Origin of the sequence: Pseudomonas sp. BNK-7, from assembly GCF_048072025.1 — a bacterium.
GTDB lineage: Bacteria > Pseudomonadota > Gammaproteobacteria > Pseudomonadales > Pseudomonadaceae > Aquipseudomonas > Aquipseudomonas danubii.
Genome location: NZ_CP182252.1, coordinates 4667564 through 4724539, shown reverse-complemented (window position 1 = coordinate 4724539; position 56976 = coordinate 4667564). Strand labels below are relative to the sequence as shown.

At 64.8% G+C, this 56976-nt stretch carries 50 protein-coding genes and 2 pseudogenes (2 of these 52 only partly in view); 17 read left to right on the top strand and 35 right to left on the bottom strand.

Annotation, left to right across the window (positions count from 1 at the left end):
- The 20 genes and pseudogenes from ACMGF8_RS21430 to ACMGF8_RS21335 all read right to left on the bottom strand — a co-directional run.
- Positions 1-648: the 5' portion of an autotransporter domain-containing protein gene (locus ACMGF8_RS21430; protein WP_416757057.1), read on the bottom strand. The gene continues 330 nt to the left of window position 1, outside the view; only the first 648 of its 978 coding nucleotides appear in the window; its start codon is at positions 646-648; the stop codon falls past the left edge of the window.
- 402 nt (positions 649-1050) lie between these two features.
- Positions 1051-1869 (bottom strand): endonuclease/exonuclease/phosphatase family protein, encoded by an 819-nt coding sequence (locus ACMGF8_RS21425; RefSeq protein WP_416757056.1) that lies wholly within the window; start codon positions 1867-1869, stop codon positions 1051-1053.
- Positions 1870-1953: 84 nt separating this feature from the next.
- Positions 1954-2712 carry a PIG-L deacetylase family protein gene (locus ACMGF8_RS21420; RefSeq protein WP_102863443.1) on the bottom strand — a complete coding sequence of 253 codons (759 nt, stop codon included), beginning with the start codon at positions 2710-2712 and terminating at the stop codon, positions 1954-1956.
- Between the two features lie 291 nt (positions 2713-3003).
- Positions 3004-3658: pseudogene (locus ACMGF8_RS21415) on the bottom strand (glycosyltransferase).
- Positions 3655-4253, bottom strand: a pseudogene (locus ACMGF8_RS21410) (SAM-dependent methyltransferase). The pseudogenes ACMGF8_RS21415 and ACMGF8_RS21410 overlap by 4 nt, the downstream one beginning before the upstream one ends.
- A complete protein-coding gene (locus ACMGF8_RS21405) occupies positions 4250-5008 on the bottom strand; it encodes a PIG-L deacetylase family protein (RefSeq protein WP_416757055.1) in 759 nt (252 codons plus the stop codon). The pseudogene ACMGF8_RS21410 and the gene ACMGF8_RS21405 overlap by 4 nt, the downstream one beginning before the upstream one ends.
- On the bottom strand, positions 5005-6018 hold the full coding sequence (locus ACMGF8_RS21400; RefSeq protein WP_102863447.1) for an acyl-CoA dehydrogenase family protein: 1014 nt from the start codon (positions 6016-6018) through the stop codon (positions 5005-5007). Before ACMGF8_RS21400 ends, ACMGF8_RS21405 begins: the two co-directional genes overlap by 4 nt.
- A gap of 1 nt (position 6019) precedes the next feature.
- Positions 6020-8179: a glycogen debranching protein GlgX gene (gene glgX / locus ACMGF8_RS21395; RefSeq protein ID WP_102863448.1), complete on the bottom strand. Its 2160-nt coding sequence runs from the start codon at positions 8177-8179 to the stop codon at positions 6020-6022.
- Positions 8180-8294: 115 nt separating this feature from the next.
- A complete protein-coding gene (locus ACMGF8_RS21390) occupies positions 8295-8594 on the bottom strand; it encodes a DUF2934 domain-containing protein (RefSeq protein WP_416757054.1) in 300 nt (99 codons plus the stop codon).
- 21 nt (positions 8595-8615) lie between these two features.
- Positions 8616-11402 carry a malto-oligosyltrehalose synthase gene (locus tag ACMGF8_RS21385; RefSeq protein ID WP_416757053.1) on the bottom strand — a complete coding sequence of 929 codons (2787 nt, stop codon included), beginning with the start codon at positions 11400-11402 and terminating at the stop codon, positions 8616-8618.
- Entirely contained in the window at positions 11399-13480 is a 2082-nt protein-coding gene (malQ, locus tag ACMGF8_RS21380; protein ID WP_416757052.1) for a 4-alpha-glucanotransferase, read from the bottom strand. The genes ACMGF8_RS21385 and malQ overlap by 4 nt, the downstream gene beginning before the upstream one ends.
- Complete coding sequence (treZ, locus tag ACMGF8_RS21375; RefSeq protein ID WP_102863452.1) at positions 13477-15273, bottom strand: malto-oligosyltrehalose trehalohydrolase; 1797 nt, start codon at positions 15271-15273, stop codon at positions 13477-13479. Before treZ ends, malQ begins: the two co-directional genes overlap by 4 nt.
- A 14-nt stretch (positions 15274-15287) precedes the next feature.
- Entirely contained in the window at positions 15288-16856 is a 1569-nt protein-coding gene (glgA, locus tag ACMGF8_RS21370) for a glycogen synthase GlgA (RefSeq protein WP_102863453.1), read from the bottom strand.
- 501 nt (positions 16857-17357) lie between these two features.
- Positions 17358-17795 carry a YqaA family protein gene (locus ACMGF8_RS21365; protein WP_102863454.1) on the bottom strand — a complete coding sequence of 146 codons (438 nt, stop codon included), beginning with the start codon at positions 17793-17795 and terminating at the stop codon, positions 17358-17360.
- Positions 17792-18241: a DUF411 domain-containing protein gene (locus ACMGF8_RS21360; protein WP_102863455.1), complete on the bottom strand. Its 450-nt coding sequence runs from the start codon at positions 18239-18241 to the stop codon at positions 17792-17794. Before ACMGF8_RS21360 ends, ACMGF8_RS21365 begins: the two co-directional genes overlap by 4 nt.
- A 155-nt stretch (positions 18242-18396) precedes the next feature.
- A complete protein-coding gene (locus ACMGF8_RS21355) occupies positions 18397-19326 on the bottom strand; it encodes a copper resistance protein B (RefSeq protein ID WP_207165921.1) in 930 nt (309 codons plus the stop codon).
- The gene (locus tag ACMGF8_RS21350; protein WP_207165920.1) at positions 19316-21067 is read right to left on the bottom strand and encodes a copper resistance system multicopper oxidase; all 1752 of its coding nucleotides are present in this window, start codon (positions 21065-21067) and stop codon (positions 19316-19318) included. The genes ACMGF8_RS21355 and ACMGF8_RS21350 overlap by 11 nt, the downstream gene beginning before the upstream one ends.
- Before the next feature lie 85 nt (positions 21068-21152).
- Positions 21153-21608, bottom strand: a complete 456-nt coding sequence (locus ACMGF8_RS21345) for an SRPBCC family protein (RefSeq protein ID WP_207165919.1) — start codon at positions 21606-21608, stop codon at positions 21153-21155.
- Between the two features lie 79 nt (positions 21609-21687).
- Entirely contained in the window at positions 21688-23682 is a 1995-nt protein-coding gene (locus ACMGF8_RS21340) for a methyl-accepting chemotaxis protein (protein WP_207165918.1), read from the bottom strand.
- Between the two features lie 137 nt (positions 23683-23819).
- Positions 23820-24038, bottom strand: coding sequence for a hypothetical protein (locus ACMGF8_RS21335; protein WP_207165917.1), 219 nt, complete (start codon positions 24036-24038; stop codon positions 23820-23822).
- A 99-nt stretch (positions 24039-24137) separates the two neighbouring features.
- Here ACMGF8_RS21335 and ACMGF8_RS21330 point away from each other — a divergent pair, with 99 nt between their 5' ends.
- Positions 24138-24674, top strand: a complete 537-nt coding sequence (locus tag ACMGF8_RS21330) for a hypothetical protein (RefSeq protein WP_102863460.1) — start codon at positions 24138-24140, stop codon at positions 24672-24674.
- Between the two features lie 48 nt (positions 24675-24722).
- Here the strand turns inward: ACMGF8_RS21330 and ACMGF8_RS21325 are convergent, their stop codons facing one another.
- Entirely contained in the window at positions 24723-25718 is a 996-nt protein-coding gene (locus ACMGF8_RS21325) for an aldo/keto reductase (protein ID WP_207165916.1), read from the bottom strand.
- Between the two features lie 118 nt (positions 25719-25836).
- On the opposite strand from ACMGF8_RS21325, the gene ACMGF8_RS21320 reads away from it, so the two are divergent.
- Both ACMGF8_RS21320 and ACMGF8_RS21315 read left to right on the top strand, forming a co-directional pair.
- Entirely contained in the window at positions 25837-26751 is a 915-nt protein-coding gene (locus ACMGF8_RS21320; RefSeq protein ID WP_102863462.1) for a LysR family transcriptional regulator, read from the top strand.
- Between the two features lie 205 nt (positions 26752-26956).
- The gene (locus ACMGF8_RS21315; RefSeq protein ID WP_042941707.1) at positions 26957-27145 is read left to right on the top strand and encodes a hypothetical protein; all 189 of its coding nucleotides are present in this window, start codon (positions 26957-26959) and stop codon (positions 27143-27145) included.
- A gap of 17 nt (positions 27146-27162) precedes the next feature.
- On the opposite strand, the gene ACMGF8_RS21310 is transcribed toward ACMGF8_RS21315, so the two are convergent.
- On the bottom strand, positions 27163-27543 hold the full coding sequence (locus tag ACMGF8_RS21310; RefSeq protein ID WP_207165915.1) for a fe2+ zn2+ uptake regulation protein: 381 nt from the start codon (positions 27541-27543) through the stop codon (positions 27163-27165).
- A gap of 465 nt (positions 27544-28008) precedes the next feature.
- On the opposite strand from ACMGF8_RS21310, the gene ACMGF8_RS21305 reads away from it, so the two are divergent.
- Entirely contained in the window at positions 28009-30342 is a 2334-nt protein-coding gene (locus ACMGF8_RS21305) for an acylase (protein ID WP_207165914.1), read from the top strand.
- 52 nt (positions 30343-30394) lie between these two features.
- Here ACMGF8_RS21305 and ACMGF8_RS21300 read toward each other — a convergent pair whose 3' ends face one another.
- Positions 30395-31396: a FecR family protein gene (locus tag ACMGF8_RS21300; RefSeq protein WP_102863465.1), complete on the bottom strand. Its 1002-nt coding sequence runs from the start codon at positions 31394-31396 to the stop codon at positions 30395-30397.
- Between the two features lie 290 nt (positions 31397-31686).
- Between ACMGF8_RS21300 and ACMGF8_RS21295 the strand changes: the two genes are divergently transcribed.
- Complete coding sequence (locus ACMGF8_RS21295) at positions 31687-32724, top strand: Ldh family oxidoreductase (RefSeq protein WP_102863466.1); 1038 nt, start codon at positions 31687-31689, stop codon at positions 32722-32724.
- Positions 32725-32780: 56 nt separating this feature from the next.
- On the opposite strand, the gene ACMGF8_RS21290 is transcribed toward ACMGF8_RS21295, so the two are convergent.
- Entirely contained in the window at positions 32781-33101 is a 321-nt protein-coding gene (locus ACMGF8_RS21290; protein WP_102863467.1) for a DUF883 family protein, read from the bottom strand.
- 235 nt (positions 33102-33336) lie between these two features.
- Between ACMGF8_RS21290 and ACMGF8_RS21285 the strand changes: the two genes are divergently transcribed.
- Positions 33337-33591, top strand: coding sequence for a hypothetical protein (locus tag ACMGF8_RS21285; RefSeq protein WP_011061196.1), 255 nt, complete (start codon positions 33337-33339; stop codon positions 33589-33591).
- Here ACMGF8_RS21285 and ACMGF8_RS21280 read toward each other — a convergent pair.
- Positions 33563-34498, bottom strand: coding sequence for a LysR family transcriptional regulator (locus ACMGF8_RS21280; protein ID WP_102863468.1), 936 nt, complete (start codon positions 34496-34498; stop codon positions 33563-33565). The two genes, ACMGF8_RS21285 and ACMGF8_RS21280, sit on opposite strands and share 29 nt — an antisense overlap.
- 84 nt (positions 34499-34582) lie before the next feature.
- On the opposite strand from ACMGF8_RS21280, the gene ACMGF8_RS21275 reads away from it, so the two are divergent.
- Positions 34583-35503: a carbon-nitrogen hydrolase family protein gene (locus ACMGF8_RS21275; protein ID WP_102863469.1), complete on the top strand. Its 921-nt coding sequence runs from the start codon at positions 34583-34585 to the stop codon at positions 35501-35503.
- A 14-nt stretch (positions 35504-35517) separates the two neighbouring features.
- On the opposite strand, the gene ACMGF8_RS21270 is transcribed toward ACMGF8_RS21275, so the two are convergent.
- Together ACMGF8_RS21270 and ACMGF8_RS21265 are read right to left on the bottom strand one after the other, a co-directional pair.
- Entirely contained in the window at positions 35518-36066 is a 549-nt protein-coding gene (locus tag ACMGF8_RS21270) for a GNAT family N-acetyltransferase (RefSeq protein ID WP_102863470.1), read from the bottom strand.
- The gene (locus ACMGF8_RS21265) at positions 36063-36977 is read right to left on the bottom strand and encodes a LysR family transcriptional regulator (protein WP_207165911.1); all 915 of its coding nucleotides are present in this window, start codon (positions 36975-36977) and stop codon (positions 36063-36065) included. Before ACMGF8_RS21265 ends, ACMGF8_RS21270 begins: the two co-directional genes overlap by 4 nt.
- Before the next feature lie 127 nt (positions 36978-37104).
- Here ACMGF8_RS21265 and ACMGF8_RS21260 point away from each other — a divergent pair, with 127 nt between their 5' ends.
- Positions 37105-38640, top strand: a complete 1536-nt coding sequence (locus ACMGF8_RS21260; protein ID WP_207165910.1) for an MFS transporter — start codon at positions 37105-37107, stop codon at positions 38638-38640.
- Here ACMGF8_RS21260 and ACMGF8_RS21255 read toward each other — a convergent pair whose 3' ends face one another.
- On the bottom strand, positions 38641-39894 hold the full coding sequence (locus ACMGF8_RS21255; RefSeq protein ID WP_416757051.1) for a ferric reductase-like transmembrane domain-containing protein: 1254 nt from the start codon (positions 39892-39894) through the stop codon (positions 38641-38643).
- A gap of 504 nt (positions 39895-40398) precedes the next feature.
- On the opposite strand from ACMGF8_RS21255, the gene glsB reads away from it, so the two are divergent.
- Positions 40399-41307, top strand: coding sequence for a glutaminase B (glsB, locus tag ACMGF8_RS21250; protein ID WP_102863474.1), 909 nt, complete (start codon positions 40399-40401; stop codon positions 41305-41307).
- 3 nt (positions 41308-41310) lie between these two features.
- On the opposite strand, the gene ACMGF8_RS21245 is transcribed toward glsB, so the two are convergent.
- On the bottom strand, positions 41311-41772 hold the full coding sequence (locus ACMGF8_RS21245; RefSeq protein WP_102863475.1) for an LEA type 2 family protein: 462 nt from the start codon (positions 41770-41772) through the stop codon (positions 41311-41313).
- Positions 41773-41939: 167 nt separating this feature from the next.
- Positions 41940-43379, bottom strand: coding sequence for a nucleobase:cation symporter-2 family protein (locus ACMGF8_RS21240; RefSeq protein WP_102863476.1), 1440 nt, complete (start codon positions 43377-43379; stop codon positions 41940-41942).
- 257 nt (positions 43380-43636) lie between these two features.
- Between ACMGF8_RS21240 and ACMGF8_RS21235 the strand changes: the two genes are divergently transcribed.
- The 7 genes from ACMGF8_RS21235 (at position 43637) to ACMGF8_RS21205 (ending at position 50908) form a co-directional block, all read left to right on the top strand.
- Positions 43637-44149, top strand: a complete 513-nt coding sequence (locus ACMGF8_RS21235; RefSeq protein ID WP_102863477.1) for an RNA polymerase sigma factor — start codon at positions 43637-43639, stop codon at positions 44147-44149.
- On the top strand, positions 44142-45098 hold the full coding sequence (locus ACMGF8_RS21230) for a FecR family protein (RefSeq protein WP_416757050.1): 957 nt from the start codon (positions 44142-44144) through the stop codon (positions 45096-45098). Before ACMGF8_RS21235 ends, ACMGF8_RS21230 begins: the two co-directional genes overlap by 8 nt.
- 161 nt (positions 45099-45259) lie before the next feature.
- Positions 45260-47695 carry a TonB-dependent siderophore receptor gene (locus ACMGF8_RS21225; protein ID WP_258009273.1) on the top strand — a complete coding sequence of 812 codons (2436 nt, stop codon included), beginning with the start codon at positions 45260-45262 and terminating at the stop codon, positions 47693-47695.
- Positions 47696-47917: 222 nt separating this feature from the next.
- On the top strand, positions 47918-48637 hold the full coding sequence (locus tag ACMGF8_RS21220) for a helix-turn-helix transcriptional regulator (RefSeq protein ID WP_102863480.1): 720 nt from the start codon (positions 47918-47920) through the stop codon (positions 48635-48637).
- A 52-nt stretch (positions 48638-48689) separates the two neighbouring features.
- Positions 48690-49028 carry a ketosteroid isomerase gene (locus ACMGF8_RS21215; protein ID WP_102863481.1) on the top strand — a complete coding sequence of 113 codons (339 nt, stop codon included), beginning with the start codon at positions 48690-48692 and terminating at the stop codon, positions 49026-49028.
- A gap of 103 nt (positions 49029-49131) precedes the next feature.
- Positions 49132-50259 (top strand): cell division protein ZapE, encoded by a 1128-nt coding sequence (zapE, locus tag ACMGF8_RS21210; RefSeq protein ID WP_102863482.1) that lies wholly within the window; start codon positions 49132-49134, stop codon positions 50257-50259.
- Between the two features lie 157 nt (positions 50260-50416).
- Positions 50417-50908, top strand: a complete 492-nt coding sequence (locus tag ACMGF8_RS21205; RefSeq protein ID WP_102863585.1) for a GNAT family N-acetyltransferase — start codon at positions 50417-50419, stop codon at positions 50906-50908.
- A gap of 65 nt (positions 50909-50973) precedes the next feature.
- Here the strand turns inward: ACMGF8_RS21205 and ACMGF8_RS21200 are convergent, their stop codons facing one another.
- The 5 genes from ACMGF8_RS21200 to ACMGF8_RS21180 all read right to left on the bottom strand — a co-directional run bounded on the left by ACMGF8_RS21200 (position 50974) and on the right by ACMGF8_RS21180 (position 56070).
- Positions 50974-52401: a heavy metal sensor histidine kinase gene (locus tag ACMGF8_RS21200; protein ID WP_102863483.1), complete on the bottom strand. Its 1428-nt coding sequence runs from the start codon at positions 52399-52401 to the stop codon at positions 50974-50976.
- Positions 52398-53072 (bottom strand): heavy metal response regulator transcription factor, encoded by a 675-nt coding sequence (locus ACMGF8_RS21195; RefSeq protein WP_102863484.1) that lies wholly within the window; start codon positions 53070-53072, stop codon positions 52398-52400. Before ACMGF8_RS21195 ends, ACMGF8_RS21200 begins: the two co-directional genes overlap by 4 nt.
- A 322-nt stretch (positions 53073-53394) precedes the next feature.
- Positions 53395-53619: a hypothetical protein gene (locus ACMGF8_RS21190; protein ID WP_102879229.1), complete on the bottom strand. Its 225-nt coding sequence runs from the start codon at positions 53617-53619 to the stop codon at positions 53395-53397.
- A gap of 276 nt (positions 53620-53895) precedes the next feature.
- Positions 53896-55638: a phosphoethanolamine transferase CptA gene (locus tag ACMGF8_RS21185; protein WP_102863486.1), complete on the bottom strand. Its 1743-nt coding sequence runs from the start codon at positions 55636-55638 to the stop codon at positions 53896-53898.
- Between the two features lie 258 nt (positions 55639-55896).
- Complete coding sequence (locus ACMGF8_RS21180; RefSeq protein WP_162884050.1) at positions 55897-56070, bottom strand: DUF6026 family protein; 174 nt, start codon at positions 56068-56070, stop codon at positions 55897-55899.
- A gap of 481 nt (positions 56071-56551) precedes the next feature.
- Here ACMGF8_RS21180 and gnd point away from each other — a divergent pair, with 481 nt between their 5' ends.
- On the top strand, positions 56552-56976 hold the start of the coding sequence (gene gnd / locus ACMGF8_RS21175; RefSeq protein ID WP_102863487.1) for a phosphogluconate dehydrogenase (NAD(+)-dependent, decarboxylating). 556 nt of this gene lie beyond the right edge of the window; only the first 425 of its 981 coding nucleotides appear in the window; it begins with the start codon at positions 56552-56554; the stop codon falls past the right edge of the window.

Sequence of the window (56976 nt, the reverse complement as noted above, 5' to 3'; positions counted from 1 at the left end):
GTCCAGGCGAATGCGTTGGTTGATCACCTGGGCCTGGGGTTCGATCACCCAGTTGTCGCTCAGGCCTATGGCCACGCCGCCCTGCACGGAAAAGGTCATGGCGTTGCCGTCGGTGGTCATGCCCCGGCCCTGCTCATTGCGACTGAAACCGCTGACCCGGCCGCCGCTGGCGGACATGTCCAGGTGCCAGCCCTCGGCACCCTGCAGGCGCCAGAAGGCGCCCAGGCCTTGTCCCTGGACGCTGAGCCCGGCATTGCGGGGGTCGTTGACGGTGCTCGGGGCGCCGCCTTGGGTGAGGGTGTAGGTGTTGGGGGTACTCAGCAGGCCGATCTGTTGGGTGGTGCCGTTGTTCTGGATGCTGTAGAGCAGGGGGCCTTTGCGCGGTTCGCCGCCAGCGCCGGGCAGCGCCAGGTAGCCGACTTCAAGGTGCGTCGGCAGTCCGGGCCGGTCCAGAACCGCGAAGTCGCTCGGGCGCGGGCTGCCCAGGGGTGAGGCGCTGATCGGCAGGCTGCTCAGGGTTGGGGGGTACCCGGTGTTGTCGGTGTCCTCCCCCGGGGACGCCGCGACCTCCATGGAGCACAACAGCAAGGATGTGTACAGGCTGCACAAGGCGAATGGCAGAGGGCTTGAGGTGAGTGAGGTATTCATGGAGGTCTACCTTGCAAATGCATGCTTTATCTCGTTGGGGCGCCTCTCCCACCCCCGTTCGAGAGGCAGCCGGATTCAATCGGGTAAAGTCCGCCGACCCGCTCTGCAGCAGGTGTTTTCGGCCTTTTCCCGGTTACTTTTTCCAGGGGTGGTCATTGGTAGCTAAGGAGAGAGCAGGGGGCTCGTCAAGAAAATGACTGACAAACGGAAGGGTTATTTTTGGGTGGCCAAATCACTGAAAAATGGCACTTTGTCCGAATGCCAGGGATGTGCGGCGGGCGGGGGGATCAGGGGCGACTCCAGCGCGTGGATCTGCTCGTCGCCAGGGTTCAGCAGGTCGACCAGACCTGCTGCCACTGGGCGGCACCGCCCCGCAATCCGTGAGCCGGGACGATCGCGGTTTTAGCGTTCATCGCTCGATGCTCGCGGTGCGGCCACGGGCGGCAGTTGCACCTCGACCGCCAGGGGCAGGTGATCGGAGAGGTGGGTCCAGGGCTTGTTGCCGAGGATCTGTGGCCGGTGGCTGCTGGCATTGCGCAGGTAGACCCGGTCCAGGCGCAGCAAGGGCCAGCGCGCGGGGTAGGTCTTGGCCGGGCGGCCGTGATGGCGTTCGAAGGCTTCGTGCAGGTCGTCGCGCCGGCCCAGGGCGACATTGCCGTGCATCTGCCAGTCGTTGAAGTCGCCGGCAATGATCACCGGAGCTTCCTCGGGCAGGGATTCGAGCAGTTGGCAGAGCAGTGCCAGCTGCAGTTGCCGGTGGCTTTCCAACAGGCTGAGGTGCACGCAGATGGCGTGGACCTCGGCATATCCGGGTACATCCAGGACGCAGTGCAGCAAGCCGCGGCGCTCAGGGCCGGTGATGGAGACATCCAGATTGCGGTACTGGCGGATCGGGTACTTGGACAACAGGGCGTTGCCGTGATGACCGTCGGGGTACACCGCATTGCGGCCGTAGGCGTAATCGCTCCACATGCTGTCGGCGAGAAACTCGTACTGCGACTGCTGCGGCCAGTTGTCCAGGCGCGACGCATGGCGTTCATGCTCGCCCAGCACTTCCTGGAGAAACACCAAGTCGGCCTGGGTGCTGCGTACCGCTTCGCGCAGCTCCGGGAGAATGAAGCGTCGGTTGAGGGCGGTGAAACCCTTGTGGGTGTTGACGGTCAGGATCTGCAGACGCTGGATGCTTTCCGGCTGGGGCTGGCGGGTGGACTCGCTGCTCACGCTCACTCCTGTGAATCAGTGACGGTTTCTCATGGGACTGATGGCCGGCACTCGCGTTCAGGTTATTTTCCGCCCGGGCCCGGCCTACATCAGGATGATTTCGTAGGGCAGGCGCAGGCGCTCCAGCAGAATCGGCGACAGCGACGGTTCCAGGCCGATTTCCGGTTCGCCCTGCAGCTGGCTGGCGTAGGCGTGGGCCGCGTGGCGCTTGCGGGCCACGGTCCAGGTGTCCAGGCGCAGCTTGCGTGCCCGCTGCCAGGGAATCTGGTGCTCCTCGCGCGAGGACCAGTGCCAGGCCCAGATCGGAATCTCGTAGAAGCGTGCGCCCACCTGGCCGGCCGCCTTGGCCGCGGCCCGGCCCACGGCTTCGTGATCGAGGTTGCCGTCGCCGCGCCAGGTGCTGAACACCACATCGCTGTCACGCAGGTAACGGCTGATGAATGGCGCCAATTGCTGTTCGCGCTCGCTCAGGGCACTGTCGGCAAAGCCACCACGAATCCACTTCAGGCTGTGCAGGGGCAGCCCCAGGCGGCGCAGGGCCTCGGCGCTTTCCTGGGGCCGGAACACGCTGAGGCGGCGCTTGGGCCACAGCTCGGAGCCTGGGTGACTGGCGCTGCCGTCGCTGATGGAGATCAGTTGCAGGGGGTGGCCATGGTGGGCCAGCACTTGCAGCAGGCCGCCGCTGGCTACCACTTCATCACCGGGGTGAGGGGCAATGATCACGGCCCGAGAGCCGGGGGGAACCAGATTGCCGAGGTTGATGGGGGGAACGTCGGCCAGGTGGCGGGCGCCGTTCCAGATCTGGCTGGGCCAGCTGTTGTCTATTGCGGTTATGGCTTTCATGAGGTGTCACATCCCTGTTTTCCGGGTCACGGCAATGAGGCCTGAACATCCGTTCAGTGGCGACCCTGGGTTTGCACGTACGCTGATTCTGGCATCCGCCTCAGCGTGAAGTACCGGCGCTCCATCCCTTTGGGGCGCCGCGATGCGGGGCTCATCATACACAGCCTGGAACCGTCCACGTAGGGGCGGCCCAAGCTTTGTTCGAGCATTACGAACCCTGTCACAGGGTAGACGGCAATTGCTCCCCGGGGGAGGCCACAAGACGAAAGTCGTGCGCAACTTCCTCGCCCTTCAAGGTTCGACCAGGCTTTGCAGGTAATCGCCAAAGCCGCCCCGGGCCCGGCTGTCCAGGCGCCCGCTGGTAATCACCTGCGGGTGCCGGCTCCAGGCGATGCTGGCGCCGCTGCGCTGCAGCTGTCGCACCAGTTGCACGTCCTCGTGACACGCCAGTGCTTCGAAACCGCCGGCGCGAACATAGGCCGCGGCGCTGATGCCCAGGTTGGCGCCATGGACATGCCGATGCTCATCGGCGCTCTGGTAGGCATCGTGGTAGCGGGCTTGGGCCTGGGGCGCGAAGCCTTCGCTCCAGCAGTCGACGGTGACCGTGCCGCAGACGGCGTCGGTGCCCTGGGCCAGCTGGGCCACCAGCCAGTCCGCGGGCACCCGGCTGTCGGCGTCGGTGCACGACAGCCAGCGAGCCCCGGCCTGCAGCAGCCATTGCGCGCCGGCGGCGCGGCGCCCGTCCGACATTGCGCACCTGCAATTGCAGGTGCTGCACGGCGTACTGGCGGGCGATGCTCAGGGAGCGGTCGGAACAGCTGTCGAGCACCACCAGGATCAGCACGTCCTCCTTCAGGTCGGGGTGGCTGGCGGCTGTCAGGGCGCATTGCAGGCAGTCGGCCAGCAGTTGTTCTTCGTTATGGGCGGGAATCACCACACCAATCATCGCAGGCCCTCCAGGGTCGCGACCGAATCCGCGTCGCGACCCCAGAGGTCGAGGAGAAAATCCGCGTCCTGATGTTCCAGCAGGCGTGGCAGCTGCAACTGCCGGTGGAGCATTGCATGCACTTGCCCGCCCTCCAGGGGACAGCCGGCGATGGGCGGACGCCAATGACAGGCCAGCAACTGACCGTCGGCGGCCAGGGAGCCCAGGGCCCGAGTCACCAGGCGCGCCAGATCGCCGGGGTCCAGGTAGTAGCCAAGCTCGCTGATGACAATCAGCTCGAAGGGGCCGTCGGGCCAGTCCTCGGGCAGGCGCGGCATTCCACCCGGGCCTGGGGCATCGAGCGCAGGCGTTGCCGGGCCAGGCCGACCGCAGTCTGTGCGGTGTCGCAGCACAGCAGGCTGTCGCAGCGGGTCGCCAGTTCGGCGCTGAGTTCGCCGTTGGCGCATCCGGGTTCGAAAATGCTCCGGTAATGGCGCCGCGGCAGGCTGGCCAGGGTGATGGCGCGCTTGCGCTGTTCGTACCAGCGTCGGCGAAAGGCCCAGGGATCCTGGTCCCGGGCGAACAGCCCTTCGAAATAGTGACTGTCGACGCTCATAGGAATACCACCTCGAAGGGTTGCAGCAGACGCTCGATGATGTGTGGCGCCAGCACCGGTGCCAGGCCAATGTCCGGGTCGCCCTCCAGCTGGCTGGTGAAGGCGTGGATGGCGTGACGCTTGCGTGCCACCTGGGCGGGGCTGAGCAGCACCTTGCGGGCGCGCTCCCAGGGCAACTGGCGGCCCTCGGGATCGGCCCAGTGCCAGCCCCAGATGGGCAACTCCCTGAGGCGCGCGCCCGCGGCCCGTGCGGCCAGGGCGCTGGCCCGGCCCACGGCCTCGTGGTCGCAGTGGCCGTCCTCGCACCAGGTGCTGAACAGCACATCGTCCGGCCGCAGGCACGCCTGGATGTAGCGCGCCAGGGGCGCTTCGTCCCGGGCCACGCGGCTGTCCTGGAAGCCGCCGCGCAGCCATGTGATCCGCGCCAGTGGCAGGTCCAGGCGGCGCAGGCCTTCGGCGGACTCCTGGGGCCGCACCAGGCTCAGGCGCTCGATGGGCCAGCGCGGTGAGCCGGGATGGCTGGCGCTGCCATCGGTGACCGAAATCAGCAACAGTTCCCGTCCCGCGGCCGCCAGCAATTGCAGAAGGCCGCCGCAGCCGAGGATTTCGTCGTCCGGGTGCGGGGCCACGATCACCGCCCGCGAACCGGGCGCAACCAGGGTCTGGATATCCACGCAGGCCATCGTCCGCAGGTGCGAGGAGGCCTGCCAGGCCTTCAGTGAAGTGCCGCGGCCGACAATCGGATTGGCTTTCACAGGCACCATCCTCCCCGGTCCGCCGCAGCGGCTTCGCCGGCCAACTGTTGGCCGAGCTGGGCCAGGTCGCGTTCGGCATGGCTCTGGCGGATAAATACCGGCAGGTCGGCCAGCAGCCGGGCGAAGTGCCGGTCCAGGCAGTAGGGGCCCGCGCCCAGGGCCCGACCGACATGCCGCAGCAGGCTGTCGACGCTGGCTTCGGTCACGGCCCGGGTGCGCCGGGCCAGCAGTTGGCAATCGGCGTCGGGGGCCTGGTCCAGCTGCCGGGCACTGTGGCGCAGGACGCAGGCGGCCTGATGCAGGGCGCTGTCCACCGCCCCCAGATGCGCCTGGGCGTGGGGCTCGTCGCGCTTGGCGCAGTGTTCGCGCAGCGGCAGGGCGATGGCCTGGGCCGCGCCCAGCCAGCAGGCGGCGATGCCCATGGCGCCCTGCCAGAAACCCGGGCGCTGCAGGTAGTCGTCCGGCCCGCCGACCCAATGGCCCCGTGCCTGGTCGAACCGCACCTGCCGGCTGTCGGTATTGGCCATGCCCACCGCCTGCCAGCCGCCGCGCTCGACCTGCACCCCGGGCTGGTCCAAGGCCACCGCCACCAGACGCTGGCGCCCCGCGCTGTCCCAGGCGGTGAGCAGGGCATGGCTGAGCACCGCGGCTCCCGAGCACCAGGCCTTGGTCCCGCGCAAGCGGCAGTGCGGGCCGTCGGCGTCGGCCTGAACCCGGGACCGGGGCGGTTCGGCAGCCCAGGTGCCCCAGGTGGTGCCGGGGGCGACGACGCAGTCCAGCTCTTGCATGATCGCCAGGGCATCGGTGTGTCCCTCGTAGAGCTTGCACAGGCCCAGGTCATGTCCGGCGACCCGGGCCAGGGCCTGCCAACGCTGCAGGGTGGCACCGCCCGCCGGCCGCGGCAGGCGATCCAGGCCGGCGGCCACCAGAGCCTCCAGGCACAGGCCCAGCGCCGGGGCATCGGCGTGCCCCAGGTCGGGGTAATGGCGCAGGAAGGCTTGCAGGTCCATTTCAGTCTTCTTCCTCATGCTGCAACTCGAACAGCAGCAGTGAACGCCCGGTCACCGAGTAGCTGTGGCCGAAGGCGAAGCGCTCCTGGCCGCGCACCGCCGGCTGGTTGGTGTCGAGCATGCAGCTCCAGAACTCGCCGGCCGGCACCTCGGGCAGGCGGAAATTGACGATGTCGTGATGGGCATTGACCACCAGCAGCACCGTGGCGTCGGCCCCGGGGCGGCGGATGCCGGTTTCCTGGGCGCGGCCGTCCAGCAGCATGCCCAGGCAACGGCCGTGGGGGTCTTGCCATTGTTCGGTGCTCATCTCGTTGCCGTCCGGGGCCAGCCAGGTGACGTCCTTGACCCCGAGGTCCTCGTTGTAGCTGCCCACCAGGAAGCGCCCGCGGCGCAGGATCGGGTAGCTCAGGCGCAGCTTGATCAGGCGCTTGACGAACTTGAGCAGCGCCTTGCCGTCGGCATCCAGCTCCCAGTTGATCCAGCCGATCTCGCTGTCCTGGCAGTAGGCGTTGTTGTTGCCGTGCTGGGTGCGGGCGAATTCGTCGCCGGCCACCAGCATCGGCGTGCCCTGGGCCAGCAGCAGGGTGGCGAAGAAGTTGCGCATCTGGCGCAGGCGCAGGGCGTTGATCTCGGGGTCGTCGGTGGGGCCTTCGACGCCATGGTTCCAGGACAGGTTGTTGTCGCTGCCGTCCTGGTTGTTCTCGTCGTTGGCCTGGTTGTGCTTGTCGTTGTAGGACACCAGGTCGCGCAGGGTGAAGCCGTCGTGGGCGGTGACGAAATTGACCGACGCATAGGGCCGCCGGCCGCGCTGGTTGAACATCTCGCCGGAGGCGGTCATGCGCCCGGCGAAGTCCGCCAACTGGCCGTCGTCGCCTTTCCAGAAGGCCCGCACGGTGTCGCGGAAACGGTCGTTCCATTCCACCCAGCCCGGCGGAAAGCGCCCCACCTGGTAGCCGCCGGGGCCGCAGTCCCAGGGTTCGGCGATCAGCTTCACCTGGCGCAGCACCGGGTCCTGGCGGCAGGCCACGAGGAAGCTGTGGCGCTCGTCGAAACCATCGTGGTAGCGGCCGAGGATGGTCGCCAGGTCGAAGCGGAAACCGTCCACGTGCATTTCCGTGGCCCAGTAGCGCAGGGAGTCGGTGACCATCTGCAGCACGCAGGGATGGCTCAGGTCCAGGGTGTTGCCGGTGCCGGAATCGTTGATGTAGAAGCGCTTGTCGTCGGGCATCAGGCGGTAGTAGGAGGCGTTGTCGATGCCGCGCATGGACAGGGTCGGGCCTTGTTCGTTGCCTTCGGCGGTGTGGTTGTAGACCACGTCCAGCAGCACCTCCAGTCCGGCCTCGTGCAGGTGCGCGACCATTTCCTTGAATTCGGCGATCTTGCCGCTGGCCAGGTAGCGCGGGTCGGGGGCGAAGAAGGCGATGCTGTTGTAGCCCCAGTAGTTGGTCATGCCCTTGTGCAGCAGGTGCTGGTCGTTGACGAAGGCATGGATCGGCAGCAGCTCCACCGACGAGACGCCAAGCTTGCGGATGTGCTCCAGCACGTCGTCCACCATCAGCCCGGCAAAGGTCCCCCGCAGGTGTTCCGGCACTGCGGGATGGGTCATGGTGAAGCCGCGCACGTGGGTCTCGTAGAGGATGGTCTTGTCCCAGGGCACGCTGACCCGATGGTCGTGGCCCCAGGTGTGGGCCGGGTCGATGACTTTGCACTTGGGCACGAAGGGCGCGCTGTCCCGTTCGTCAAAGCTGAGGTCGGCGTCAGGATGGCCGATGGTGTAGCCGAACAGCGCCTCGGACCATTTCAATTGGCCCACCAGCTGCTTGGCATAGGGGTCGATCAACAGTTTGTTGGGGTTGAAACGGTGGCCGTTGGCCGGCTCATAGGGGCCGTGCACCCGGTAGCCGTAGATCAGCCCGGGGTGAGCGTCGGGCAGGTAGCCGTGGAAGATTTCGTCGGTGTACTCGGGCAGTTCGATACGTTCGAGCTCCACGTCGCCGGCGGCGTCGAACAGGCACAGTTCGACCTTGGTGGCATTGGCCGAGAACAGCGCGAAGTTGACGCCCAGGCCATCCCAGGTGGCGCCCAGAGGGAAGGGCAGGCCTTCACGGATGCGCGAGGGTTCGTTCTCGGGAGTCGGCGGAGTCTGCTTGGATCTGCTCATGGTTGCTCCTGCAAAAAGGATCAGGGGGCCGGCCGTGGGTTTTTCAGGGCGAAGCCATCCAGGGTGGCGTGCGGGCGCGCCACCGGTTCAGGGCGATAGAGAGGCGGGAGTGTCGTCAGTGGGCTGGCGGCTTGCGCGGTGCCCGGGGTTTCTTCGGCGCCGCAGGCTTCTCTCCTGGCGGCACTACCACCGCGGCGGCCGACTTGGCCTTGGGTTTGCTGGCGCTCTTGCTGGGCGCACTGGCGGCGGCAGATTTGTTCTTGGCCCCCTTGGGCGGCTGGCTCGGGGCCAGGGCCTCGGCCTCGGCGAGCTTGCGGGCCATTTCCCAGTGTCGGGCTTCGTGGCCCTCCGGTTTCCCTTCCGACTCCCAGATCTGATAGGCGAATTCACGTGTGCGTTTGTCGTCGGTACTCATCGCAATGCTCCTGGACTGAACTCAATGTTGGATCAAAAGGTTGAGTGGAAAGTCTTGCAATACGGCGCTGATCAGCAATTCCTTGTGGGGTGTGACTGCTCCGGTTGAAAAAAGTCCATTCAGGTTGCGGCCCGAAGCGGTGAACGGTAGTTGCACCCGGGTATCGCCCCATCGCTGCGCATCCACCTTGGGGATTGCACTGTCATCCAGCAGGCCGGCGACCTGGATCGGCACTATCACCACGGCTCGTTGTTCCTGGTATTCACGCATGAACGCCAGCACCCGGCCGGCTTCCTGCCCCAGCACCGTCAGCGGCTGGTAGCTGCCGCGCTGGAACAGCTCCGGGTATTGACCGCGCAGGCCCAGGACGCGGGCGATCAGGCCCTGCTTGATGCGTCCGTCACGCCACTGGGCCAGCCACTGCCGAGGATCGCGCGGGCTGTCCAGGGCCCGTTGCCGGGCCGGGTAGTCCGGCAGTCGGCGGTTGTCCGGGTCCACCAGGCTGAAGTCCCAGAAGTCGTTGCCCTGATACAGGTCCGGCACCCCTGGTACGGTCATGCGCAGCAAAGTTTGCGCCAGGCTGTTGAGGGCGCCGCCAGGGGCGATGCTGTTGGCTGCCGCCGCAAGCGACTGGCGCAGGGCCAGGCCTTGCGGCGAGACCAGCACCGCGCTGACAAACGCCTTAACGCCCTCTTCGTAATCAGGATTGGGGGCTGCCCAACTGCTGTGCAGCTTGGCTTCACGCAGGGCCTTGAGTTGCCATTGCCAGATGCGCTGGGCATAGCGCTCCAGGCCCGGCTGATCCTCGGCCCGCAAATCCAGGGGCCAACTGCCCAGCAGGGTTTGATAGAGGATCAGTTCATCGCCTGCCGAAGGGGCGTCGGGGTGCTGGTGCAAGGGGGCAGCCAACAGCCGCCAGCTGGCCACTTGGCGGGCATACCAGGGGGCCCGCTCACTGAGCAGGGCCAGGCGCGCGCGGCTGTCTTCGCCACGCTTGTGGTCATGGGTGGCGCTGGTCAGCAGGTTGTCGGGGAAGCTGTCCAGGCGCTGCTGGCAAGCGCTGTGGAAGGCCGAGATCGGCGCGCTGAACTGTTCGCTGTTGAAGCCCACGTCATTGCGCGCCAGGAGCACCGCCGAGCGGTAGAAGGCGGTGTCCTCCACGGCCTTGGCCGCGGCCGGCGAGGTCAGTTGCTGGAAGCGCACGCAGGCGTGGCGCAGCAGCTTGCGCGCCCGGCCCGGTGGTTGCCGGCGCCAGCCCTGGCCGCCGAGCCAGCGCTCCAGGCAATCGAGTACCGGCCAGTCGGTCTCGCTCAGGCGGCCTCGGGCGCCGGCCATGGCCTGTTGGAAAAACCGCTGGTCCTGGGGGCCGCGGCCCTGGGCACCGATGTAGGTGCGGTACACCGGAAAGTGCACGATCAGCTCCTGCAGCGCCCGGCGGATGGCCCCCAGGGTCAGGTCGCGGCTCATCAGGTCCAGCCGCGCCACTTGCAGCAGCGCCTGGGCCACGTTTTCAAAGTCACCGGCCAGGGAACCGTTGAGGATCTGCTGGCGTGCCTGCAGGGCTTCCTCGCCGAACTGCGGCGACCGCTGGCTGTGCCGGCTCCACAGCTCTGCCAGCAGCGCCTGGCCGGCGGGGGCCTGTTGCAACAGCGACAGCTGGTTCATGAATTCGTAGCCGGTGCTGCCGTCCACGCCCCAGTCGCGATGCAGGGTCTCGCCCGCGCCGAGGATCTTCTCGACGTAGATCGGCAGGTGCTGGCCCGGACGCAGGCGGTCGACCCGGCGCCGCAGCTTGCGGCAGTAACCCCGGGGATCGGCCAGGCCATCGATGTGGTCGATGCGCAGGCCATCCACCAGGTTTTCTTCGATCAGCTGGAAGACCTTGGCGTGGGTGGCTTCGAACACGGCCGGGCGTTCGACCCGCAGGGCCCCCAGTTCATTGACGTCGAAGAAACGCCGCCAATTGATGTCATCGGCCGCGGTGCGCCAGCTGGCCAGGCGGTAGCTCTGTTGTTCCAGCAACTGATGCAAACGCGTGAAGCCGTCGGCCTGGCGCGAGTCGTAGCCTTGCAAGTGGGCGTCGATGGCCTGGCGCACTGACGGCTGGCGCAGTTGCTGTGCCAGTGCCTGTTGCAGGGGCCGGGCCTGGGCATGGGCGGCGCCGTTGAAGCGCAACGCCGCAAAATCGTCGGCCAGGGATTTCAGGGCGCCGCTGGACTCGGCATCCAGCGGCTCCGCAAGTCGCAGCAGTGGTGCGTAGTCCCAGGGGCAGATGGGAAAGCAATGGTCGTGGTGCTGTACGTGAAAGCCGCCCAGGTCGTCGTCCAGGCGCAGCTTCAAGCGGCCTTCCTGCAGCGCCACGCCATAGTCGCTGTCGAGGAACGGCAGGAGCAACTGACCTTCCATCAGCGGGTCCGCGGAGTGCCACTGGATATCGAAGAATTCGCCATAGGGGCTCAGCCGCCCCCATTGCAGCAGGTCCAGCCACCAGGGGTTGTCGCTGCCGCCCACGGCCATGTGGTTGGACACGATGTCGAGGATCAGCCCCATCCCTTGTTGACGCAGGGCCGCCACCAGGCGCCGCAGGGCCGCTTCGCCCCCCAGATCCGGGTTGATCTGGGTCGGGTCCACCACGTCATAGCCGTGCTGGGAGCCGGCCCGGGCCCGGAGCAGGGGTGAGGCATAGAGATGGCTGATGCCCAGGCGGGCGAAGTAGGGCACCAGGGGGACGGCGTCGTCGAGGGTGAAGCCTTGATGAAACTGCAGGCGCAGGCTGGCCCGCAGCAAGGGCAGGGACGGCAGGTTCATCGGTCACGCTCTAGGGCTTGTTGCCGGGCACAGGCCAGCAGTTCCAGGCGCCGCGCGGCATCGCTGTCGTCCAGCAGGCGCCGGCTGGCACTGGCCAGGCGCCGGCGCCAGTTGGGGTGGCTGTCGAGGGTGCCGGGCAGGTTGGCCTGTTCATCGATGCCCAGGGCATCTTCCAGGGGGAGCAGCACCAGGGGCGCACGGGTATGACCAAGAAAGCGCACGCTGGCGTCCAGCACTTGGTCGGCTTCGTGGGCCTCTTGGTGAACGTTCTGTGGGTCCTGGGCCAGGGCCTGGCGCAGGCCGTCACGCTCGCGCTGGCGGTGTTCGCGCCATTGCCGCGCGCCCTGTTCATCCACCATGCCCAGGCGCAGGTTCCAGTCGATGTCGCGGCCCTGCCACCAGCCGTTGAGGGTGGGCAGATCGTGGGTGCTGGTGGTGGCCAGGGCGTTGTCCGGCCAGTCCAGGATCGGCTTGAAGTGGCAGTTGTGGTCCTGTTCGAACAAAAGCACGCGCATGCCGAGCATGGCCCGGGCGGCGAGCTTTTCCCGCAGGCCGTCGGGCACCGTCCCCAGGTCCTCGCCGAGGACAATGGCCTGGTGCCGATGGGATTCGAGGGTCAGCAGGCGCAGCAGATCGTCCACCGGGTAGTACAGGTAGGCACCGTCGCAGGGCGGCGCTCCCGACGGGATCACCCAGAGCCGTTGCAAGCCCATCACATGGTCAATGCGCAAGCCGCCGGCATGGGCGAAGTTGGCCCGGAGCATTTCGATGAAGGCGCGATAACCATGGCGCTGCAAACCTTCGGGAGAGAAGGCGCAGATGCCCCAGCCCTGGCCCTGGCGATTGAGGATGTCCGGTGGCGCACCCACGGTCAGGGACGCCAGCAACTGTTCCTGGCGGCTCCAGGCCTGGCTGCCACCGCCGTCGGCGCCCACCGCCAGGTCGGCGATCAGGCCGATGCCCATGCCGCTGCTGTGGGCCGCGCTCTGGGCCCGTTCCAGGCTGCGGGCGATCAGCCACTGGCAGAAGGCATGGAAGCCGATCTCATGGGCCTGCTCCTCGGCGAACCGGGCCAGGGCCGGGCTCGCCGGGTTACGCCAGTGTTGCGGCCAGTGACGCCAGTCCAGGTCTTCGCCGCGGGCGGCGCGCTCGGCCTGGATGGCCTCGAACCGGCAGTGGTTTTCCAGGGCTTCGCCGGCGCTGCGGCGATAGCTGGCGAAGTCCTCGTGCAGGGGGTGCTGGCCGTGGCAGAAGCCTTCGTACAGGGCGCGCAGTGCTTGTTGCTTGGCCTGGGCCGCCTGGGGCCAGTCGATCAGTGGTTGCTGTTCCAGGGCTTGCAAGGTCTGGCCAAGGCCACAGGATTCGATGGCGCTGCGCCAGGCCCGGTCGCCGAGAATGGCCCCGGGAGCGGCGTACAGGCTGTTGAGAAACAGCCGGCTGGAGGGCGAGTAGGGGCTGTAGCGCTCAGGATCGCTGTTGAACATGGCGTGCAGCGGGCTGATGGCCAGGGCATCGGCGCCGCGCTCGGCGGCTTGCCGGGCCAGCTCTTCCAGTGCCTGGGTATCGCCGAATCCACCGTCACCGGGGCGGCGCAGGGCATACAGCTGTACGCTCAGGCCCCAGGCTCGCGGGGTCGGCTGGCCCACGGCGTCGGCCACGCTGTAGCAGCGTGCGGGGGCCACCGCGAGGGTGAAGTGTTCCTCCTCGATGCGCACCGAGTGGTAACCCACCGGGATCTGTCCTGGCAGCACGCTCTGTTCATCGAGCTGCAACGACAGCGGTGCGCCGTTTTCCAGCTCGATGGCACAGCGGGCCCCGGGCGCGAAGTACCGGGCCAGGTCCAGGCCCTGGCCGACGTCGGCGGTCAGCAGCGGTGGCAGGTGCCGGCTTTGCTGCAGCTGATGCAACTGCTGCAGGCTGTCGGCGATTTCCTGGTCGCTGTCGGCAGGGTGGCCCAGGCCCGCCAGCACGGCCCGTAACACCCGGGCCTCAACCTTTTGCGGTCGGCCGTTGGCGTCGATCCAGTCCACTGCCAGGCCGGCGCGGCTGGCGAGTATTTCCAGTTGCGCATCGCTCATCGGCGTTCTCCATGGGGGGCGGTGGGGCAGGGCCCGCTGTGCAGTTGCACCACTGCGCTGAAGGCGGGTAACCAGCCCTGCTGCCAGTGTTCAAGGGCCCGCGGTGGGTGTTCAAACCACAGTTGTGCTGTTGCTTCGGGCTCCAGTTCGACCCGGTGTGGGCTGAGGTTGAGGTCGATGCGCAGCAGGCTGCCGTCACCCAGGTGCCAGCGTGCGCTCAGGGCGCCTTCGGCCAGTACCCGGGTATCCAGGGCCTGGGCGCCGGGCAGGCGCGGGATCAGTTCGCGGTGGCGGATACGCAGCAGGCTGCGGTACAGCTGGCGGGTCGTCTCGGCCTGTTGCGACTGGGGGCGGGGCCGTGATGCCTGGAAGGTCGAGGGGGCGTTGGGATCGGGGATGCGCTGGCGCTGGGCGGCGTCGGCAAAGGCGCTGAAGGCGGCGAACTCGTTGCGCCGGCCCTGGCGCACGGCTTCGGCCAGTTCCCCCTGATGGCTGGTGAAGAACAGGAACGGCTCCTGGGCCGCCACTTCATCGCCCATGAACAACAGCGGGATCATCGGTGACAACAGCAGCAACACCGTGGCCGCCTGCAGCGCCTGGGTCGGCGCCAGCTGGTTGAGGCGCTCGCCAAAGGCCCGGTTGCCGATCTGGTCGTGGTTCTGCAGGAACAGCACAAAGGCGCTGGGGGGCAGGTGGCCGCTGGGTTCGCCCCGGGGTTGGCCGTGGCGGTTGGCATGGCCCTGGAAGGCGAAGCCCTGGCTCAGGCAGCGGGCCAGTTGCGCGGTGGGGTCGTCGGCGAAGTCGGCGTAGTAGGCGTCGGTCTCCCCGGTGAGCAGCACGTGCAGGGCGTTGTGCCCGTCGTCGTTCCACTGGGCGTCGAAACCCTGCTGCAGCAGGCTGGCCTGGTTGAACTCGTTTTCCAGGTTGAGCCACACCTGGCGCGACGCCGGCACCGCCTGGCGTACCCGCTGGGCCAGTTCATGGAGAAAGTCCGGGTCGTCGATGGCGTGCACGGCGTCCAGGCGCAGGCCGTCGAAACGGTACTCCAGCAGCCACATCAGGGCGTTGTCGATGAAGAAGTCGCGCACCTGCCGCCGGCGGAAGTCGATGGCCGCGCCCCAGGGGGTGTGCAGATCCTCGCGGAAGAAGCCCTTGGCGTAGCGCTGCAGGTGGTTGCCGTCGGGGCCGAAGTGGTTGTAGACCACGTCGAGGATCACCGCCAGGCCCAGGCCGTGGGCGGCGTCGATCAGGGCCTTGAGGTCGTCGGGAGCACCGTAGGAGGCTTCCGGGGCGTAGGGCAGGACGCCGTCGTAGCCCCAGTTGCGCTCGCCGGGGAACTCCGCCAGGGGCATCAGCTCGATGGCGGTCACCCCCAGGTCCACCAGGGCCGGCAGGGCCTGCTGCACCGCCAGGTAGCCGCCCATGACCCCGACATGCAGTTCGTAGATCACCGCCTCGTGCCAGGGCCGGCCGCGCCACTGGGGCTGCTGCCAGGCGTAGGCGTTGTGGTCGACCACCAGGCTGGGGCCATGCACATCGCCGTCCTGGGCTCGGGAGGCCGGGTCCGGCACCTGGATCTGTCGATCGATGGTGTAGCGGTAGCGGCTGCCCGCCGGGCAGCGGGCCTGAATCACGAACCAGCCGTCGGCCTCGGGCCGCATCGGCAATGACCGGCCGTCCGCCAGTGCAACGCTGACCTCACGGGCATCCGGTGCCCACAGGGCGAACCGGGTGTGCTCGCTATCCAGCATCACTGCGCCGTGGCTCCAGCTGTGCAGGGTGCTTGATGGCATGGGTGCAGGCCCCTTTATTGTCGGGTGGCCTGCCCCAGGGCCTTGGCCACCAGCTGTTCGTAGAGTTCGGCGTAGGGTTCCACCGCCTTGCACCAGTTGAACGGGGCGGCCATGGCCCGGCAGCGCATGGCGTTGAGCAGCGCTGGATAGGCGAAGACCTTGAACGCCCGGGTCAGCGCCTCCTGGTAGCTGGCCACCGTGGATTCGTCGAACAGAAAGCCGGTGACGCCATTCTCGATGGTGTCCGCCAGGCCGCCGGTGTTGCGTGCCACCGGCAGCGAACCGAAGCGCTGGGCGTACATCTGGCTCAGCCCGCAGGGCTCGTAGCGTGACGGCATGAGCAGAAAGTCGCTGCCGGCGAACATGCGCCGGGCATCGGTTTCATTGAAGCCGATGTTGACCCCGATGCGCCCGGGAAAACGCCGGGCCAGGGCGCGCATGGATTGTTCCTCTTCCGGTTCCCCGCGGCCGATGATGGCGATCTGGCCGCCGTTGGCGACGATGAATTCGGCCACGCCTTCGGTGAGGTCCAGGCCCTTCTGGTAGACCAGCCGCGAGACCACGGCGAACAGCGGGCCGTTGCTGGGATCGAGACCGAACATCTGCCGTACATGGGCGGCGTTGGCCGCCTTGCCGTCCCAATCACCCATGCTGAAGGGGCAGAACAGGTGCGCATCGGTGGCGGCGTCCCAGCTTTCGTCGATGCCGTTGGGGATGCCACTGAGCAAGCCTTGCTGGGTCTTGCTGGCGAGAAAACCGTCGAGGCCGCACCCGAAGGCCGGGGTAGTGATTTCCTGGGCGTAGGTGGCGCTCACCGTGGTGATGTGGCTGGCGTAGGCCATGCCGGCCTTGAGGAACGACAGCTTGCCGTAGAACTCCATGCCTTCCTGTTGCAGGGCGTGTTCGGGGATGCCCAGCTCCGGGCACGAGGCCAGGCTGACCACGCCCTGGTAGGCCAGGTTATGGATGGTGAACAGGGTCGGGGTGCGCTGCCCGCGCCAGTGCATGTAGGCCGGGGCCAGCCCGGCGGGCCAGTCGTGGGCGTGCACCAGGTCGGGGCACCAGTGGATCTGAGCCAGGTTGGCGGCGATGTCGGCGGCGGCCAGCCCCAGGCGAGCAAAGCGAATGTGGTTGTCGGGCCAGTCGCGGCCATTGTTGGCGCCGTAGGGCGTGCCTTCGCGCTCGTACAGCTCCGGGCAGATCAGCACATAGATCACCAGGCCGTCGGGCATGTCCATGCGCCCGATCTTACAGGCCGGCAGCGCCGCGTGGCCCCCCAGCTCGCCGATGATATGGATGGGGTTCTCGCTGTGCAGCACCTGGGGATAGCCGGGAATCAGCACCCGCACATCGTGCAGGTGGGCCATGGCCCGGGGCAGGGCGGCGGAGACGTCGCCCAGGCCGCCGGTTTTCACCAGATCGGCGATTTCCGAAGTGACGAACAGCACCCGCTTGCGGTTGGGATTCTGACGAGCCAGCGGCAGTAGGGTCTTGCCTCCAGGGATGGAAATCGCCTGGGGGGCACGTTCACCGGCCTGCTGTTGAGGATGCTCTCCCTGAGTGTCCAATGCGGCGCTGATCATAGGTCTCTCCCGTTTTATTGATCTGTTCTGCTGTCTCAAACGCTACTGTCGGGCCATTCCTGTGGCCGGGCGCAATTGCGCCACACATCGATCAGCCTGAGCTGCTCGAGCGCTGCAGCAGAAAGGGTGGAGGAGCCGTTGCAAGGAATGCACCAGTGGCAGCGACCCTACCTTTAACCTGACCTTGGGCCGACGCGAAAAGTTTCGACTTTTTCAATGCCAAAGTGACCGCTCGGTCACAATGCGAAAATCAGTCTAGGACAGAACCTAGAGCGGCGTCGGGCAGGGCGGGGCGTTGATTTGGCGTGGGCGCAGGGCGACGGATCCATCCCGACGAAAGGTCGGCCGTGCACCGCAGCAGAGCGCGGCTGAAATGGCCTCGGCGCGAAAACGGTGAGGGCGCGCCAGGGGTTGGTGCAGATCGCTGGTGGCCTTGCCCGAAAATGGGCAGGGCCCCGGGGATCTGTTGGCGACCCAAGGCCCGGTTGAGCACGCAGCGGCTCAGCCGAGCCAGCCCAGGGTCAGCCACACCAGCACGGCGTAGCGGGCGCCCTTGGCCAGGCTGACGATCAGCAGGAAACGCTTGAGGGGTTCGCCCATGACGCCTGCCACCAGGGTCAGCGGATCGCCGATCACCGGCATCCAGCTCAGCAGCAGCGTCCAGTGGCCGTAACGCTGGTAGTGCACCCGGGCCCGCTCCAGGTGCTTCGGACTAACGGGAAACCAGCGACGCTCCTTGTAGGTGTCAAGGCGCTGCCCCAGCCACCAGTTGACCAGGGAGCCCAGGACGTTGCCCAGGGTTGCTACCAGCCAGAGCCCGAGTACCGTCAGCTGGCTGTTGTGCAGCAGGCCCACCAGCAGCGCTTCCGACTGCAGGGGCAGCAGGGTGGCGGCGGCGAAGGCGGCGAGAAACAGGCCGAGGTAGGCGCTGGCGATCAACGGGCCGGGTAGTCCGCTACCACCACATCCTGGCCGTCACGGGTCAGGCCGATGACTTGGAAGGCGTCGGCGCCCATGCCATCCATTTCCATGCCGGGGGAGCCCATGGGCATGCCCGGGGCGGCGATGCCCAGCAGGTCGTCGCGCTTGCGCAAGGCCAGGACCTGTTCAGCGGGCACGTGGCCTTCGACGAACTTGCCGTCGATCACCGCGGTGTGACAGGAGCCCAGGCGCGGGGCCACGCCCAAGCGCTGTTTGACCGCGCTCATGTTGCTTTCCACGTGGTCGGTGACGGCAAAGCCGTTGTCCTGCAGGTGCTCGATCCACTTTTTGCAGCAGCCGCAGTTGGCGTCGCGGTGCACGTCGATGGGGATCAGTTCGCTCGCCTGAGCCAGGGAGCCGATCAGCAGGGCGGACAGGGCCGCCAGACGCAGTGAAGTTTTCATCGAAAGTCTCGTTGTCGCTGTTGAATAAGGGGCGCTGGCAGGGCCGGCCCTTGTGGGGACACGCTGGGGGGTGGTGCATTTTGCGGCTTTTTTTGCCAGCTGCCGACGGCTTTTGTTTCAAGTTGATACCAAGCCCCGGGCGCGCAGCAAGGGTTCTAGAACCACATTCGCAGCCCCAGCACCAGGCGGGCGCCGTTGTCCGGTTCGCCGTCGTTGCGGGCGTAGTCGGCGGTCCGCCCGTGGCTGCGGTTCCAGGTCACACCTATATAAGGTGCGAATTCCCGGCGCAGTTCATAGCGCAGCCGCAGGCCGATTTCGCTGTCGGCCAGGCCGGCGCCCTGGCCCCGTTGCGGATCGTTGCGGCCATACAGGTTGAGTTGCGCCGACGGCTGCAGGATCAGGCGCTGGGTCAGCAGCAGGTCGTAGTCGGCCTCGACCCGCAAGGCGCTCTGGCCGCCTTCTCCAAGATAGGCGGTGACCTGGCTTTCGACGTTGTACAGCGCCATGCCTTGCAGGCCCAGGGCTGCCCAGGTCTGGGCCGTGCCGGGCTTGAAGTCCTGACGCAGGCCGCTGACCAGATCCCACCAGGGGCCGATGGCATGGCCCCAGAGGGCTTGCAGCTCGGCATGCTCAGTGACGCCCCGGGTGCGTTCACCTTCGCTGCGCAGCCACAGCCGGTCACGGTCGCCACCTATCCAGCCATTGACCTCCCAGCCCAGGCTCGTGCCGCGCTCGGCGTCCTGCCATTCGAGCCGCTCCACCAGGAAAAAACTGTTCAGCGACTTGCCGTGGAGGACGTGACCGGCCGCGCTTGGATAGACCGCCCGGCGATCGGCATCGGTCAACGGCGCAATCGGCGTACGGCTTTGCAAGGGGGCTGTGACTGGCAGGTCCGGCATTGCTGAGTGATCCATGCCGCGCATGTCGTGCCCGGGCATCTGTTGTGGTGACCGGGTGTCGTGGTCCATGCCGGGCATGGACTGACCATGGGCCGGGATACCGGGCCAGGCCAGCAGGACGATGCCCAGGCCGAGACCGGTCAGCCCGCCCGGCAGCAGTGGCAGCAGGGGCGTCTCAATCGGCATGGGGCACCTCCCGTTCTTCGACCCGGACTTCGCGGAACATGCCGCTCTCCATGTGGTACAGCAGATGGCAGTGGAAGGCCCAGCGCCCGAGGGCATCGGCCGTGACCCGGTAGCAGCGGCGGGTGCCCGGCGGCATGTCGATGGTGTGCTTGCGCACCTGGAAACGGCCGTGTTCGTCCTCAAGGTCGCTCCACATGCCATGCAGGTGGATGGGGTGGCTCATCATGCTGTCGTTCACCAGTTCAATCCGCACCCGCTCGCCATACACCAGGCGCAGGGGCTCGGCCTCGGCAAAGGCGATGCCGTCGAAAGACCAGGCGAACTTTTCCATATGGCCGGTCAGGTGCAGGGTCAGGGTACGGCTCGGTTCGCGGCCGTCGGGGTCGGCGAAGGTGCTTTTCAGATCGGCGTAGGTCAGCACCCGACGGCCGTTGTGGCGCAGGCCGAGGCCGGGGTCGTTCAGGCGCGGCGTGGGGTTCAGCGTCTGCATGTCCACCAGCGGGTTGTTGGTTTCCGAGGCCGGGTGGCGGATCGCGGCGTTCACCGCGTTGTGCTCCATCGCGGCCATGGTTCCGTGGTTCATGCCCGGCATGGCCCCATGATCCATGGCGCCCATGGCCATGTCCGCCATGCTCAGCAACGGGCGCGGGTCCATGGGCGGCACCGTGGCCTTGAGCCCGGGGGCGCTGGCCAGGGTGCCCAGGGCATAGCCGCTGCGGTCCATGGCCTGAGCGAACAGGCTATGGGCACCGGCGCTGGGCTGCACCAGCACGTCGAAGGTTTCCGCCACGGCGATCCGCAGCTCATCCACCGATACCGGCTCCACGTGCTGGCCATCGGCGGCCACCACGGTCATTTTCACGCCGGGAATGCGCAGGTCGAAGTAGGTCATGGCCGAGGCATTGATCAGCCGCAGGCGCAGGCGTTCGCCGGGGCGGAACAGCCCGGTCCAGTGGTTGTCCGGTGCCTGGCCGTTGAGCAGGTAGGTGTAGGTGGCGCCGCTGACGTCGGCAAGGTCGGTGGGGGTCATGTTCATCTGCGCCCACATTGTGCGTTCGGCCACAGTGGCGGCCCAGCCGTCGCGGCCGACGTCTTCGATGAAGTCAGCGAGGGTGCGTTTGTGCCGGTTGTAGTAGTCGGACTGCTTTTTCAGGGTGCGCAGGATCTGTTCCGGCGCCTCGTCGCTCCAGTCCGATAGCAGCACCACGTAGTCGCGGTCGTAGGTGAAGGGCTCCGGCTCCCGGGCGTCGATCACCAGTGCCCCGTACACCCCCAGTTGTTCCTGGAGCCCGGAATGGCTGTGGTACCAGTAGGTGCCGTGCTGCTTGACCGGGAATGAATAGCGATACAGACCGCCGGGCTCGATGCCTTCGAAGCTCAGGCCGGGTACGCCGTCCATGTCGGCGGGCAGGATGATCCCGTGCCAGTGGATCGACGTCATCTGGTGCAGCCGGTTGCGCACCCGCAGGGTGACCCGGTCGCCCTCGCGCCAGCGCAGCAGGGGGCCGGGCAGGCTGCCGTTGACCGTCATGGCCTGGCGCGGCTGGCCGCTGAAGTTCACCGGCAACTGGCCAATGGACAGTTCGAAATCGGTGCCTGCCGCGACCTCGGGCTGACCCGGACTGCTGATGGCCCAGACCGGATTGCGCCACAGCCCCAGACCGGCGAGAGCGCCTCCGGCCGCCAGGGCCTTGACGAAGGTGCGGCGGGACGGGCTGTGTCTTGATGGGGGGAACGGCATGGCAGGCTTCCAGTCGGTCAGCGGATTGGAGGGGACTCTAATCAGCGCTGGCTGTCAGGAAACTGAGGCGGGCATTACAGATTTGTCAGTCGCCCGGATGCTCCAGATGTTGCTTGAGATTGTCCAGGGCCTGGGCCGACAGCTGTTCCATGCGCGCCCGCAGGCCGCTCAGTTGCAGGTCGGTGCAATAGTCCAGCGTGTGCCGCAACAGCGTGCCGTCGCTGTGCTTGTTCAGTTGGTAATGGACAGTGCCGTCCAGCGCCGCGGAGCTGAAGACGGCCTTGAACTCCTTGGGAAATACCGCGTTCAGCACGCGATAGCTCATGGGGATCTGTATTCCGAGGAGATTCATGACTTCGCTGAAGCGGTGACCCGCCGGCAGCGAGCCACAAAAGCCGGTGTCGGCCCGCAGGCAGGAGGGCTGCCACTCCGGCCAGCGGTCCGGCTGGGTCACGTAGTAATAGACAGTGTCGATATCGGCCTGGATATACAGCTCGTGGCTGAGCCGCTCTTGCAGCAGATGTGATTGGCGCTGACCCATGATGCACCCCACTTCCTTGTGACCGGAGCCTCCAATATAGTCCCGCCGCCTGGGGGTGCCAGCGGCGGCGGCAGACCGTTCAGCGGACTTTGAAGCGACTCATCAGGTGGCTGACCTGGGCATTGGCCTGCAACAGGCTCTGGGTATTGCTTTCACCGGCCCGGGCACTCTCCACCAGTTCCTCGACCATGTGTCGGATGCTGACCATGCTGCGGTTGATCTCCTCGGTCACCGCGCTCTGCTGTTCGGCGGCGGTGGCGATCTGGGTGCTCAGGCTGTTGATCTGGTTCACCGAGTCGGCCATTTCATCCAGGCCGCTGTTGACCCGGGCCGTGGCGTCCGCCGCGGACTGGCAACTGGCCTGGGTGTTTTCCATGGCGCTGACCGAGGAGCTCACGCCCTGGGTCAGGCGGCTGAGCATTTCGTTGATTTGCGAGGTGCTGTCCTGGGTCCGCGCGGCCAGGGCCCGGACCTCATCGGCGACCACGGCAAAGCCGCGTCCCTGTTCCCCGGCCCGGGCTGCTTCGATGGCGGCGTTGAGGGCCAGCAGGTTGGTCTGCCCGGCGATCGCGCCGATCACCCCGAGGATCTCGGTGATGCGCTGGGCGTCGGCTTGCATGGCCTCGACCTTGTGGGTGGCATCGGCCACTTCGTCGATCAGCGCAATCACGCTGCCGGAGGCTTCGCCCACCACCACCCGCGAGTGTTCGGCATGCTCGTTGGCGCGCCGGGTGAAGTCCGCGGTCTGGGCGGCGTTGGCTGCGACGCTGTCGGCCGTGCTGCTCATCTGGGTGATGGCGGTCACGGTCTGGTCGGTTTCCGAGGCGTGGCGCATCAGTATCTGCTGGCTGTGGGCCGAGGTCTGCTGCAACTGCGCCAGGCTGCCGGCCATGGCTTCGGTGGCCTGGGTGACTTCGCCGATCATGTTCTGCAGGTACTGGATGAAGTGGTTGACCGAGTGCCCGATGGCCCCCAGTTCGTCCTCGGCGCGGATCACGATGCGCCGGGTCAGGTCGGCGTCACCGGTGGCCAGGGCATCGATATTGCCCTTGAGGATCTTCATCCGCTGCACCAGTTGGCGGATCGCATAGACCTGCAGCAGCACCAGCAGGATCACCATGGGGATCTGCAACAGGCTCAGGGTGCTCAGCACATCGTCGCGCTGGGCGGTGATCAGCTGGGTGGGCAGGGCGCTGGCGAGGAACCAGGGGGTGCCTTCGATGGCGCGCATGAAGAAGGTGCTGGGCACCCCGGCGTTATCGAACTCGATACGTTGGGCGCTGTTGTCGCGACGTTCCAGGGCGCTCTGCACCTGGGCCGCGAAGGGCGAGCCGGCGGCCAGTTCCCGGATGTTCTTCAGCACGATCGGGCCATTGATCCGCGAGCTGTTGCTGATGACCTTGCCGTCGGCCTCGACGATCAGCATCTGGGCGTCGAGCTCTTTCTCCTGGCGGGCCACCAGGTCGTTGAAGAAACCCAGGGTGACGTCGATGGTGGCCACGCCCCAGGGTTGGCCGTCGCGGCGGATGGCCATGGCGCAGTTGGTGCGTGGCTCGGCGCTGGCGTCGTCCTTGTAGGCCGCGGCCCAGGCGCACTGGCCGGGAGCACTCTGCAGGCCGCCTTTGTACCAGGACTGGTCGTAGTAGTTGGGGGCCGGGTCGCTGTTCCAGAAGGTGTTGACCACCAGCTTGCCCGACGCATCACGGTGCCAGAAGGTGCTGTGCTTGTTGCGCCCCGGAGTGCGCTGGCCGGGCAGGGGCCAGATTCCGCCGCCGAAGACCTTCTGCTCGCCGTACTGGTCCACCAGGCCGGGCAGGACCTTGTCGATGCTGTCGCTGTCGAGCAGGGGCACGGTCTGGGTGATGCTGCGTTGCTGGGCCTGGACCTTGTTCAACTCGCCCTGGATGCGCTGCGCCACTTCGGCGATGCGATTGAGGACCACCTGTTCCTCGGTATGGCGCAGCTTGGGCGCCACCATTTGGCTGATGCCCACGACCGTGAGTACCAGCATCAGGACAATGAACAGGACCAGAAAGAGCGTGTAGCGGGCTTGAATCGTGCGCAAAGCGGGCATGGGACCTGTCCTTACCGAGCGTTTTTTATTATTTGGAGAGGGGGAGCCTTGTCGGGGCATCCTCAGGATGTCGGCGCGGTTTTTCTGCTCTTTAGTACGATCGTCCAAAAAAAACTTCGATGTCGTTGAAAAGTGTCTCAGGTGACACAGAGGAGGGTCAGGCAGCCGCTGAACGGTTCGATCGCCAGCAGGAAAAGATCGCGGTTTGCGGGTGCTGCAAACAGCCGGCGCCGCTTAAATCGGGCCTTCTGGCTAATTGTGTCGAGTTTGTACAGAAATTGTAATTTGTGGAAATAAAGCGTTGTTGGGAGGTCGTCCTGGCGTTGATACTTGCGCCCATTCAGATGATTCAACACGGCTTGCACCCAGTTTCAGACGCCAGATAAGACTTTTTCGGTCCTCTCTGGGCCAGGCTGAACAGGAGGATTGGCAAGCCGGACTACAGGAGTGTCAGCATGGCAATCGGATACGTTGGAGGCTGGACCAGCAAGGCGGGTCTGTTGGTGCAGGACGGCGGTGGCAGCGGTTCCTCCAAGCCGGTCTCGCAAAGTGCCAAGGTACGGCAGATGTTGAGCCTGGTGGGAAGCAACCCCACCGTGCTGGATATCCGCAAGATGGACCAGTTGAAGCTTCACAAGCAGATCAAGGGTTTCGACCCGACCAACGTGACCACCAAATCCCTGGGTGGCATGAGTACCTTCCTCAAGAACAACGGCCTGATTTCCGACATCACCGCGTTGAACCTGATCAACGCCGGCGACAAGTTCGACCGTTTCGGCATTCCGAAGAACCCGGATGAGCCGTTCAATGCCCTGGAATACTTCGCGATGAAGCTCGATGACATCCAGAACAACAACATCAAGGGCAACAAGTACGCCAACTACCTGGTTCCCGAGTACAAGAAGGCCATCTACGTTCTGCAGAGCCTGCAGAACTATGGCAAGGGCAACGGCACTACGGTGACCGACAAGAACGTCTCCGCCAAAGCCTGATCCAGCCGCGGCGCGCGCTCTTGCCGAGCCCGCGCCGCGTTTTTTGCGTCAGCGATCCAGCAGCGCCATCACCTCCTCGGTGTACCGGAGACCGGCGGTGGCCTGCGGGCTGAAAATGCCCTCCAGCGAAGCCAGCTCCGCAGCACTCAGGCGGATCTGCAGCGCTGCCACGTTTTCCTCCAGATAGCGCCGTTGCTTGGTTCCGGGAATCGGGATCAGGTAGTCGCCCTGTGCCAGCACCCAGGCCAGGGCCAGTTGCCCGGCGCTGACCTGTTTGTCCGCCGCCAGTTGCTGCACCTGCTTCACCAGTTGCAGGTTGCGCTGGAAATTCTCGCCCTGGAAACGCGGGGTGGAACGCCGGAAATCGTCGGCGGCAAAGTCCTCCGGGCTGTTCAGGGCGCCGGTCAGAAAGCCACGGCCCAGCGGGCTGTAGGGGACAAAGGCGATTCCCAGGCGCTGGCAGGCGGCCAGGCAGCCGTTGTCTTCCTGATCCCGGCTCCACAGCGAGTATTCACTTTGCAGGGCGCTGATGGGATGCACCTGATGAGCGCGCTCAAGCGTGCTGGCCGAGGCTTCGCTCAAGCCCAAATAGCGCACCTTGCCGGCCTGGACCAGCTCCGCCATGGCGCCGACGGTTTCTTCGATGGCCACGTCCGGGTCAACCCGATGCAGGTAATACAGGTCCAGGGTGTCCACGCCCAGGCGCCGCAGGCTGCCGTCGATGGAGGCACGCACGTATTCGGGACGGCCGTTGACGCCGCGAGCCTGCGCATCGCCCGGATCGCGGACGATGCCGAACTTGCTGGCCAGGAACACTTGCTGGCGCTTGCCGCGAATCGCCTGGCCGATCAGTTCCTCGTTGCTGTGGGGGCCGTACATATCGGCGGTGTCCAGCAGGTTGATCCCCAGTTCCAGGGCGCGGTGCAGGGTGGCGACGGCCTCCTTGGGGTCGTTGCCGGTGGTGTAGAAATCGCTCATGCCCATGCAGCCCAGGCCAATGGCGGAAACCTGCGGACCCTGATGGCCCAGTTGTCGAGTGTGCATCGCTCAATACTCCGATGAGGGGGAAAGAGTGCTCAGTGTGCTACTCGACAAAAACTGTATAAACAGGCTAAAAGCGCTATCACTATTATCATTATCTAAATAATCGTGAGCCTGTTTCATGGACCGTTTCAATGCCATGCGTGTCTTCACCCGGATTGTCGAGCTGGGCGGCTTTGCCAGGGCCGCCGAGGATCTGCACATGCCGGCGGCTTCGGTCACCATCCTGATCAAGCAACTGGAAGCTCATCTGGGCGTGCAGCTTCTGCACCGCACCACCCGTCAGGTGAGCCCGACCCTGGACGGCGCCGCCTATTACCAGCGCTGCGTGCGCCTGCTGGCGGACCTGGAGGAGGCCGAAGCGGCATTTTCCGTGACCCGGCACAACCCTCGGGGGCTCTTGCGCATCGATATGCCGGTGGGCATCGGTCGGCTGATCGTGATTCCCGCGTTACCGGAGTTTTCTGCCCGCTACCCGCTGATCGAGTTGGAGATCGGCCTCAATGACCGTCCCGTGGACTTGATCCGTGAGGGCGTGGATTGCGCCTTGCGGGGCGGCCCGACCCTGGATGACAGCCTGGTGGCCCGGCCGCTGGTGCAGTTGCAGCAAGTGACGTGCGCCAGCCCGGGCTACCTGCAGCAACAGGGAACGCCCCAATCGCTGGCCGACCTGCAAGGGCATCGGATGGTGGAGTATTTCTCCAGTGTCAGCGGCAAGCGTTATGGCCTGGAGTTCTACATCGATGGTCAGTTGCGCCCGATGGAGTTGCCCAAGCAGGTGGCGGTCAACAGCGCCGACGGCTACCTGGCGGCCTGCGAAGCCGGTTACGGACTGGTGCAGACGCCGTATTACAACGTAGCCCGACAGTTGCGGGCCGGGGTCTTGCGCGAGGTCCTGGAGGACTTTCCGGTGCCGTCGCTACCGCTGACCGCGATGTATCCGCCCCAGCGTCATCTGTCGACCCGGGTGCGGGTCTTCGTCGACTGGTTGCTGGAGCTGTTCGCCCGCCCTGGCAATGGCACCTCGCGCCCCTGAAGGCGGGCCACAGACAGCAGAACGCCCGCGGCAGGGCGGGCGTTGGTTGGGGCACAGGGAGCTCGACAGGACGATGAAGGAGAAAAATCTCTTTCGCGCCTGTACCATGTGACCCCGATTTCCCCGGCGCATCCCCGAATCCGGGTAGGTGCTTGGCATCGTTCTTGATACACGGCGGATACATTTTCAGCTTCAGGACCCCGCAATGACCCAGTCACAACGCTTGAAATACTCGATCCTGATTTCCCTGGTGGTACTGGGGATCATGCTTGGCCTTTCCTACCTGCAGAACCACGGCGTCATCAGTGAAAAACTGTTCCAGTACATCGCCATTGGTGTGGCGGTGGTCGTGGTGGTGATCAATGGCGTGATGCGCCGCAAGGTCAAGCCCTGAGCCGTGGCTCGACCGTCTCAGGAGAGACCGTCGAGCACCGCCGCAGCCTGCTGGTGCAGGCTGTAGCTCTTGTCGGCGTTGAGGGTCAGCACGCCCTCGCTGCACAGGCGCTTCAAGACTTCCCGCACGCTTAGAAACGACAGCGGAATATCCAGTTCCAGCAGGTGACTGTGGACCCCCCGCACACCCAGGGAACGCTCGCTCTGGGCGGCGGTGAGCAGGGCGTCGATGACTTTCAGGCGAATCAGGCTGGTGCGCAGGCCAAAGCTTTTCAGCAGCTGCTTGATCCGTTCGTTACTGTTGCGCTCGGCGTTCTTGCCGAAGACACCGGCGCCGGCATTCAGGGAAGGCGTGTTGTTCACGGTGATGCCGTCCATTGGCAGTTGCGGGTTGTACATGCAAAAACTCCTTAGCAGAGCCGTATCAGGAAAAGAATGATGGGTGCTCTAGGTTCTGTCCGAAAACGACCTGCGCTTCGATCATGCTGCGCACTTCGCGCCTTCGGCGCGACGTAGAAACAGGCTCGGAATGCTCATGTAGGTCCCTACACTCCGCTTCCTCGCCTGTTTTTGCCTTGCCTGATCTTTGCTCGGTGAGCTTTCGTACAGATCCTAGTAACTAGACGAACGAGCACGGCGAATCATGAAGCCCGGGATGTAGAAAAATTGTCGGTATCAAGTCACTGACCTGTCATCGCCAGGTCGGTGTTGTCCTGCGGGGGGTAATTTTTTCAGCGGCCATTCGTCCATAGGGGCAGGCAGGCGTCGGTTGATCCGTGCGCGGCCGGATTCCCAGACTGGCGGCGTTGCCAAACCCTTCCTGCACACCAGTCCTGGTTCTGTATTTTTGCATCAGGAGTCGGCGTGATCATTTCCAGGCAGTTACCGCATTTTTGCCTTGCAGCCCTGTTTCTAAGTCTCAGTTGCGGTGCCCATGCACAGGCGCAGCCCGAACCGACCCGTGCCGAGATTCGCCGCACCAGCTTTGGTGTCCCGCATATCCGTGCCAGCGACGAGCGCGGCCTGGGTTATGGCATCGGTTACGCCTATGCCCAGGATAATCTGTGCCTGATGGCCAATGAAGTGCTGACGGTGAACGCCGAGCGGGCCAGGTACTTCGGTGCCGAAGGTCAGACTCTGGAGCAGCGGGACAACCTGAGCAGCGATGTGTTTTTCAGTTGGCTGAACACGCCCCAGGCGGTGGCCGGCTTTTGGCAGGCACAGACCCCGGCGGTGCGTGAGCGCATGCAGGGTTATGTCGAGGGCTACAACCGCCAGTTGGCGGAGCGCCGGGTTCGGGGGCTGCCCGAGCAGTGCCAGGGTGACTGGGTACGGCCGCTGGCCACCTCGGACCTGGTGAAGCTGACCCGGCGCCTGCTGGTGGAAGGCGGCGCCGGGCAGTTCGCCGAGGCCCTGGCGGGAGCCACGCCCCCGGGCGTCACGGCCCAGGCGGCACTGAGCAAGGGGCACTGGCAACTGGCGGCAGCCCGCCAGCAAGGTTTCGCCCTGGACCGTGGCAGCAATGCGGTGGCCATCGGCAGCGAGCGTTCGTTCAACGGTCGCGGTCTGCTGCTGGCCAACCCGCATTTCCCCTGGGGCGGCGCCATGCGTTTCTATCAGATGCACCTGACCATCCCCGGCCAGCTGGATGTGATGGGGGCCGCCTTGCCCGGCCTGCCGCTGATCAATATCGGCTTCAACCAGCACCTGGCCTGGACCCACACGGTGGATGCGTCCAAGCATTTCACCCTGTACCGCCTGCAATTGGACCCCAAGGACCCGACCCGCTATCTGCTCGATGGCCGCTCGCAACCCCTGGAGCGCCAGACCGTGACGGTGCAGGTCAAAGGCGCGGATGGCCAGTTGCATAGCGAGTCGCGGACCCTCTACAGCTCGGTCTTCGGCCCGGTGGTGCAGTGGCCGGGGGAGCTGGACTGGGACCGCGAACATGCCTACAGCCTGCGTGATGCCAACCTCGACAACACCCGGGTGCTGGCCCAGTGGTACGCGATGAACCAGGCCGACAGCGTGACGGGCCTGCAAGACAGCGTGCATCAGCTGCAGGGCATTCCCTGGGTCAACACCCTGGCGGCAGATGACCAGGGCCGTGCGCTGTACATGAACCAGTCGGTGGTGCCCAACGTCACCCAGGCCAAGCTCGCCCAGTGCAGCGATCCGCGGGTCGGCACCCAGGTCATCGTCCTTGATGGTTCCCGCAGCACCTGCGCCTGGGACATCGACCCGGCGGCGGCCCAGCCGGGGATCTTTGCCGCTGGCCAATTGCCGCAACTGGCGCGCAACGATTACCTGCAGCACTCCAATGACTCGGCCTGGATGGTCAACCCGGCGGCGCCGCTGCAGGGCTTCTCGCCGGTGATCAGCCAGCAGGACGTACCCCTGAAGATGCGTGCGCGTTTCGCCCTGGATCGCTTGAGCCGGATGCCCAAGGCCCAGGTCAGCGATCTGCAGCATATGGTCACCGATGATCAGGTGTACCTGGCCGGTCAGGTGATGCCGGACCTGCTGCAATTCTGCGCGCAGGACCTGGGCCCCGACGCCCAGCGACTGGCCGCGCTGTGCGCCAGCCTCAAGTCCTGGGACCGCAGCGCCGGGTTGCAGACGGGCCTGGGCTTCGTGCATTTCCAGGGCATCATGCAGCCGCTGTTGCAGCGTCCGGATATCTGGCGTGTCGCCTTCGACCCCAAGGACCCGCAGCACACGCCACGGGGCCTGGCCATCAGCCGTCCAGCAGTGGCCCAGGCCCTGCGTGAGGCGATGCTGGCCTCGGCGCAGCAAGTGGCGCAGGCCGGGCTGGGCGCCGATGTGCGCTGGGGCGATATCCAGCAGGTGAGCCAGGGCGGGCGGCCGACCCCGGTGCCTGGCGGCCCGGAAAGCCTGGGGGTGTACAACGCTATCCAGAGCGTGCCGGGTGCCGATGGCAAGCGCGAGGTGGTGAGCGGCACCAGCTACCTGAATGTGGTCAGTTTCGATGAGCAGGGGCCGCGGGCCCTGGGCCTGCTGGCGTTTTCCCTGTCCAGCGATCCGGCGTCGCCACACTTTCGCGACCAGACCGAGGCCTTTGCCCGGAATCAGTGGAGTGTGCTGCCCTTTACCGAGGCGCAGATCCGCGCCGATGGCCAGTATCAGTCGCAACTGATCCAGGAGCCACGCCGGGATTCGCAGCCATTGGCCAAGTAGTGGGTGTCAGAGGTTGACTGGAATCGAGGCCGCCCCCGTAACGGGGCGGCCTTCAGCTTTTTGGCGGGGACTGGGGCAACGAATTGATCACCGGGTTGCCGTCGCGATTGCGCGTCAGGTAGACCGGCAGCACCTTGGGCAACGAAGTCAGCAGGCTCCTGATTTCCCGGGTGTTGTAGATGCCGCCCACGCGGATCTTGCCGGTCGAGCTGTCGGCCAGCTGCACCGGAGTGTCCAGGTAGCGATTGATTAGTGGCAGGGCATCGCTGAGGGCCAGGTTGTCCAGCACCAGTTTGCCGTTGCGCCAGGCCAGTGAACTGTCGTTGCTGTAGGTCTGGCTGATCTGCGGCGCGTAATCGCCATCCTTGTAGTGAGCCTGCATGCCCGGTTCCAGGCGGAAACCTTCGCCGGGCAGCGCGGTATTGCTGGTGACCAGCACCGAGCCCTGCAGCAGGGTGACCCGTACCTGATCCTCATACATCCACACGTTGAACTGGGTGCCGGTGACCTTGATCTGGCCTTGGGCGGCCTTGACCACGAACGGATGGCTGCTGTCGTGGCTGACCTTGAAGAACGCCTCGCCCTTCTTCAGGGTGACCCGGCGCTGATCCTTGTAGTTGCTGTAGGTCAGGCTGCTGCCCAGGTTCAGTTCCACCTGGCTGCCGTCGGCCAGGGTCACGTTGCGCAGGCTGTCGCCGGCTTCGAAATGCTCGTAGGACGATGGCAGCCAGCCCAGTTCCCAACCGCTGTAGGCGGCCAGGGGCAGGGCGCACAGGGCGACGGCCGCGGCCGCGCCGTAATGCTGCCAGGTGCGCCGGGGGGCAGGCTTGACCGGAGCCGGCGCCAGAGTGGAGGGTGGCAGTTGATCGGCCACTTCCCATATCTCCCGCATCGCCTCGTATTCGAAAGCGTGCAGGGGGTCGGCATCATGCCATTGCTGAAAGGCCAGACGCTCCGCATCGCTGCAGTCGGCTTCATGCAAACGCATGCACCATTGCGCGGCAGCTTGGGTAATGGCGTCGTATTCGGCTTCTGAGAGGATCTGTTCGCTCATTGACTCTTCCTGATTTCCCGCATTCTACCCTCCGGCGCAAGGCTTGTAGAACAGCCGTCATGGCTAATGCGCATCAAAGTGAACTTATTTTCATCGGCCATGCCCTGAAAACCCGCTATGTATCCAAAGTGTCTACAAATGGGCATGCCTGACGGCCGTGTCGGTTGGCCAGCAACGCTGGCACCTTCCTTGCGAGCCATGGGATCGGGTTGACAGGGCCAACAGTCAGCGTTGTTTAATCGCCGGGTCACACGCTGTCGCCCCCTCCAATAATTACTCTGGAGCTTCAGATGTCTGCATCGTCCCTGGATGTTGAAACGCCTTGCGAATACCTCTCTCTGCCGGCCCTGGTGCAGTTGCTGGAGACGATTTTCCTGCGTCATGGCTGTCGCGCCGAAGTGGCCCGTTGCCTGGCCGAGAACTGCGCCGCCGCCGAGCGCGACGGTGCCCAGAGTCATGGTGTGTTTCGTATCCCCGGCTATGTCTCGACCCTGGCCAGTGGCTGGGTCGATGGTCGGGCGGTGCCTGTGGTGGAAGACGTTGCGGCGGCCTTTGTCCGGGTCGACGCTGGCAACGGCTTTGCCCAACCGGCCCTGGCGGCCGCTCGCGAGCGGCTGGTCAGCAAGGCCCGCAACGCCGGGATTGCGGTGCTGGCGATCCGTAACTCGCACCATTTCGCCGCACTCTGGCCAGATGTCGAGCCCTTTGCCGAAGAGGGGCTGGTGGCCCTGAGCGTGGTCAACAGCATGACCTGTGTCGTGCCTCACGGCGCCGACCGGCCGTTGTTCGGCACCAATCCGATTGCCTTCGCCGCGCCCCAGGCCCAGGGCCAGCCGATTGTCTTCGACCTGGCCACCAGTGCCATCGCCCACGGCGATGTGCAGATCGCCGCGCGCAAGGGCGAGCGCTTGCCCCTTGGCATCGGCGTCGACAGCCTGGGGCAGCCGACCCAGGACCCCAAGGCGATTCTCGAAGGCGGCGCCTTGCTGCCGTTTGGCGGCCACAAAGGTTCGGCCCTGTCGATGATGGTGGAGTTGCTGGCCGCGGCCCTGACCGGAGGTCACTTCTCCTTCGAGTTCGACTGGTCCAACCATCCCGGTGCCAAGACGCCCTGGACCGGGCAGTTGCTGATCGTCATCGACCCGAGCAAGGCCGCCGGACAGAGCTTCGCCGAGCGCAGCCAGGAATTGGTGCGGCAGATGCACGCGGTGGGACTCAAGCGCCTACCGGGGGATCGTCGGCATCAGCAGCGCGAGCGTTCGCTGCAAAAGGGAATCGCCATTGGCGTGGAGCAACTGCAACAGCTGCGGGCGCTGGCGCAGGCCTGAAACGAAAAAAGGCCAGGCCGCCACTGGCGCGCCTGGCCCTGGAGCGAGCGGGGCGGTTACGAGCGCCGGCCCAGCAACAGGCCGACCACCAGGCCAACGCCGGCGGAGATGGCCACGGTCTGCCACGGGTGGCCACCGATGTATTGCTCGGTGGCATCCACCACCGGCTTGCTGCGCTCGCGCACGTTGTTCACCGAGTCCAGCGCCTGCTTGAGTTTGAGGCTCACTTGCTGGCGCAAGCTCTCACCTTCTTCGCCTACCAGGCTGGCGCTGCCCTTGAGCAGCTTTTCCGATTCTTCGATCAGCGCCTGCAGTTCGCTGAAGGCCTGGTCCTTGATTTGATCGTTTTCCGCTTGCGCGGCAGATTTGCGAGCCATGAAGTTTTTCCTTGGAAATGTGGTCGGTGGTGCAAGGGCACGCCTGCGGTATCAGGCGTATTGCCCAAGTCGATAGCAGCCTGCGGCAGCGGCTGCAGTCATCGGGTACAAGCAATGGAGTCCGGCGCTGGGGCAAAAGTTGCAGCCATTTTGCGCCTTGCTCGCCACCCTTGAGTAAAACCGTCAGCCCCTACAGTGTAAGATGGCGCCTATTTTACGCAGCAGGAATTTCCCCATGAGTTTCAATCTGGCTAACAAGACCCTGGCCGAACGCGCCGCCATCGAGGACGAGAAGTCCCGTCTGTTCGACTTGTGGCAGAGCAACCTGGGCAAGGCCAAGGGCGAGGCGGCACGGTTGTTCGGCGAGCGCGGCAAGCGCAAGGGCAAGTGGGCCGAGTGGGTGCGCGCGGAACTGGACGGCATGTCGCCGCCGGAGTACTCCAACATGGTGCGCAGTGAAGTCAATCGACTGATGGCGGCGAACAAGTAATCGCGAAACACTCGACAATCGCTTCACGTACCTTCACCAGCAGCGGGTCGATCTGCGGGCTGGTGCGCCAGCCCAGTTCGATCGGATAGCGCGGCAGCGCCAGGGGGCAGGGCAGCAGCTGCAGGCCGGTGAACTCAGCGATGCGCCGCGCGGCATGGGCAGGAATGGTCGCCACCGCCTGGCTGCCCTTGAGCAGAAAGGGCAGCGCGGCAAAATGCGTGGTCGAGGCGCAGACCTGGCGGCTGAGCCCCAGATTCGCCAATCCTTCATCGGTGATGCCGATAAACCCCTGTGATGACACCAGCAGGTGTTCGCGTCGAACGAACTCCTCAAGGTCGATCTGTCGTTGCCCGGGCTCCAGGCTGGCCGGGTCCGCCAAACACAGGTAGTCGCCTTCCCCCAGCACCTGCCGGCTGAGCAGGCGCTCGGCAAAGCCACCGGCGCTGATGGCCAGGTCGACGCTGCGCTGCAACAGCGCCTCGGCGACGATCTGGCTGTGGGTCTGGCGGAAGATCAGCCGCAACTTGGGTGCGCTGCGGGCCACGGCCTCTATCAGGCGCCGGCCGTAGGCAATCTCGAAATCATCCGACAGGCCGACCGTCACCGAGCGTCCCTGATAATCGGCGCTGTCCGGGGCAACCATGGCCAGGCTCTGGCGACATTTGTTCAGGGCCTCAGTGACCACCGGTTTCAATTGATTGGCCTTGAGGGTCGGCGCCAGGCCGCGGCCAGTGCGAACGAACAATTGATCGCCATACAACTCGCGCAGGCGGCGCAAGGCTGCGCTCATGGCCGATTGGGTCACTCCCAGGCGCAGGGCTGCGCGGCTGGCGCTGGACTCGTCATGCAGGGCTTCAAAAGCCTTGAGCAGGTTGAGGTCGACGCTGGCGATATTCATCTGGTTCATATCATTAAGCACTGGGTTGGGGTTTATCGATGATCAGCGGCGGCAGGACAATGCGCAACACCTGATCGTTCGAGGAGTCATGTCATGCCCAAGTCCATCGTCGCCGCGCTGCAAATCGGGGCCTTGCCAGAAGGCAAGGCCGCCACCCTGGAGCAGATCCTCTCCTATGAGGGCGCCATCATCGAAGCGGGTGCGCAGTTGGTGGTGATGCCCGAAGCGCTGCTGGGGGGCTATCCCAAGGGCGAAGGCTTCGGCACCCAACTGGGTTACCGCCTGCCTGAGGGGCGCGAAGCCTTTGCCCGTTACTTTGCCAATGCCATCGATGTGCCGGGTGCGGAGACCGAGGCGCTGGCCGGGCTGTCGGCCCGTACCGGAGCCCATCTGGTGCTGGGGGTGATCGAGCGCAGTGGCAGCACCCTGTATTGCACGGCGCTGTATTTCGATCCACAGCAGGGGCTCTTGGGCAAGCACCGCAAACTGATGCCCACCGGCACCGAGCGCCTGATCTGGGGCCAGGGCGACGGCTCGACCCTGCCGGTACTGGACACCCAGGTGGGACGGGTCGGCGCGGTGATCTGCTGGGAAAACATGATGCCGTTGCTGCGCACCGCGATGTACGCCCAGGGCATCGAAGTCTGGTGCGCGCCCACGGTGGACGAGCGCGAGATGTGGCAGGTGAGCATGCGTCACATCGCCCATGAAGGTCGTTGTTTCGTGGTCAGCGCCTGTCAGGTCCAGGCCTCGCCCCAGGAGCTGGGGCTGAAGATCGCCAATTGGCCGGCAGAGCGCCCGCTGATTGCCGGTGGCAGCGTCATCGTGGGGCCCATGGGCGATGTATTGGCCGGGCCGCTGGTGGGCAGTGCCGGGCTGATCAGTGCCGAGATCGATACGGCTGACCTGGTGAAGGCCCGCTATGACTACGATGTGGTCGGCCACTATGCGCGTCCGGATGTGTTTGAACTGAGCGTGGACCAGCGCCCCCGATCCGGGGTGCGCTTTATCTGAGTCGCCGGTGTTGTTCAGCGTCGGCGGCGCCACTGCTCGCGGGTGATTTCCCAGATGTCCAGGGGGAAATGCCCGCCGACAAAGTCGCCGCTCTCGGAGCGCACCAGGTGCATGCCGCCACGCTCGGAGATGCGCCGCGAGCCCTGGTTCGGCGCAGCCTTGGGCACCCGCATCAGCGGTCGTTGCAGCACTTCGAACCAGAACTCGTCGACCACGGTGCAGGCTTCGCTCATGTAGCCCTGGCCTTGCCAGGGCGGGGCCAGCCAGAAGCCGCGGTTGTTGTCGGCTTCGTCCATCAGGCTGATGCTGCCGATCATTTGCTTGGGCTCGCTGCGCAAACGGATTGTCCAGTGCCATTCTGTGCCCCGGGCCATGGCCGGCAGGGCCATGTCCCGCAGGTAGCTCAGGGCGCCGTCGGCCGGGTAGGGCCAAGGCACCACGGCATTGAGGTAGCGCACCACTTCCCACTGCGGAAAAAGCTGCTGGATGGCCTCGGCATCCGCCAGTTCCAGGGGGCGCAGCAGCAGGCGTTCGGTGTGCAGGGTGGGAACAGGGTCGATCATGAGCGGGACTCCTTGTGGGCGTTGCCTAGCCTCAGTCGCTGGCTGAGAAAGTCGACGAAGACCCGCAATTTTGGCAGCAAGTGCCGGCTGCTGGGCCAGAGAATGGAGAACTTGCCGCGCTCTTGCTGATAGTCGTCCAGCACCGAGATCAGACTGCCGTCGGCCAGGGCGCCGCAAACCACGAATTCGGGCACATAGGCGATGCCCAGGCCCTGGCTTGCGGCGTGGATCAACGATTCCAGGTTGTTGCTGGTCAGGGCGCTGCCCATTACCAGCGGTGGCGCGCCGTCGGGCAGGCGCAGATTCCATGGCTGCAGCACGTTGCCGCCGGGGAACTTGTAGCGCAGGCAGGCGTGCCGCTCCAGGTCCTGGGGGGTGTGCGGGATGCCGCGCTGGGCAAAGTAGCCGGGGGCGCCGATCAGCACGAAGCCGAAGGGGCCGAGGCTCCTGGACTTGAGTTGGGAGTCTGGCAGCTCGCCGCTGCGGATCACCGCGTCGACGCCTTCGGCGATCACGTCGATCAGCCGGTCGTTGAAGTCCAGGTCCAGCTCGATGTCCGGATAGCGCGCGGCGAATTCCGGCAGGATCGGCAGCAGCATGCGATAGCCGATGGCGGGCAGGCTGACCCGCAGCCGGCCTCGGGGCTTGTCGCTGATCCGCGCCAGCTCGGCCTCGGCCTCCAGCACCTCGTCGACGATACGCTGGCCGCGCTCGTAGAACAGCGCGCCTTCGTCCGTCAGGCTCAGGCGCCGGGTGCTGCGATTGAGCAAGCGCACACCGAGTCGTTGTTCCAGGCGCGCCAGGGCCTTGCCCACCGCTGAGGCGGACAGTCCAAGACGCTCGCCGGCCCCCACCAGGCTGCCGCTGCGGACCACGCAGACAAACACCTGCAGGCCGTTAAGGTTGTCCATCGCTCACCTCGATTACAGCGTTTTTGTCCGTAAAGAGCGGAAGAATGCCTGGTTTTTCGCCTATTGCGGCACCCCTATCATGGATTTTTCTGCAAAGCGCCCGGGTTGCCAGGGCTGAGAGGTGTGTGTGAATCCTGAACTCGAATTGCCCCTGGGGCAGCCGGCCCGTGCCCGCGAGCGGGCTTCCTATGGCGTACTGGCCGCGGTCTGTCTGGCGGCCTTGATGTTGCCCCTGACCTTTGTCGGCGTGGCGGTGGCGACGCCGGCCATTGGCCGCGAACTGGGGGGCAGCCCGCTGGCCCTGAGCTGGACCACCAACGCCTTCATGCTGACCTTTGGCAGTGTGCTGATGGCGGCCGGCACCCTGGCCGACGAGTACGGTCGCAAGCGTTTGTTCAGCCTGGGGGTGGCGCTGTTCGGCCTGAGCTCCCTGGCCCTGGTGTTCGTGCCGTCGCTGCTGTGGCTCAACCTGTTGCGCGCAGTCCAGGGCCTGGCAGGCGCCGCTGCCCTGGCCGGTGGCTCGGCCGCCCTGGCCCAGGCCTTCGAAGGGCCTGCGCGAACCCGCGCCTTCAGCCTGCTGGGCACCACCTTCGGCGTCGGTCTGGCCTTTGGGCCGATCCTTGCCGGGGTGCTGATCGAGCACAGCGGCTGGCGCGGGATCTTTGTCTCCGGAGCGCTGATCAGCGGTCTGGCCCTGGGCTTTGGCGTGCCGCGCATGGAGGAATCCCGGGACCCCGAGGCCCAGGGCGTGGACTGGCCCGGCACCTTGAGTTTCACCCTGGCCCTGGTGTTGCTCACCTGGGGCATTCTGCTGGCGCCCCAGAGTGGTTGGGACAGCCCCTGGGTCCTGTTGTTGCTGGCGGGAGCGCTGCTGGCGCTGGGGCTGTTCATTGGTGTGGAGCGCCGGGCCTCGCGGCCAATGCTTGACCTGTCGCTGTTTCGCTACCCGCGCTTTGTCGGGGTGCAAGTGCTGCCCATCGCCACCTGCTACTGCTACGTGGTGCTGCTGATCCTGCTGCCGATCCGCTTTATCGGCGTCGAAGGCTACAGCGAGATCGACGCCGGCATCCTGATGATGGCCCTGTCGGCGCCGATGCTGGTGGTGCCCTTTGCCGCGGGCTGGCTCAACCGCTGGTTCAGCGCCGGCAACCTGTCGAGCCTGGGTTTGCTGGTGGCCGCTGGCGGGCTGTTCTGGCTCAGTCGGATCGAGCCGGGGCAGGCCGCGGTCGAGCGGGCCTGGCCATTGCTGCTGATCGGCCTGGGCAGCGGATTGCCCTGGGGCTTGATGGATGGGCTGTCGGTGAGCGTGGTGCCCAAGGAGCGGGCCGGCATGGCCAGTGGCATCTTCAGTACCACCCGGGTGGCGGGTGAGGGCATTGCCCTGGCCTTGGTGGTGGCGCTGCTGGCGGGGCTGTTGCAGCACGGCCTTGCAAGCCTGGCACTGCCGGGGGAGTCGCTGCTGGCCGCGCGGCAGTTGGCCGGTGGCGATCTGGCGGCCAGTGCCGGGTCCTTGCCGACGTTGTCCCGGGAAGGGTTGCTGCACATCTACTCCCAGGCATTCAGCCAGCTGTTACAGGTGTTGATGGTCATCACCCTGCTGGCTGCCCTGGTGGTGAGGGTGGCGTTGCATGAGCCGCGCCACCCGTGTCAGGCCCGTGACTGATCAGCGGAACTCGAAGAACTCGTAGTGCAGGTTGCCTTCGGGAATCCGGTATTCGTTCATCAACTCCCGCACCTGGGCCAGCAGGCCCTTGGGTCCGCAGAAGCTGATCTGGATCTGCTGCGGGTCGGTTTCCGTGGCCGTGCGCTTGAGGGTCTGGGCCAGGGATTCGGTGCCGCCGCTGTTGGCGACGAAGTCCACGCCACGGGCCTGGGCCATGCCTTGCAGGGTGTCGACGCTGGGAAAGGCCCGGGACGGGTTGTAGCAGTACACCAGGGTCGCCTTGTCGAACTGCCCGGCGGCCGAATCCTGCAGCCAGGCAATGAACGGCGAGATGCCCACGCCGCCGCCGATCCAGATTTCCCGCGCCGCTTCCCGAGGCCGCTTGAAGCGACCATAAGGCGCGTAGAGGTCAGCGCGCATGCCGGTTTGCACCCGCTTGCGCAGCCGTCGGGTGTAGTCGCCGAGGGCGCGGATCACGAATTCGATGCGCCCGTCTTCGCTCTGGGCGCTGGCGATGGTGAAGGGGTGCGGCTCGCGCAGGCCTTTTTCCTGCATCGACAAAAAGGCGAACTGGCCGGCCTTGAACGGAAAGCCCCGACCCAGGGGCGTCAGTTCCAGGTGCAGGGAGTTCTTCTCCACCTTGACCGCGCTCACCTGGTACTCGCCGACCTTGGCCACGAAAGGGTAGAGCAGCAGCTTGTACAGGGCCCCGAGCACCCCGAGGATGCACAGCGCGCCGAGCCAGAGACCCGAGGGCGAGTCCAGGGTGATGGGCGACTTGAAGCTCAGCCCGTGCAGGATGACGATCAGAAACAGCGGGCCGGACAGCTTGTGCCACCAGCGCCACTGGCTGTAGGGAATGTTGCGGTTCAGCGCCAGGAGCACGATCAGGCCCAGGGCCACGTAGCTCAGTTGGCGCACCAGGCGTGTCCAGTACTTCGACAGTTCGAGGATCGGCACGCTGTTCCATTCTTCCAGGTTGGCCTTGAACACCAGGTGATAGCTGGCAAACGCCAGGGCCCAGATGCCCAGCCATTTATGCACCTCGTAGACCCGGTCGAGGCCGCCGCACAGGCGCTCGACCAAGCCCCAGCGGGCGGCCAGCAGGCAGGACAGGGCCATGTAGGCCAAGGCCGTGCTGCCCAGGATCATGCTCAGGGTGGCGGAGGTCAGCCAGGTGGCGGAAGGAATCTCCAGCAGGAGGGTGAAGGTGGTGATCAGCAGGACACCGACGATCGTGTGCCAGGTTTTCAAGGGTGCATGACTCCGCTCAGGAAATGCCGTCATGGCATGAACATCGACTGCCGCAAAGGGCCCCTTTGCAACGGGTGGGCGCTGCCAAAGGGAGCGATGCATGGAATGGTGTGGCGCTGGGGTAAAGCTGGATATGACAGGTTTTTGTGCGCGTGACCGGGTGCCATTCTAGCGCTTGAACCTTAATTCAAGCTGATGTTGGTCATCGATACGGTGTTTTGTGACTGCTGAAAATGATCGAATCTCAATTACATTTCGATTTCATGTGCTGGGCATTGCTGCAACGGGCGAGGAGCAGTTGGCTGGCCGGCGAAGGGGCCTTCGAGACCTGTGCAGGGCTAGGGCGTGTTTGGGTTGGCAAACCGGCTCCGCGATGGCGTTGGCCCGGCTGGCGCCTGCGAGGTGGCGGAGGATTTGCACACGGGTGTGCTGCGCAGGCGCTGGCGCGCGTCTAGCAGCCATAGCCCCGCAGCCGTATCGGGGCCCGTGACGATGAGCCCGACCATGCAAGCCCTGTTGAACCAGATCCTCGATGAAGTCCGCCCCCTGATCGGCCAAGGCCAGGTCGCCAACTACATTCCCGCCCTGGCCGATGTGCCAGCCAACCAGCTGGGGATTGCCGTGTATGGCAACGACGGCCAGGTGTTCAGCGCCGGTGACGCCGACACGCCGTTTTCGGTACAGAGTATTTCCAAGGTCTTCAGTCTGGTGCAGGCCATCGGTCATTCCGGCGAGGCGATCTGGGAGCGCCTGGGTCACGAGCCTTCGGGGCAGCCGTTCAACTCCCTGGTGCAGCTGGAGTTCGAGCGGGGTCGGCCGCGCAACCCCTTTATCAACGCCGGGGCCCTGGTGATCTGCGACATCAACCAGTCGCGCTTTGCCGCGCCGGCCTTGTCCATGCGTGACTTTGTCCGGCGCCTGTCGGGCAACAGTCAGGTGATGGTGGATGGCCGGGTGGCCGATTCGGAATACCAGCACCGTGCCCGCAACGCGGCCATGGCTTATCTGATGCAGTCCTTCGGCAACTTCCATAACGATGTGGAGGCGGTGCTGCGCAGTTATTTCAGCCACTGCGCCTTGCGCATGAGCTGCGTCGATCTGGCCCGGGCGTTCTGCTTTCTGGCCAACGACGGTTTCTGCAAGCACAGCGGTGAACAGATCCTCACCCGGCGCCAGACCCAGCAGGTCAACTCGATCATGGCCACCAGTGGCCTGTACGACGAAGCCGGCAACTTTGCCTATCGGGTCGGCTTGCCGGGCAAGAGCGGGGTGGGAGGGGGGATTGTCGCGGTGGTGCCGGGGCAGTTCACGGTGTGCGTGTGGTCACCTGAACTCAACAGCGCTGGCAACTCCCTCGTGGGCATGGCGGCCCTGGAGCTGCTCAGCCAACGCATCGGCTGGTCGGTGTTCTAGGACTTACCAGGCGCCCGGGTTGCTCAGGCTGATCTGCCCGCGATCGATGAAACGCTGGGTGCCGAACAGGCCGCCGGCCAGCTTGCCTCGCAGTACATAAGGCAGGTTGTCCAAGGTCTGGGTCTGGCTCAACCCCAGGGTCTGGCGCAGGACGGAAAACGCCGAGACGCTGACCGGAATCACCAGGATGTCCTCCGAGTAACGGCCGATATGCCCTTGCTGGTCGCTGACCCCGGACGCCAGCGGGCGGCCGTTGACTTCCAGGTCCAGGGCGACGCCGTTGTAGTCGATGGCATTTTCGTTGGGGTTCTGCAGGCGCAGCTTCACCGCGAAGCGCATTTCCAGCTCCTGGCTGGGCAGTGGCTCGATGCCCACCACGTTGATCGCCAGCGGGTCGCGGTTGGGCAACAGCGCACAGGCGCTGAGACTGAGCAGTACCAGGGTCAAGGCGATCAATCTACGCATGCAATACCTGTCAACAATGGAAATGAATGACGGACCGGCACCTTGTGGCCGCTGCCGAGCCTGCGAGGCTGCGACAAGGCCCCCAGGGCCTTGCCTGGAAAACCCCCGACCAACCTCCAAAGCCGAGAGCCCAACACCCGCGCACGCAGCATAGACGCCCGCCAGCCTCAGGAGTTCGCTTTGCCGCTCATGTCCGGGTCTTGCATCACCTTGAGGGTCGCGGCTTCCGGGTCGAACTCATCCTCTTCCAGCTCAAGGAATTCCTCCGGCAGGAAAATGTTGAGCAAGATCGCGCAGAAAGCGCCCACGGTAATCGGCGACTCGAAGATGTTGTGCAGCGCCTTGGGCAGCTCACGCAGCACTTCCGGCACCGCCGCCACCCCCAGGCCCATGCCCAAGGAAATGGCCACGATCAGCACGTTGCGCCGATGCAGGCCGGCTTCGGCGAGGATCTTGATCCCGGCCACGGCCACGGTGCCGAACATGATCAGGGTGGCGCCGCCCAGCACCGGCTTGGGCATCAGTTGCAGCACCGCGCCGATCACCGGGAACAGCCCCAGCAACACCAGCAGCCCGGCAATGAAGTAGGCCACGTAGCGGCTGGCGACGCCGGTCAACTGGATCACCCCGTTGTTCTGGGCAAAGGTCACCATCGGCAGGCTGTTGAACACCGCCGCCACCGCCGAGTTGAAACCATCCGCCAGCAGCCCGGACTTGATGCGCTTGATGTACAGCGGGCCTTTCACCGGCTGCTGGGAAATCATCGAGTTGGCGGTCAGGTCGCCGGCCGCTTCCAGGGGCGAAATCAGGAAGATCACCGCCAGGGGAATAAAGGCAATCAGGTCGAAGGAAAAACCGTACTTGAACGGCACCGGCACGCTCACCAGCGGCACGTCGGGCAGGGCCGCCATGTCCACCCGGCCCAGCATCCAGGCCACCACGAAGCCCAGGGTCAGGCCGATGACGATCGAGCCCAGGCGCAGCATCGGGTGGTTGAAACGGTTGAGCACGACGATGGTCAGCAGCACCAGGGCCGCCAGCCCCAGGTTGCTCGCCGCGCCCAGGTCGCTGGCGCCGTAGCCGCCGGCCATGTCGGTGACCGCCACCTTGATCAGTGACAGGCCCATCAGGGTGATGATGGTGCCGGTGACCACCGGGGTGATCAGCTTGCGCAGCTTGCCGATGAACTGGCTGAGGAACATCTCGATAAAGGCCGCGACAAAGCAGATGCCGAAGATGGTGGAGAGGATGTCGTCGGTGCTGCCGCCACGACCCTTGACCATGAAGCCGGCGCTGAGCAGCACGCTGATAAAGGAGAAGCTGGTGCCCTGCACGCACAGCAGGCCCGAGCCGATCGGCCCCAGGCGCCGGGCCTGGACGAAGGTGCCCAGGCCGGAGACGAACAGCGCCATGCTGATCAGGTAGGGCAGTTCGCTCTCAAGGCCCAGCACGCCGCCGAAGATCAGGGTCGGGCTGATGATGCCGACAAAACTGGCCAGCACATGTTGCAGGGCGGCGAAGATCGCCGCGCTGAAATGCGGACGGTCATTGAGGCCGTAGATCAGGTCGGACTTGTAGCGGGGAGGGGAACGATCAGGTGCGGTCATGGGAGAAGGCCTGCCAGTGGCGTGCGAAAACGCCAGGGCGCACGCCGGAAAGTGGACGGGACTTGGGCCGCAATGTCATGGCATCGGACAAGACTTGCGCACCCGGTCAGAAAAAGGAGGCGCAGGATGCCAGAAAGGTCCTGTTGTCAGAAGGGCAAACAGGCGCAAAGGGTCAATTTTGCAGGGATACGAAAGATACTGTTTCTCATTTGCCGTTGTGGAATAATCCGCCTCCCCGATTTGCGGACCTTCCCTCGATGCTGCCCATACCCAGCCTGCTGCGCAGCTTTCAAGAGCACTACGACGATCTGCTGAAGTTTCTCACCCGGCGCATGAGCGATCGCCAACGGGCGGCGGACGTGGCCCAGGACACCTATCTCAAGCTGCTCAAGGTCGACCAGCAGACGGTGGAGGTGCACAACGATCGCCGTTTCATTTTTCGCGTTGCCGGCAACCTGGCCATCGATACCCTGCGCCGCGAGCAGCGCCTGGCGGCCAATCTCAGCGACACTGAGCCACACCGTGAAGTGGTGGACCCGGCACCGGCGCCGGAAGCGGTGCTGCTGGCCAAGGAACGCCTGGCGGTGCTCGACGAGGCCCTGGCGCAACTCTCGGACAACGCCCGCCAGGCCTTGCTGCTCAATCGCCTGGAAGGCCTGACTCAGGCGCAGATTGCGTTACGCCTGGGCGTTTCCGAAAGCATGGTGGCAAAATACATCGGCCAGGCCCTGCGCCATTGCCGCGACTGGCTGCAACAGCATCATGAGTGATTCCCCCTTGCCCGCCGCCGACATCCCCATGACCGAACACTCCGAAAGCCTTGAAGACGCTGCACTCCAATGGCAGGTGTTGCTGCATTCCGGCAACGCCACGGCGGCCCAGCGCATGGCCTATCAGCAATGGCGCCAGACCAGTCCGGCCCACGCGGCAGCAGCGCAAGAGGCGCAGCAGCTGTGGGGCGACCTGGGCCAGACCCGGGCCGCCGAACAGCACCGGGCGGCGACAGCCACCGGTTCCCGGCGTGGTTGGCCGGCGCTGGTGGCGTCCCTGGTACTGGCCGTGGCCAGCGGCGTCGGCTGGTGGCAGTGGCCGGCCCTGACCTCGGACTACCACACCGCGGTCGGCCAGCAACAGCACATCACCCTGGCGGACGGCTCCAGGGTCACGCTCAACAGCGGTAGCGCATTGTCGGTGGCGTACTCGGCGGGCGAGCGCCGGGTGATCCTGCAATCTGGCGAGGCGCTGTTCGAGCCGGTTGCCGACCCGCAACGGCCGTTTGTGGTGCAGGCCGACGGCCAATACCTGCACAGTGCCGCCAGCGCCTTCAGCCTGCGCCGCGAGGGCAGTCGGCTGACGGTGGTGGTGCGTGAAGGCCAGGTGCAGTTCACTGGTGATCATGCGCCGGTACTGCTCCAGGCCGATCAGCGTCTGCAGTATCAATCCGGCCAGCCGCTGCTGGCCCAGCAAGCCGTGGACGCTGCCAGTCTCACCGCCTGGCAGCGGGGCAAGCTGATCTTCAACGGTCGCCCCCTGGGCGAGGTGATTGGCGAGCTGGAGCGTTATCAGCATGGTCGCATTCTGATCTCCGATAGCCAGTTGGCGGCCCTGGCCATCAGCGGTGTGTTCGATCTGCACGACCCGCAAGGTTCGCTGCGGGCCTTGCAGCAGCGTTATCCGCTGCAGGTGACCTACCTGCCGTGGCTGGCGGTTTTGCACTGAGTGGATTTTTTTTGCTTGGGGCACTGCAAGTTCTTTCCCGGCCAATCGTCGTAGTGAGACTGAGAAGACAATCATTCTCATTGACGTCATTTCAACGGGCTGGGAAGGAACACGTGAAAGCTATGTTCAAGCTGTCGATACTGGGGCGCGGTCAACACCTCATGCGCCGCACATTACTGGCCCAGGCGCTGTTCGCCGGTGCCGTGAGCCCACTGCTGGCCCAGGCGCAGGACGCCAGCTCCACCAGCCAGGGCAGCAGCACCCAGGAGCGCCGGGTGGCGCTCAAGCTGGTGGCCCAGCCCCTGGATCAGGCACTGACCCGTTTTGCCGATCAGGCCGACCTGCGCCTGCTGTACACCACCGCTGATGTGGACGGCCTGCAAGCACCGGCCCTGAATGGCGAGGTCACGCTGGCCCAGGCCCTGCAGACACTGCTGGCCGGCAGCGGCATGAGCTGGTCCTTCAGCGATTCGCGCACGGTGATCCTGCGTCGCGCCGCGCCGGCCGCCAGCCTCAACCTCAAGCCGACCCAGGTCAGCGTGGCGTCGCGCACCAGCACCGCCATCAGTGAGATCCCCGGCACGGTGTGGGTGGTGGAGCAGAGCCAGCTGCGCGAGCAATTGAGTACCGGAGTCAGCCTCAAGGAAGCCATTGGCAAGCTGGTGCCGGGCCTCGACCTGGCCCCTGAAGGGCGCACCAACTATGGCCAGAACATGCGCGGGCGCAACGTCCTGGTGATGATCGACGGGGTCAGCCAGAACAGTTCCCGGGGCCTGTCCCGGCAGTTCGACAGCATTTCGCCGTTCAACGTCGAGCGCGTCGAAGTGCTGTCCGGGGCCAGCGCCATCTACGGCGGCGGCGCCACCGGCGGCATCATCAATATCGTCACCAAGAAAGGCGAACCGGGCCCGGCGCGGTTCGAGACCCAACTGGGGGCCAGCAGTGGCTTCAACAACAGCGATGACCTGAGCACCCGCGTCGCCCAGTCGGTGAGCGGCGGCAACGAGGCCATCAGCGGCCGGCTGGCGGTGGCGGGGGAGCAGAACCAGGCGTTCTATGACGGCGCCGGCAAACAGATCTTCATCGACAACACCCAGACTGACCTGCAGTACAACCGCACCCTGGACCTGATGGGCAGCCTGGCCCTGCAGTTCAATGACGAGCAGAGCCTGGACCTGCTGGCCCAGTACTACGACTCGGGCAACCACGGCAGCACCGGGATCTATTTCCCCAACCTCAAGTACCGGGCACCGTCCAACCTGGAAAACGCCGAGCTGCGGGGCGGCTATTCCACCGACCTGGAGCCGCGGACCAAGCGCCTGCTGCTCAACGCCAACTATCACCACAGCGATGTGCTGGGTCAGGACTTCTACCTGCAGGCCTCGTACCGCAAGGAAGACAACAATTTTTTCCCGTTCCCCTACTACAACAGCGGCAGTCCCGCTGGCTCCAAGGGCGTGTACTTTGCTGCCTCGCAGCAGAATTTCGAGGTCACCAGCCTCAAGGCGCTGTTGGCCAAGGAGCTCGATGCCTTCAAGCTCACCTACGGCGTGGACCTGGACCGGGAGCGCTTCAATGCCGAGCAGAGCACCTTCGATCAGCAGATTTCCTCGGACAGTGGCGGTCTGGATCTGGTGACCCTGAGCAAGGCGCCGCGCTATCCCAGCTATCGGGTCGACGGCCTGTCCGGCTACGCCCAACTGGACTGGCATGCCACCGACAACCTGACGGTTTCCGGCGGCTACCGGCGTCAGCAGATGGACGTGGATGTCGGCCGCTTCAAGAACGTCCCCGGTGGCAGCAACCAATATGCGGTCAACCTGTACAACCTGGGCAGCATCTACGACTTCAAGAACGGTCATCAGGTCTGGGTCAACTACGGCGAGGGCTTCGATCTGCCGGACCCGGCCAAGTTCTACGGCAAGCCGGGCCTGAGCGTCGACGACAACCCCCTGGCCGGGATCAAGAGCCGCCAGGTGGAGACCGGCTGGCGCTTCTCCGATAGCGACTGGGAGGCCCAGGCGGCGCTGTACTACATCTGGTCGGACAAGGTGATCAGCACCGACCAGGCCACCCTGACCATTGACGTCAAGGATCAGAAAAGCCGCGACTACGGCTTTGAGAGCGCCCTGACCCGGCACTTCCAGAACGGCTGGGAAGTGGGTGGCACCCTGCATGCCGTGCGTTCCGAGGAGGAGAACAAGAACGGCGGCTGGAGCAAGCGCGACGCCCGTTATGCCTCGCTGTCGAAACTCACCGCCTTCGTCGGCTGGAAGGGTGACAGCAGCAACATTCGCTTGCAGGGCAACCACGCCTTCACCCTCAAGGACGATGCGGTCAAGGTTATCGACGCCACTCACAGCGTCGACGCCCCCAACACCATCGACGGCTACACCACCTTCGACCTGCTGGGCAGCCACGACACCGACTTCGGCACCTTCAGCGGCGGTATCCAGAACCTGCTGGACAAGCAATACAGCACCGTCTGGGGCCAGCGCGCCAAGCTGTTCTACTCACCGACCTATGGGCCGGACTACTTGTATGACTACCAGGGTCGTGGCCGCACCTACACCCTGAGCTGGAGCATGGCCTACTGAGGGGCCATGCCCCGGGATCGGCACGGCCCAGGCAAAGGCCCGCAGCAGGTCATCCTCGGTGGCGTGCCCCTCGACACCGCCACCACCAGCCGTTGCGGAGCACGCTTCGGCCCCGTGGCATCCGTGGACATTGCCTGTCTCGCCTCACAAGCCTCCTGACACTGACTGTCAGGAGGCTCTGATATTCTGCGCCGGTGTTTTTTTCTCCGGAGTCCACCCAAGGTGTCGCGAGCCAGCCGTTTACTCACCCTGTTGCAGATGCTGCGGGGCAAGAGCCGTCCCGTCACCGCAGCCACCCTGGCGGCGGAGCTGGAGGTGTCCGAGCGCACCCTGTACCGCGATATCGCCGAGCTCACTTCACTGGGCGCGCCGATCTACGGTGAGGCGGGCATCGGCTATGTGTTGCGCAGCGGGCTGTTCCTGCCGCCCTTGATGCTCAATGCCGACGAGACCGAGGCCGTGGTCCTGGGCTTGCGTTATGTCGATCAGCGTGGCGACGAGGTGCTGAGCAAGGCTGCGGCTGATGCCATGGCCAAGATCGCCGCCGTGCTGGCCCCGGCGGCCCAGGATGCCCTGCGCAATCCGACCTTGCTGCCGGGCCCCGCGGGCTGGGGCTTTCCCGACAACAGCGTGTCGTTGAACGTGTTCCGCCAGGCGATCCGGCACCAGGCCAAGCTGTTGATCGACTATGCCGACGTCAATCGCAACCCCAGCCAGCGGCTGATCTGGCCCTTGGCTCTGGGGTTTCTCAACGAGGCCCGGGTGATCGTCGCCTGGTGCGAGCTGCGGGGCGATTACCGGACCTTTCGCACCGACCGCATTGCCGCGGCCCAGGAGCAGGGACAGGCCTATCCGGGGCGGCGCAGCGATTGGCTGCGAGCCTGGCGCCAGTGCCTGCAAAAGGACGAGCAGGGCGGTCAATTCACTCCTGACAGGAAATGACGCGCGGGGCTTTTAACATGGCGCGATCATCGACTCATCAGGAGCTTTTCTCATGTCAGGTATCGACGCTTCACTGGCCCCGGCGATCCGCGCCTACGTGATGGCGGCCAACACTGGCGACAGCTCGGTGGCGGCGGCGATCTTTGCCGCCGAGGCCCAAGTGTTCGACGAGCGAGAGCACCGGGTAGGGCCGCAGGAGATTGCCCGCTGGATGGACGCCAGCCATCGCGTGCGTCCACGGCTGCAGATCCTCGGGGTCCAGCAGCGCACCGGCAAGGTGTTGCTGGACAGCCTGGTCTGCGGGGATTTTTCCGCCAGCCCGCAGACGCTGCGCTACACCTTTCGCCTGGACCCGCAGGGACGGATTGCACGGCTGGATATCTCCCGCTGAGGCTTGTCGACCGGTGTGTCGGGCGGTTCGCCGGCAGCCGGTTCCTCCATGGAATGGGGCGCGGTGGCATACTGCGGCTTTTTTGCCGGGAGGCCAGCGGCCCATGCCATTCGATTCCCCCTTGAGCGCCTATCGGCATGCCCTGGAGCAGGACGGCTTCGTCGCCGATGAGGCACAGGCGCGGGCCGTGCAAGCCTTGCAGAACTGCCACGAGGCCCTGCATCAGGGGCGTACAGCGGTGCAAGGGGTCTATCTGTGGGGTGCGGTCGGGCGGGGCAAGACCTGGCTCATGGATCAGTTCTACCAGAGCCTGCGGGTGCCGGCGCGGCGTCAGCACTTTCATCACTTCATGGGCTGGGTGCACCAACGTTCGTTCCAGCTCACCGGCACCGCCGATCCCTTGCAGGCCCTGGCCCGGGAGCTCGCCGAAGAGGTGCGGGTGCTGTGCTTCGATGAGTTGTTCGTCAACGACATCGGTGACGCGATCATTCTCGGACGCCTGTTCCAGGTGATGTTCGAGCAGGGCGTGGTCATGGTCTGCACCTCCAACCAGCCTCCCGAGCAGCTGTATGCCGAGGGCTTCAATCGTGAACGTTTCCTCCCGGCCATCAGCGCCATCAGCCAGCACATGCAAGTGGTGGCGGTGGACGGCGAGCAGGATCACCGTCTGCATCCGGGGGCCGCGGCGCAACGCTACTGGCTCAGTGTCGAGGGCCAGCCCAGCGCCCTGGAACCCTTGTTCCAGCAGTTGAGCGGCGGCCAGGCGGTCTCCACTGAGCCGCTGCTGATCGGCTATCGGCCGGTGCAGGTGGTCAAGGCCGCCGGCAGCGTGATCTGGTGCCGTTTTGCCGATCTGTGCGAACAGCCGTTTTCCGCCATGGACTTCATGGCGCTGTGTGACAGGTTCAGTGCGATCCTCCTCAGCCAGGTCCCCAACCTCAGTGCCCAGCAACGCCCGGGACGCATTGCCCGAGGCACCGAGGATGGCGCCCAGCGGGTGGTGGCAGGGGATCGCGAATTGCCGCAACTGTCGATCCATGACGACAGCGTGCGCCGCTTCATTGCCCTGGTGGATGAATGTTACGACCGCAAGGTGCCGCTCTATCTGGAGGCCCAGGTACCGATGGAGCAGCTGTACACCGAGGGTTACCTGGAGTTTCCCTTCCGCCGCACCCTGAGCCGCCTGCAGGAAATGCAGTTGCAACGCTTTGCCAGCCAGCCTAGCGCTTGAGGGGAAGGGCTTCCGGCTGTGGTTCATCCTGGCCAATCATTAGGATTTTTCTGCAGAAGGAGGGAGAAAAATCTTCGTTTGGTCAAATCCCCCAGCCTACAATCGAGGCTGCCTGAGCCCTGAACGCTCACTTTCACTGCATTGATCGAGGATGAACATGGACGTTGCCGATGTCGTGGTGCTGCAAGCCAGTTACAGCAACCCGGTGCATGCCGAAGCCATAGGCGTGCTGCTCAATCATTACGCCCAGGACCCCATGGGCGGCGGCCAGGCCCTGGCGCCGGACCAGCTTCAGCAACTGCCGGCAGAGCTGGCCAAGCGACCTCAGGCGTTCAGCGTACTGGCCTTTGCCGGGGGCCAGCCGGTGGGGCTGGTGAACTGCTTCGAGGGCTTTTCCACCTTTGCCTGCCGGCCCCTGGTGAATGTTCACGACGTGGTGGTGCTGGACAGCTTTCGCGGCCAGGGCCTGAGCAAGCGGATGCTGCAGAAGGTCGAGGACATTGCCCGGCAACGGGGTTGCTGCAAGATCACCCTGGAAGTGCTGGAAGGCAACGCCCAGGCCCAGGCCGCCTACCAGGCCTGCGGTTTCGCCAATGCCATGCTCGATCCCGCCCATGGCCGCATGCTGTTCTGGAGCAAAGCTTTGTAATGTCCGATGTCAGGCCCCCCGGCTGATTGGCGCCCTGGTGCTGTAGGGGAGCGGGGCTGACTGCTTTAAGCGTCGTGCAATGCCGGGTCGAGCTTGGGGAACACCAGGCGGAACTCGGTGAGGCTGTCCGGTACGCTGTCGACCTCGGTGCGGCCCTGATGCAGGTTCATGATCGAGCGCACGATTGCCAGGCCCAGCCCGGTGCCGCCTTCGGCTCGGGTGCGGCTGCTGTCGACCCGATAGAAACGCTCGAACAGATGGGGCAGGTGGCAGGCGGCGATGCCCGGCCCGGGATTGCCCACGGCGAGGCTCACGCTCTGCAGTTGGCGCTCGATCCGCAGGTCGATCCGGCCCTGATCCGGGCAATGGCGGATGGCGTTGGACAACAGGTTGGAAATGGCCCGCTGGATCATCAGGCGATCCCCCAGCACCCAGGCGTCACCGCGCAGTTCCAGCTGCAGTTGCCTGTCCTCGGCGCTGAGGGCAAACAGGTCCATGACCCGCCGCGCCTCCTCGCCCAGAGACACCCGGGCAAAGCGGGCCTGGGAAGCCGGCTGGCTGACCTGAGCCAGGAACAGCATGTCGGCGACGATTCGTGTGACCCGTTCCAGCTCCTCGATGCTGGCCTCCAGCACGGCCTTGTATTCCTCCGGGGGGCGGTCGCGGGACAGGGTCACTTGGGCCTTGCCCATCAGGTTGCTGATAGGCGAGCGCAGTTCGTGGGCCAGGTCGTCGGAGAACTGCGACAGGCGTTGTACGCCGCCATCCAGGCGCTGCAGCATGACGTTGATGCCCTGGCCCAGTTCCGCCAGTTCCCGGGGCAGCTTGTCCAGGTTCAGGCGATGGGTCAGGTCCTGGGTGGTGACCTTGGCGGCGACCCGGGTGAACTGTTGCAGGGGCAGCAGGCCCCTTTGCACCAGCCACCAGGCACCCATGCCGATCAGCAGCAGCAACAGGGGCAGGGCAATCACCGTGGAGCGCAGGTAGGCGCTGAGCAGTGCCTGGTCATTACCGCGGTCCAGGCTCAACACCACTCGCACCGGCTCGCCATTGCGCAGGTTCATTTGCCGGGTGGCGCTGAGCAAGGGATTGCCGCGGCTGTCACGCCAGTCGAGGTAACCCTCGGTGCTGCTCTCCCTCAGGGCCCGGGGCAGCGGTTGCTCAGCGATGCCGCCAACATTGAGCAAGGGTTCGGCCAGGGGGGCGCTGCTCAGGATGTTCAATTGCAGATTGTCGTGGCCCATCACCAGGTCCAGCAGGGAGTGGGGGCGGGCGGCCAGGTCGCTGCTCTTGAGGTCGCTGGTGAGGCTGTGCTGGATCTGTTCCAGCTTGCTCTCCAGGCCTTTGCGCGCCAGGTTGTCCAACTCGTGGTTCAGGGCCAGATAGGCCAGTGTTGCCAGCAGCAGGACCAGGGCCGCCCCCATCAGGCTGACGGTCAGCCCCAGGCGCATGGACAGGCTGCTGTTGGTCGGCGCCGCCGGCTGGGGCGTCATTGGCGCACTTCCAGGACATAACCGACACCGCGCAGGGTGTGGATCAGCTTGACCTCACTGGCATCATCGATCTTGGCCCGCAGGCGGCTGATGGAGACTTCCACCACATTGGTGTCGCAGTCGAAGTTCATGTCCCAGACCAGGGAAATGATTTGCGTGCGGGTCAGCACTTCCCCCGAGTGGCGCATCAATACATGCAACAGGGTGAATTCCTTGGTCGTGAGATCTATCCGACGGTCGCCGCGATAAGCCCGATGCCGGCGAGGATCAAGTTGCAAGTCGGCCACTTGCAATACTTGCGGCTGGGACACGGGTTCGCTGCGGCGAATCAAAGTCCGGACCCGGGCCAGCAACTCGGGAAATTGAAAAGGTTTGACCAGATAATCATCGGCGCCCATATCCAGCCCTTTGACTTTGTCTTCCAAGCGCCCGCGAGCGGTCAACATCATGACCCGGGCCGGAGAATGTCCGCGCATATGTTCCAACACTTGCCAGCCATCTTGGCCCGGCAGGTTTATATCCAGGATCACCAACTCGTAAGGTTGTTGCTGTATCAGGTGCAGACCGTCCACGCCATTGTTGGCGCGGTCCACGACATAACCACTTTCACTCAGGCCTTGATGCAGGTAGTCCGCTGTTTTGGGTTCGTCTTCAACCACCAGAATACGCATTGCCAGATCCTCTCCAAACCGCTTGGGCATTATCGAATGAGTGCAGGGTGAAGCCTGAAGTAGCTATAGGGTCAAGAAAAATAATCATCTAATTCATAGGATTAGCCAGGTCAGCCGATAGCGGGTGAGCGCTTGGGCGCAGGCATGCTAGTTGATTGCACGCAGGGAAAGTGGCGGATGACAGAGTTGTAATATTCCTGTCATTGGCGTGACAGTGAGGGCCTGCCAGCGGATATAAAAAAGGCGCCCTGTAGAGGGCGCCAAACGTCCATCTCTGCCAAAGGAGCGCATTGTCCAGAGTGGGTACTGCGTTGAAGAGGTATCAGGCGCCGGGCTGTTGTTGCTTGGCGTCCGGCGCGGAATAGTGGGTACCGGCCTTGTCTTGCTCGGTCTTGGCGAGGTTCTGGTTTTTATCGCCGTGAATCTGTTGCTGATTGACGCGGAAGTTCTCGTAAAAGCGTTGCATATGCTCGGCTCCGCCTTCGGCAAAGGCTGCGCTGGAAGTGGCGAGAATCAAACCGCTAAATACCAAAGTTGAAAGTTTCATACTGCGTTTCCTACTTAAGAGTGTTCGGTAACTTGTTTCGTCCCTGCACAAGAAGTGATGGGGCAAGTTTCAGCGAAGTGTATTAAGTGAGGGTTAACGTCAGCCTGAGCGGGATATTACATTCTTGACATTATGTGTCTGCAGACAATCAAAGCCTGTAGCAACTGGTTGGCCAGTGAGGGTGTCGCAGAGCTCGCTGCAAGGCAGGATGGCGCCTTTGCCGGCATGCCGGGCGCCAGCAGGGATGGGGGCCGTTGCGGCCCCCGAGTCGGGTTCTTACTTCTGGACCACGGTCGCTTCCGTCGGCGCTTTGGGTTTCATCAGGCTGAAGTCGATCAGCGCCTTGCTCTGGCGTGAGTAGGGGTCGCCAATCAGCAGCGGGCGCGGCTTGAAGCTGTCGCTGACCAGGCTGCGGCTGTGGTCCAGCTGGTCGAAACTCAAGCCCGCCAGGTCGGCCCAGGTATGAATCAGCTGGGAGCTGCTGTAAGGGCGGCTGAGGTCGGAAGCAAAGTTCCAGTCATGGGTTTGCCGCCACTTCGGCGAGGCCCAGGCCATGAACGGGATGGTGTACATCGGCGCCGTGGGCTTGCCTTCGTTGCGTCCCAGGGTGTCGTGGCCGGCGGAGTCGAAGACGTCTTCGCCGTGGTCCGACAGGTACAGCAGGAAACCGTTGGGGTCGGTCTTGGCGTAATCCTTGATCAGGCTGGAGACCACGAAATCGTTGTACAGCACCGCGTTGTCGTAGCTGTTGTAGGTCGGCAGTTGATCGTCACGCACACCGGCCGGCACGCCCTGGCGATCGGTGAATTTGTCGTAGCTTGGCGGGTAGCGGTACTGGTAGCTCATGTGGGTGCCCAGCAGGTGGACCACGATGAACTTGCGCGGGGCGCTGTCGGCCAGGGCCTTGGAGAAGGGCTCAAGCACGTCGCCGTCGTACTGGCGGGCGTTCTGGTTGCGGTTGTTGTTCAAGTACACCTGCTCGTCCGCCTGCTCGGAGAAGGTGGTGAGCATGGTGTTGCGCTTGGTCATGGTCTGCTGGTTGGTGATCCAGTAGGTCTTGTAGCCGGCCTGCTTCATCACGCTGACCAGGGACGGCGTCTTGAGGTAGAGATCGGGGTTTTCTTCGTCGGCGAAGGTCAGCACCTGTTGCAACGCCTCGATGGTGTAGGGGCGCGGGGTGATGACGTTGTCGAACACCGCCAGCTGATCCTTGAGCTTGTCCAGCTCCGGGGTGGTCTGGCGCGGGTAGCCGTAGAGGCTCATGCGCTGGCGGTTGGTGGACTCGCCGATCACCAGCACCAGGGTGGCCGGCTGGTTGGCCATGCTGTCCTTGAGGTTGGTCAGCGGCGGGATCTTGCTGACGCTGTCGAGCATGCCCTGCATGCCGTTCAGTTGCTCACGGTAGCGGCGATAAGCGACCACCATCTGCCACGGCACGGCGGGTTCGATACGGGTTTCAAATTTCTCCAGGCCGTCGGCCAGGGTGTCGGTGCGAGCGATTTGCTTGATCAGCGGGTAGCCGACAATCGCCACCAGGATTGCCACGGCAGCCGCCAGGGCCTGGCCCCGGGGCAGGTACACCGGGCGCAGGCGGGTCCAGAGGAAGAGGGCGAAGGCGGTGTGGGCCAGGAACGCCAGGAGCATCCACCAGGCAAAGTACTGCGTCAGGTATTCACCGGCTTCCGAGGGGTTGGACTCGAACATGATGAAGATGACGCTTTGCGAGAACTCCTGCTGATAGACGAAGAAATAGCCCAGGCTGGCCATGGAGCAGGCCCAGAGCACCACGCCGATCACTGCCGCCATGACTTTGGTGCGTGCCGGGAACAGCAGCATCGGCGCCAGCCAGATGGCGCTCATGAAGAACGCCTGGCGGAAACCGGCGAAGCCGGACGTGTCCGTCAGTTGAATCAGCAGTTGGGTGATGCCGGAGAAATACCAGAAGAACAGGAACAGCCAGAGCAGCCCCATCCAGTCAAAACCTGTCGCAGACGTGTTACTGCGTTTGAACAATGCCATTCAGCGCTCCCCGCCGTTCCGTGATCATTGCGCGCCGGTTCAGCGCTGCGAATGAAGGCCGCCGTCTGTAACAAGACGGCCACAATGGCCGGGAGTATCGATAGGCAAGTGTGAAAAGTTCGTTAGCGCAGCGTTGGATTTTTGTCCGGCGTCGCAGGCAGCGGGATCAGGTGTGGCGGGAGATGGGTGGCAGGAAAGGGAGTGGGTAGAGCGGGGAACGCAGGCCGGGCCTGCGTTCCGGGGCACAGCTGAGGTTGCTCAGGGGCGCTGCAGCGCTACGGCAGGGGCTTGTCCCTGGTTCTGCAACATCAGGCGCAATTGGGCGAGTTCCCGTTGCAGTTGATCGCGCTCGTCTTTGAGTTGGCGCAATTCGTCACGACGAATGGTCACGTAGAGAGTCTGTGCTGGTCGTGCCGGTAGTACTGTGCCCATTGCTTCACCTCGCAAATGGAGTGCCTCAACTATGCTTCGCTGGTCGCATCCCTTGCGCAAAGCACCATCGTCGGCAGCGCGAAAATGACGGTGTCAGGCAACCGTCTTGCCTTCACTCGTGACGTTTCCATGCAGCCTGAAGGCAGCAATTTTATTTCTTTTTAGCGCAATTGGAACTTTTTTATTTTTCGTGGTCGTTGTGCCTTCCTGGTGTTTTGCGTCGTTATCCCCCCAAGTTCTGAGAAACTTCGCCCCCAGTGCCGGGACTAATCTCCACGCGGTTCGCGCTGGCCGAGGGGCAAGAGATCGGGCTTGGGCGCGCTGCGTTGCGCGCAGGTGGCCGCAAAAACTGGCGTTATGTCTGAAGATTGCGCTGTCTTGGAGCGTCTCGCCTTGTATAGTTGCGCCCCTCGACGTTTGCACCCAGCCCTTTGGGCTATACATTTTTGATCTGATTTTTTTGCAGTAGGAGCATCAGCACATGCAACTGGGGATTATTGGACTGGGCCGCATGGGCGGCAACATTGCACGGCGCCTGATGCTCAATGGGCACGAGACCGTAGTCTTTGACCGCAACACCGATTTCGTCAGCACCCTGGCCGCCGAAGGCGCCAAGGGCGCCGCCGACCTGCCGGCCCTGGTGGCTGGCCTGGAAAAACCCCGCGCGGTCTGGGTCATGCTGCCCGCCGGCGCACCCACCGAAGAGACCATCGACACCCTGAGCCAGTTGCTGGAACCGGGTGATGTGATCATCGACGGCGGCAATACCTACTATAAGGACGACATCCGCCGTGCCCGGGACCTGGCGCAAAAGGGCCTGAAGTACATCGATGTCGGCACCTCCGGCGGCGTCTGGGGCCTGGAGCGCGGCTACTGCATGATGATCGGCGGCGATGCCGATGAAGT

Coding starts and splice junctions, on each gene's coding strand:
- ACMGF8_RS21320 (WP_102863462.1), top strand. CDS start 25,837: ATGGACCGTTTCAATGCCATGCGTGTCTTCACCCGGATTGTCGAGCTG.
- ACMGF8_RS21325 (WP_207165916.1), bottom strand. CDS start 25,718: ATGCACACTCGACAACTGGGCCATCAGGGTCCGCAGGTTTCCGCCATT.
- ACMGF8_RS21240 (WP_102863476.1), bottom strand. CDS start 43,379: ATGACCGCACCTGATCGTTCCCCTCCCCGCTACAAGTCCGACCTGATC.
- ACMGF8_RS21360 (WP_102863455.1), bottom strand. CDS start 18,241: ATGAAAACTTCACTGCGTCTGGCGGCCCTGTCCGCCCTGCTGATCGGC.
- malQ (WP_416757052.1), bottom strand. CDS start 13,480: ATGAGCGATGCGCAACTGGAAATACTCGCCAGCCGCGCCGGCCTGGCA.
- ACMGF8_RS21230 (WP_416757050.1), top strand. CDS start 44,142: ATGAGTGATTCCCCCTTGCCCGCCGCCGACATCCCCATGACCGAACAC.
- ACMGF8_RS21205 (WP_102863585.1), top strand. CDS start 50,417: ATGGACGTTGCCGATGTCGTGGTGCTGCAAGCCAGTTACAGCAACCCG.
- ACMGF8_RS21295 (WP_102863466.1), top strand. CDS start 31,687: ATGTCTGCATCGTCCCTGGATGTTGAAACGCCTTGCGAATACCTCTCT.
- ACMGF8_RS21275 (WP_102863469.1), top strand. CDS start 34,583: ATGCCCAAGTCCATCGTCGCCGCGCTGCAAATCGGGGCCTTGCCAGAA.
- ACMGF8_RS21355 (WP_207165921.1), bottom strand. CDS start 19,326: ATGCCGATTGAGACGCCCCTGCTGCCACTGCTGCCGGGCGGGCTGACC.
- ACMGF8_RS21340 (WP_207165918.1), bottom strand. CDS start 23,682: ATGCCCGCTTTGCGCACGATTCAAGCCCGCTACACGCTCTTTCTGGTC.
- ACMGF8_RS21330 (WP_102863460.1), top strand. CDS start 24,138: ATGGCAATCGGATACGTTGGAGGCTGGACCAGCAAGGCGGGTCTGTTG.
- zapE (WP_102863482.1), top strand. CDS start 49,132: ATGCCATTCGATTCCCCCTTGAGCGCCTATCGGCATGCCCTGGAGCAG.
- ACMGF8_RS21270 (WP_102863470.1), bottom strand. CDS start 36,066: ATGATCGACCCTGTTCCCACCCTGCACACCGAACGCCTGCTGCTGCGC.
- ACMGF8_RS21265 (WP_207165911.1), bottom strand. CDS start 36,977: ATGGACAACCTTAACGGCCTGCAGGTGTTTGTCTGCGTGGTCCGCAGC.
- ACMGF8_RS21315 (WP_042941707.1), top strand. CDS start 26,957: ATGACCCAGTCACAACGCTTGAAATACTCGATCCTGATTTCCCTGGTG.
- ACMGF8_RS21310 (WP_207165915.1), bottom strand. CDS start 27,543: ATGTACAACCCGCAACTGCCAATGGACGGCATCACCGTGAACAACACG.
- ACMGF8_RS21400 (WP_102863447.1), bottom strand. CDS start 6,018: ATGGACCTGCAAGCCTTCCTGCGCCATTACCCCGACCTGGGGCACGCC.
- ACMGF8_RS21385 (WP_416757053.1), bottom strand. CDS start 11,402: ATGAACCTGCCGTCCCTGCCCTTGCTGCGGGCCAGCCTGCGCCTGCAG.
- ACMGF8_RS21200 (WP_102863483.1), bottom strand. CDS start 52,401: ATGACGCCCCAGCCGGCGGCGCCGACCAACAGCAGCCTGTCCATGCGC.
- ACMGF8_RS21285 (WP_011061196.1), top strand. CDS start 33,337: ATGAGTTTCAATCTGGCTAACAAGACCCTGGCCGAACGCGCCGCCATC.
- glgA (WP_102863453.1), bottom strand. CDS start 16,856: ATGATCAGCGCCGCATTGGACACTCAGGGAGAGCATCCTCAACAGCAG.
- glgX (WP_102863448.1), bottom strand. CDS start 8,179: ATGAGCAGATCCAAGCAGACTCCGCCGACTCCCGAGAACGAACCCTCG.
- ACMGF8_RS21195 (WP_102863484.1), bottom strand. CDS start 53,072: ATGCGTATTCTGGTGGTTGAAGACGAACCCAAAACAGCGGACTACCTG.
- ACMGF8_RS21215 (WP_102863481.1), top strand. CDS start 48,690: ATGTCAGGTATCGACGCTTCACTGGCCCCGGCGATCCGCGCCTACGTG.
- ACMGF8_RS21300 (WP_102863465.1), bottom strand. CDS start 31,396: ATGAGCGAACAGATCCTCTCAGAAGCCGAATACGACGCCATTACCCAA.
- ACMGF8_RS21290 (WP_102863467.1), bottom strand. CDS start 33,101: ATGGCTCGCAAATCTGCCGCGCAAGCGGAAAACGATCAAATCAAGGAC.
- ACMGF8_RS21235 (WP_102863477.1), top strand. CDS start 43,637: ATGCTGCCCATACCCAGCCTGCTGCGCAGCTTTCAAGAGCACTACGAC.
- ACMGF8_RS21420 (WP_102863443.1), bottom strand. CDS start 2,712: ATGAAAGCCATAACCGCAATAGACAACAGCTGGCCCAGCCAGATCTGG.
- ACMGF8_RS21350 (WP_207165920.1), bottom strand. CDS start 21,067: ATGCCGTTCCCCCCATCAAGACACAGCCCGTCCCGCCGCACCTTCGTC.
- glsB (WP_102863474.1), top strand. CDS start 40,399: ATGCAAGCCCTGTTGAACCAGATCCTCGATGAAGTCCGCCCCCTGATC.
- treZ (WP_102863452.1), bottom strand. CDS start 15,273: ATGCCATCAAGCACCCTGCACAGCTGGAGCCACGGCGCAGTGATGCTG.
- ACMGF8_RS21245 (WP_102863475.1), bottom strand. CDS start 41,772: ATGCGTAGATTGATCGCCTTGACCCTGGTACTGCTCAGTCTCAGCGCC.
- ACMGF8_RS21185 (WP_102863486.1), bottom strand. CDS start 55,638: ATGGCATTGTTCAAACGCAGTAACACGTCTGCGACAGGTTTTGACTGG.
- ACMGF8_RS21280 (WP_102863468.1), bottom strand. CDS start 34,498: ATGAACCAGATGAATATCGCCAGCGTCGACCTCAACCTGCTCAAGGCT.
- ACMGF8_RS21345 (WP_207165919.1), bottom strand. CDS start 21,608: ATGGGTCAGCGCCAATCACATCTGCTGCAAGAGCGGCTCAGCCACGAG.
- ACMGF8_RS21190 (WP_102879229.1), bottom strand. CDS start 53,619: ATGAAACTTTCAACTTTGGTATTTAGCGGTTTGATTCTCGCCACTTCC.
- ACMGF8_RS21225 (WP_258009273.1), top strand. CDS start 45,260: ATGCGCCGCACATTACTGGCCCAGGCGCTGTTCGCCGGTGCCGTGAGC.
- ACMGF8_RS21180 (WP_162884050.1), bottom strand. CDS start 56,070: ATGGGCACAGTACTACCGGCACGACCAGCACAGACTCTCTACGTGACC.
- ACMGF8_RS21390 (WP_416757054.1), bottom strand. CDS start 8,594: ATGAGTACCGACGACAAACGCACACGTGAATTCGCCTATCAGATCTGG.